Raw genomic sequence first — 57671 nt, forward strand, 5'->3', positions numbered from 1 at the left:
GGGTTTGAGTTGAGGAAGAGTTTGACATAGTCGCTCCTAACGCTCTCGATTGTTCTGTTCCTTTAGACCAATCTAGTTGACCATGTTTGCGAAGCCAAACTAAAACGGTAGAGCGACCTTGGATCCCATAACGTTCTTGAGCTTGCTTATAAGTCATTTCGCCTTTTTCAACTTGGCTTACGACTGACAATTTAAAGGCAAGAGAATAATCTCGTTGAGTACGTCTACTTGTTGTTTTCATGACACTCTCCAATTTCATGTTGGAAATGTGTCAACCATATTTAGGACGGTACAGACTTATAAAAAAAGCCCCAATATAGTCACCTATATTGGGGCTTTTTCGTTTGTGGAGTTCGTTTCTATTTTGCCTAAGACCGACGTTTTTAGCTTGTCGCTTTTAACGTCGATCTCTTAAGCTTTAATCAGTTGTTTAACGCAGTTAGCCAATCGTCTTCTGCCACTTCTTCAATGTAGCTTTCTACTGATTGTCCGACTTCTTCATCGTCTTGCTTGAAGTAAGCGATGTGGAACACAGCATCACCTTCGTTTACCAAAGGTAGAGTTTGCTGACCAATCACGATACCGCCTTTGGTTGTGATCACTTGGCCTTCTTGGTGACCCAATGGAGAGCTGATGTAAGCAAGGGTTTGTCCTGCTTCAACTTGTTCGCCAAGTCTTACCATGTTACGCAAAATACCGTCTGATTCAGCGCGGATCCAGCTGGTGGATTTACTCAATACTGGCTCTGGTAACTTTTTACGGTTAGGGCGCAGCATGCCGATTTCTTTCATCACTTGATGCACGCCAAGGTAACCCGCACGAATCGCTAAGTGATCGAAACGCAGCGCTTCACCACCTTCGTAAGTTAATACAGGAATACCAAGTTTTTCTGCTTCGCTACGCAGTGAACCGTCACGCAGTGGAGAATCAATGATCACGGGTGTTGCAAACGCTTTTGCGATGCGCAGTGTTTCAGGGTTTGATAGGTTCGCACGAATCTGTGGCAGATTAGTACGGTGAATCGCGCCCGTGTGTAGATCCAGAATGTAATCACAGTGCTTTGCCACGTTCTCAAAGAAGGTGTAAGCGATGCGTGATGTTAACGAGCCTTTCTCACTGCCAGGGAAGCAGCGGTTTAGGTCACGACGGTCTGGTAGGTAACGAGATTTATGGATAAAGCCAAACACGTTAACGATAGGAACAACAATTAATGTCCCTTTCAGTTTCTTTGGATCAATCGCATTTGTCAGTTGTCTTGCAATCTCAACACCGTTTAGCTCATCGCCGTGGATAGCCGCATTTACCATCAGTGTTGGGCCTGCTTGGCGACCGTGAATAATTTCAATCGGGATCGAAAGTGGAGAGTGCGTGTAAAGCTGAGCTGCTTGCAGTTCAATCTCCATTCGCTGTCCTGGCTGAACAGTATAACCAAGTAATTCGAATGGTTGATTAGGTTTTAGTCTTGCCATTTAGGTTGTTCTCAACATGGTGATAATTCGTTAACACGGAATGTAGCAATCGTTGATTTTTAGTACGAATCAATCGCTTTACGGTGACGACAAAAGTTTTTTATTAAGGGGGTTCTGAATTGGTTTCAGTTTTTTATTTTGCTTATTGAAGGGTGTTTCAAATTGTGAATTCTCTGACAAAACATTGATTTAACGCTGATATTTATCATTCGATTGGTTGGTATTATCCATCGCCATTTTTTGGCGGCCAAATTAAAATATCGAGATCAAAATGAAAAAAACAATTTCAAAAGTTATAGCACTTGCAGTGGTATCTGTTGCTTTATCTGGCTGTGTTGGTAGCAACGCAGTAACGGGTTACCTAATGAAGTTCAACATCAAAGCTGTTGATAACCGTTACGCTCGTGGTGGTTTGAACATGCTACTTGCACCTGCATACGGTCTAACGGTTGCGGCTGATTACCTAGTATTCAACTCACTAGAGTTCTGGACAGGTAGCAACCCACTAACAGGCGCTCCACACATCTTTGATACTAAGACTGATACGTACCTTGATATCAACCACCAACTTGATCCGTCTCTAACGGAAGCACCTGTTGGTCCTATCACAAGTGCTGATGTGATCGAGAAAGGTCAAATGCAGCAGATTGATGAAAACACGATCCAAATGGACATTACTTACCAGTCTGGTGAGCGTGCGACGTTAATCGGTGTTCGCGATGGTGAGATGGTGACGTACTTCATCGATGGCGAAGTCGTGGCACAAACTTCAATTGATGAGCTAGAAAGCTACGCGGCTTCACGCGTTTAATTGCTTCCTTAGTTACAAATAGTCGATGACAAAAATTAGATACAAAAACAGGTACTCATTGAGTACCTGTTTTATTTTGTGTCGATGGATAGTGTTTACCGCGAAATCCTATCTATCGAAAACATAATGGCTCGAACTATGCTTTTTCTGGGATTGCTTCTAATAGCGCAACCATTTGGTTCCAGAATAGTTCAACCGTATCAATCTTCACTTTCTCGTCTGGAGAGTGAGGGAACTTGATAGTAGGGCCGAAAGAAACCATGTCCATGTTCGGGTAAGGTTCTTTGAATAGACCACACTCAAGACCAGCATGGATAACCATTATGTTTGGCTTGTGACCGTAGATACCTTCGTACATGTCGCGGAAGATGTGCATGATTTCTGAATCTGCGTCTGGCTTCCAACCTGGGTAAGCGCCAGAGAATTCGATGTTCGCGCCTGCTAGCTCAGCAACAGAGTTCAGCATGCTTTCCACTTGGCTACGGCCAGAATCGATAAGAGAGCGGATCAGGCAAAGCACTGTGATTGAGTTTTCTTCAGTTGTGATAACCCCAACGTTTAGAGATGTTTCAACAACGCCTTCGATCTCATCACTCATGCGGATCACACCGTTTGGTGCCGCGTTAAGTGCTGCGATGAAGCGAGCTTGGTCAGCTGCTGCTAGAGCGCCCATTTCAACCGAAGCTTCTTCGTTGAAAGTCACGATGCTGTCTTCTACTTTACCTAGCTCTGTTGAAAGAAGCTCAGTGTAGTAGTTGTATAGTGAAGCCAGTTTTTCTTGGTTTGCCGCAGGAACAGCAACCGTTACGAAACCTTCACGAGGGATAGCGTTACGAAGGCTACCACCTTTGAATTCGACGATGCGAAGGTCTAGCTCTTTTGCGTGACCCGCTAGGAAGCGAGCAAGCAGTTTGTTTGCGTTTGCACGACCTGTGTGGATGTCACAACCAGAGTGACCGCCTTTTAGGCCTTTTAGCGTTAGCTTACGTGTTACGAAGTCAGCTGGAATCGCGTTACGTGCAATTTCAAATGTCATTGCGCCGTCGATACCTCCAGCACAACCCATGTACACTTCACCTTCTTGCTCTGAATCGGTGTTAAGAAGGATATCGCCTTCTAACCAACCTGCTTCAAGACCGAAAGCACCAGTCATGCCTGCTTCTTCATCTACTGTTAGTAGAACTTCGATAGGGCCATGCTGGATTTCGTTTGAAGCAAGAACCGCTAGGCAAGAAGCCATGCCCATGCCGTTATCAGCGCCAAGCGTTGTACCTTTAGCTGTAACCCACTCACCATCAATGTATGGTTGGATTGGATCTTTAGCGAAGTCATGAACTGTGTCTTCGTTCTTTTGTGGAACCATATCGATGTGAGCTTGTAGCACCACACCTTTTTTGTTTTCCATACCCGCCGTTGCAGGCTTTTTGATGAATACGTTGCCCGTTGGGTCACGACGTACATCTAGGCCTTGTTCTGTTGCCCAAGCAATAATGTATTGAGCAAGCTCTTCTTCATGCTTAGAAGGGTGTGGGATTGAGCAAATCTTATCGAAGAACTGCCAAATAGGGGCAGGGGATAATTTACTGATCTCAGAATGGAATTCAGACACGGATGACTCCTTTTTTATTTGATAACCATATATTTAGGATTTCTATAGGTAAAAACTTAGAACAAAAATCTAAAATATGGGTCTGTTTTGATGACAACAGCATACCACTAGAGCGTTTTGACGAGTAGCGCTTCTAAACCTGAAATGCCTCAAATTTTGAACGCCATCTTGTTCATTTGATCTTGAATAAGTGTATTGATGCTTATAAATGGTGCAAGCAAACGTTTGTTTAAGTCTTTTCTGTAATTTAATTACGAAATTGAGTTTGCAAAATAACCATAATTGGTAAAAAGTGTGACCTATAGCAAAAAATACTTGTAATCTTTTTTCTTTGAGGTATATTAATAACCAACTTCTGAAGTGAAGAGTAAATGCTCAAAGGATGAGTCCGTTTTATCGCCTCCAAGGAACCGAGAAATCAAATTCGTTTTTTATTGATTTATTAAGGTGATAGTTATGAAAGGTTTACCATCTGCAATGTTCTGGCTTAACAGCTCTGTTTACACTAGCAACTTTGCATACCCTACAAGCTTCGGTTACTAATACCGTAAGCATGTAACTCGAACAGTTTTGTTCACCCCTATATATTGGAATTCTTTTACAGCCCTTTTGGTTGACAGATTCTACCGCCACTCAGTTTTGAGTGGCGTTTTTTTTGCCTGCTACTTTTCCAAACCGCTTTATCTTGTCACTTTCCCTACATTTCTGTGTGGTTGTTTTTTTAAACGCCAAAATATCAATTTGCGCCTTATTACTGATCCTGTTGAAAAATACACAACTCTTGTGGGTTTGAATTCAGAATTTAATGGCTAGATTCTCTATCAAAATAACCGATGGTCGAAAAAGTAACCAAGATTTTTCATTGTGACTATTGCTCTTAATTGTCTGTTTATTATGGTTATTTCTTGGGAAATACATCGCTTTTAATCGCTTTGTTTCATACGGAATTCTGATAAATATCGATTAGAGCCTTAATTCTATCTGGAATTTGTTATTTGATAACTTTATAATCCACAGCCAATCGATTACGCAACCGTTTACTTCTTACCCTTATAGGATTCGATAATGTTCGAAAAGCTATTCAAACTCAGTGAAAACGGCACCAATGTGCGCACTGAAATCATCGCAGGTCTAACAACCTTCCTAACAATGGCTTACATCATTTTTGTAAACCCAATGATTCTAGCTGATGCTGGTATGGACCATGGCGCTGTATTTGTAGCAACCTGTTTAGCGGCTGCTATCGGCTGTTTCATCATGGGCTTTGTTGCTAACTACCCAATCGCTCAAGCACCAGGTATGGGTTTGAACGCATTCTTTACCTACGCAGTGGTTATGGGTATGGGTTATACGTGGCAAGTTGCTCTGGCAGCGGTTTTCGTATCAGGCGTAATCTTCATTTTCTTAAGTATCTTTAAGATCCGTGAATGGATTATCAACTCGATTCCTATGTCTCTGCGTGTTGGTATCTCTGCGGGTATCGGTCTTTTCCTAGCGTTTATTGCACTGAGCAATGCTGGCATCGTGGTTTCTAACCCAGCAACTAAAGTCTCTCTGGGCGACATTACCGCGATTGCTCCTATTCTAGGTGCACTTGGTTTCTTCTTAACGATTGCTCTTGTTCACCGTGGCGTGAAAGGCGCAGTAATGATTGCGATTCTAGCTATCACAGCTCTTGGTATTGTTATTGGTGACGTTCAATACGGCGGCATCATGTCTACACCACCAAGCCTTGCACCTACATTCATGCAGCTTGATTTCTCTGCGGTATTTGAAATCGGTATGATTTCAGTGGTATTCGCATTCTTGTTCGTCGATTTATTCGATACAGCAGGTACTTTGGTGGGTGTTGCAACAAAAGCAAACCTAATCAAAGAAGACGGCAAACTTCCTCGTCTAAACAAAGCACTGCTTGCTGACTCTACAGCAACGTCTATTGGTGCATTGCTAGGTACATCAAACACAACTTCTTACGTTGAGAGTGTTGCGGGTGTCGCTGAAGGTGGCCGTACAGGTCTAACAGCGGTTGTTGTTGGTATCTTATTCCTACTGGCTCTTTTCTTCTCGCCACTTGCAGGTATGATTCCGGCTTACGCAACATCAGGTGCACTTTTCTATGTAGCAATTCTGATGATGTCTGGCCTAGTTGGCATTGATTGGCGTGATCTTACAGAAGCAGCACCAGTCGTGGTAACATGTCTGCTTATGCCGCTGACGTACTCTATCGCTGAGGGTATCTCACTAGGTTTCATCGCTTACGCTGCAATTAAGCTGCTAAGTGGTAAAGGTCGCGACGTTTCACCTGCTGTGTGGGTAATGTCGGTTATCTTTATTCTTAAATACATTTTCGCTTAATCGTCTAGATTTCTGCTTAATCGCTGAAGAGGCTATGTTTGAGATAGCCTCTAATAACATGACAAAATTATTAGGTTTTATACTATGAGCAACAAATTCGTTATCACTTGGGACAACATGCAGACTTACTGCCGTCAACTAGCCGAAAAGCAAATGCCAGCAGAGCAGTGGAAAGGCATCTGGGCAGTAAGCCGTGGTGGTTTGGTTCCTGGTGCAATCTTGGCTCGTGAGCTAGGTATTCGTCACGTAGATACGATTTGTATTTCTAGCTACGACCACGATCACCAACGTGATATGACAGTAGTTAAAGCACCTGAAGGTGACGGCGAAGGCTTCCTAATCGTTGAAGACCTTGTTGATAGTGGTGACACTGCACGCAAACTTCGCGAGATGTACCCTAAAGCGAAACTGATCGCTGTATGTGCAAAGCCATCTGGTGCTGATTTGCTAGACGAGTACATCGTTGATATCGCTCAAGACACATGGATTGAGCAACCTTGGGATACTAGCCTAAGCTACGTTGAGCCAGTAAATCGCAAGTCAAAATAAGCGTAAACTTAGTTTTTTGAGAAATGACCCTTTATAGGGTCATTTTTTTTTATATTATTAGTGACAACCATTTCTTATTAAGTATCCCAATGTCTGAATCAGAAGAAACGAGCTCGAACCTTTCGGAAACCTTGTTTGTAAAGCACAAGCAGGCCAAAGAGACCTCAATGTTGACACAATACATGCCAAGCTCTGAAGCGTTATTGGATGAGAAGCGTGAACAGCAAAACTCATCATGGTACCGAAATCTAAGACGTCTTCAGTGGGTGTGGCAAGGCGTTAACCCAATTGAGCAAGAAGCGGTATTGGCTCGTATCGCATCATCAGATAACTCTCGTACAACCGATGAGTGGCTTGATACGGTCATGGGTTACCGAAGTGGTAACTGGGCATACGAATGGACTAAGTTGGGTATGCAGCACCAAAACCGTTCTAATGAAAAGAACGGAGAAGAAATGGCTGAAGAGCTGTTTTCAGCTTCGTTGTGTTTCAGTATCGCGGGCTACCCACATCTTAAAAACGATAACTTGGCAGCTCAGGCTCAAGTGTTAGCAAATGCAGCCTATTCCGAAGCAATTAAGCACACCAAGCTGATCGTTAAACAGATTGAAGTGCCATACAAAAACAAGAAAATTAAAGCGAACTTACATCTAACCAAAACAGACAAACCACAACCGGTTGTGATTGTCAGTGCTGGCCTAGACAGTTTGCAGACCGATATGTGGCGCTTGTTTAGGGATTACTTAGCACCAAAGAACATTGCTATGTTAACAGTCGACATGCCATCGATAGGGCACAGTGCGCACTGGCCTTTAACGGAAGACTCGTCTTGCCTGCACCAAGCCGTACTGAATGAACTGCCTAATATCCCATGGGTCGATCACCACAAAGTCGGCTTGTTTGGTTTCCGTTTCGGTGGCAATGCGATGGTGAGACTATCTTTCCTTGAGCAGCATAAGCTTAAAGCGTGTATCTCTCTAGGTGCTCCAATTCACGATATCTTTGTTCATGCCGACAAACTTAAGCAAATGCCTAAGATGCATTTAGATGTGTTGGCTTCTCGCCTGGGTAAAGGGGCGGTCGATATCAATAGCCTTTCTGGGCAGTTGATGGCGTGGTCACTCAAGGTACAAGGTTTACTGTCAAACAGTAAAACCAGTGTTCCTATTTTGGCAATGGCTTTGGAAGGCGACCCTGTTTCACCACCAATGGATAATCAACTGGTTGCTATTTACAGTGATTACGGAAAAGCGAAGAAAATCAAAGCTAAGTCAATTACACAAGGTTATGAGCAATCCCTCGAATTGGCGATAAAGTGGCTTGAGGATGAATTATTTAGATGACATTTCTCCAAAATTAGTTAAGCATGAAAAGTGTACAAACTAAGTACCTGATACTCAGAGATAATTTATAAAACCTAATTGCGTAGTTTTTACGTATAACAATCTGAGTAACGTCATTCTTAACATTGAAAATGGAGATTCAATATGTCAGAAGTGACACAACAACCGACGCATTACCGCTTGTTGAATGTTTTAAAGGCTATCGGGCCTTACTTGAGGGAACCGCAATCAGAAGAAGGCCACTACATTTTTGATTGCTTGTCTGTGTGTGTGAACGATAAAAAGTCACCAGAAGAGCGTGAATTCTGGGGATGGTGGTTGGAGTTGGATAAGTCGGAAGACGGATTTTCGGCGAAATACAACACGGGTAAATACAATATCGATGGCAACTGGGATCCTTTGCCATTACCGAAAAAAGCGGTGGCTGAGGTCTCTCGAACTCAGGAAGCCTTTCACCAAAAACTGGTTGATGAACTTCAAAAGAAATTTGAAATCAGCGTTCAGTTAGACGAAGAGTCTGTCGAATTCGTCTGATTTTAAAGGTTACTCTTCTATATAAAGCAAAAAGGTGCGATTTCGCACCTTTTCTGCTTGTGAATTCCCTTTTTGATTGCTAAAACATCACCTCTTATTTGTTTTATTCATAAAAGACTTCATGACAACAAATCATCAAAGCGGGACAACAGCGCAGCGTAAAACTGTCGTTGTTAAACTGGGTACCAGTGTCTTAACTGGTGGAACATTGGCATTAGACCGTGCTCATATGGTTGAGCTGGTTCGTCAATGTGCTGAATTAAAAAAACAAGGCCACTCTGTGGTTATGGTTTCGTCTGGTGCAATTGCAGCAGGACGTGAACACCTTGGTTACCCCGCACTTCCCAACTCAATGGCGAGCAAACAGTTGCTTGCGGCAGTTGGGCAAAGTCAGTTGATTCAAGTTTGGGAGTCTTTGTTTGCTATCTATGGCCTTAAAATTGGCCAGATGCTGCTGACTCGTGCTGATCTTGATGATCGCGAGCGTTTTCTGAATGCCCGTGACACGATCAATGCACTCGTTGAACACGACATTATTCCTGTCGTTAATGAAAATGACGCAGTTGCGACCAACGAAATTAAAGTGGGCGACAACGATAACTTGTCGGCACTGGTTGGTATTTTATGCGGTGCTGATAAGCTTTTGCTGCTAACCGACCAAAAAGGCCTGTTTACGGCTGACCCTCGTAAAGATCCAAATGCTGAGCTCATCAAAGAAGTGAAAACGATTGATGACACACTGCGTAAGATCGCAGGCGGCAGTGGTACTACGTTGGGTACTGGCGGCATGGCGACAAAACTGCAGGCGGCTGATATTGCTCGTCGCGCAGGCATCGAAGTTATTATTGCAGCGGGCAGTGCTGAAAATGTGGTGTTCGACTCTCTGAGCGACAATCCACAAGGCACACGTTTCTTACCGTTAGCTGAAGCGCTTGAAAACCGTAAGCGTTGGATTTTAGCGGGCCCTGCTTCTGCAGGTGACATCGTGGTAGACGATGGCGCAGTAAACGCTGTTAACACCAAAGGCAGTAGCTTGTTGGCAAAAGGGGTCATTCGAGTTCAAGGCGAGTTTTCTCGTGGTGAAGTCACCCAAGTCACAGACAGTAAAGGCAAGGTAGTGGCGCGTGGTATCGCTAGCTACTCAAGCCAAGACCTAGCAAAAATAGCAGGCAAGCACAGTAAAGATATTGGCGACATTCTTGGTTACGATTACGGGTCAGAAGTCATTCACCGTGACGACCTTGTTGTAATCCAAGAATAGCTCGTGATGAGAAGGCGAATCGCCTTTTTGCATCCAAAGACAGACAGAATTTAGGGAGAGTTAAACGTGGATTTAACTAACATGGGTATCGCAGCAAAAGAGGCTGCTTTCCACCTAGCGACCGCATCTACGGCGCAAAAGAATAAAGCATTGGCGATCATCGCTGATGAGCTAGAAGCAAACGCAGCAACGATTTTAGAAGCGAATGCGAAAGACATCGAACTGGGTCGCGAAGCGGGTCTAACGGACGCACTGCTTGACCGTCTACTTCTGAATGAAGAACGCTTAACGGGCATCGCTAACGACGTTCGTAATGTCATTAGCCTAAACGACCCTGTGGGCAGCGAAATCGACAGCAAGGTACTGGAAAACGGTATGTCATTGTCTCGTCGTCGTGTACCGCTTGGTGTTGTTGGTGTTATCTACGAAGCACGCCCGAACGTAACAATTGATATTGCGGCACTGTGTCTGAAAACAGGTAACGCAAGCATCCTGCGTGGTGGTAAAGAGACCTTCTTCTCGAACATGGAGCTGGTTAAAGTAATCCAGTCTGCATTAGAGAAAGCGGAACTTCCTGCGGCTTCTGTTCAGTACATCGAGAAAACTGATCGTGAACTAGTTTCTCAACTGCTTAAACTGGACGACTACGTGGATATGATCATTCCTCGTGGTGGCGCTGGCCTGCACAAGATGTGTAAAGAGAACAGTACTATTCCAGTTATCATCGGTGGTTTCGGTATCAGCCACATCTTTGTTGATGAAAGTGCAGACCTTGAAAAATCAGTCGATGTTGTCGAAAACTCTAAAGTTCAACGCCCATCAGCATGCAACTCTTTAGATACATTGTTGGTGCATGAAGCCGTTGCTGAAGCTTTCTTAGCTAAGCTGAAACAGCGTTTAGCGGGCAAGGTAACCTTGGTTGCCGATGCTAGTGCAAAATCGCTGCTAGCGGGTTTTGAAGACCAACGTGATGCGGTTGAAGGTGACTTTGACACTGAATGGCTAAGCTACACGCTAGGCGTGAAAATCGTTGCGGATGTGGCAGAAGCGATTGATCACATGCGTGTACACAACGCGAGTCACTCTGATGCAATCATGACTAATAGCCTAGAGAGCTCAGAGCGCTTTATTAACTCGGTCGGTTCTGCGGCGGTTTATGTGAATGCATCAACACGTTTCACTGATGGCGCACAGTTTGGTTTGGGCGCTGAAGTCGCAGTGTCTACTCAGAAATTGCATGCTCGCGGCCCAATGGGCTTAGAAGAGCTGACAAGCTACAAATGGGTAGGTAAAGCGAACTATTTAGTTCGCGGTTAACGCTGGTCGTTAATTTTACTCCTCAGCTCATTTTTGAAATGGCGATCGAGTAGCAATAATCAATGAATCACCACACAAAAGGGCCTTAATTGGCCCTTTTTCTTTCCTAACGTTTGGCAATTCCGTTACACTGATATTCAATTATTTGGAGGTGATATGCATTGTCCTTTTTGTTCAGAGAACGACACTAAAGTAATCGATTCAAGACTGGTAGCCGATGGCCATCAGGTTCGTCGCCGCCGTCAATGCCTTGCATGTAGTGAACGTTTTACTACGTTCGAGTCGGCAGAACTTGTGATGCCTAAAGTCATAAAGTCGAATGGAAACCGCGAACCATTTAATGAAGATAAAATGGTGGGTGGTGTACAGCGCGCCCTAGAAAAACGCCCAGTGAGTGCTGATGCGATTGAACTTGCGATCAGTACGATTAAGTCACAACTCCGTGCAACTGGTGAGCGTGAAGTACCAAGCGAGATGATTGGTAATCTTGTGATGGGCCAATTGAAAGAATTGGATAAAGTGGCGTACATTCGTTTTGCGTCTGTTTACCGCAGCTTTGAAGATATCCGAGAGTTTGGCGAAGAAATCGCTAAATTAGAGGATTAACTCCTCAATCATGTCAAACTTTACTCCCCTGGATTTTCAAATGATGTCGCGTGCTATCCATTTAGCGAAGCGCGGTATTTATACCACTGCGCCAAACCCAAATGTCGGTTGTGTGATTGTACAAACTGATGGCCAGATCGTTGGTGAAGGTTTTCACGCTCAAGCGGGTGAACCTCATGCCGAAGTGCATGCCATGCGAATGGCGGGCGACAAAGCAAAAGGTGCGACGGCTTATGTCACCCTAGAACCTTGTTCTCATTACGGTCGAACGCCGCCTTGTGCTGAAGGGTTGATTAAGGCTCAAGTAGCTAAAGTGATTTGCGCGATGCAGGACCCAAACCCAAAAGTAGCCGGTCGTGGTATCAACATGCTGCGTGATGCGGGTATTGAGGTGGAAATCGGTTTGTTAGAACAAGACGCTCTCGACTTGAACCCTGCATTTATCAAGCGTATGCAGACAGGCATGCCATTCGTTCAGTTAAAGATGGCCGCTAGCCTCGATGGGCAAACGGCATTGGAAAATGGTCAAAGCCAGTGGATCACATCGTCAGAAGCGCGTCGTGATGTTCAGAACTACCGAGCAAAATCAGGCGCTGTGTTATCAACTAGCCAGACGGTGATTGAAGATAACGCCTCGTTGAATGTTCGCTGGGCTGAATTACCAAGTAGCGCTCAAGCTCATTACGCTGAAGACGAGCTACGTCAGCCGATTCGCGTGATTCTTGATCGCCAAAATCAACTGCACCCTGAGCTCAAGTTATACCAGACCCCAACATCGGTATTGAGAGTCGCTGAAGCCTCTGCCGATATTACAGTCGGAACAACGGATGCAGGTCAGCTGGACTTACACGATTTGATGCGTCAGTTACCTGCGAATCATATTGACCATATTTGGGTTGAAGCGGGTGCCACGTTGGCAAAAAGCTTGATTGAAGCGCAGCTAGTGGATGAGCTAATTCTCTATTTAGCACCTAAACTAATGGGCAGTGACGGACGAGGTTTGATGGGCGCATTAGGGCTCACTTCAATGTCTGATGTGATTGACCTAGAAATTAAAGATGTTCGACAGGTTGGTGTGGATATTCGCATCGTGGCGAAACCAATAGCGGCTAAACCTATTGTGGCAGAACCAAGAGCGGAAAAACCACTATCGAAATAGTTACTCCAACTGCATACGTGTCGTTGACAATAAAAAGAGTTTTAAAATGTTTACAGGAATTGTAGAAGCCGTAGGTACATTGAGTGCAATCACTCCCCGCGGAGAAGACATCACCGTAACGGTTAACGTTGGCAAGCTTGATATGGCTGACGTTCAGTTAGGCGACAGTATTGCAACCAATGGTGTGTGTTTGACGGTCGTTGAATTTAACGATCACAGCTACAGTGCAGACCTTTCGCTTGAGACCCTGAAAAAAACGGGTTTTGTGGATTACCAAGCGGGCGATAAGGTAAATCTTGAGAAAGCAATGCTGCCGACCACGCGTTTCGGTGGTCATATCGTATCGGGTCACGTTGATGGCGTGGGTGAGATTGTTGAACGTAACCAAGTCGGTCGTGCGATTGAGTTCTGGGTAGAAATGCCAGCAGAAATTTCAAAATACGTGGCTCAAAAAGGCTCAGTAACGGTCGATGGTATCAGCCTGACTGTGAACGATTTACGTAAGAACGCATTCAAGCTGACTATCGTTCCTCACACTTCTTCAGAAACCACCATCGATCAATTCAATGTCGGTCGTAAAGTGAATCTAGAAGTCGATGTATTAGCTCGTTACATGGAGCGTTTACTGCAAGGTCAGCAACAAGAATCTGAGCCTGAATCTCGATTAACAATGGAATTCTTACAGCAGAATGGTTTTGCCTAACCGTTGATACAAAGTATTTAAGCGAGACTTTGTAAAGCGAAGCAATATCATCAGGTTTAAATAGTGTCGGTTCTAGGAAGCAGAACCATTTCAAAGGATATAGAACAATGCCAATTAGTACTCCTCAAGAAATTATTGAAGACATTCGCCTAGGAAAAATGGTTATCCTGATGGATGATGAAGATCGCGAAAATGAAGGCGATCTGATCATGGCAGCTGAACATGTTACGCCAGAAGCGATTAACTTCATGGCAATGTACGGCCGCGGTTTGATCTGTCTAACGCTGACTAAAGAGCGTTCAAACCGTATGGGTTTAGCACCTATGGTTCAAGACAACAATGCACAGTACACCACTAACTTTACGGTTTCGATTGAAGCGGCAGAGGGTGTAACAACCGGTATTTCAGCATCCGATCGTGCAGTGACGGTTCAAGCAGCAGTAGCGAAAGACGCAAAAGCGGCTGACTTAGTTCAACCTGGTCATATCTTCCCACTGACAGCTCAAGAAGGCGGCGTATTAACGCGTGCTGGCCACACTGAAGCGGGTTGTGATTTAGCTCGATTAGCGGGCTGTGAACCAGCTTCGGTTATCGTTGAGATCCTAAACGACGACGGCACCATGGCTCGTCGCCCTGATCTTGAAGTGTTCGCAGAAAAGCATGACATCAAGCTAGGCACTATTGCTGACCTGATCGAATACCGTAACAACACAGAAACAACGATTGAGCGTGTTGCACAATGTCATTTACCAACAGAGTTTGGTGATTTCGAGCTTGTGACTTACCGCGATACAATTGATAACCAGATCCACTACGCAATGCAAAAAGGCAGTTTAACCGAAGGTGCTCCTTTGGTGCGTGTTCACCTGCATGATACGTTTACCGATCTGCTTCATTCAGACCGCGGTACTGAGCGCAGCTGGTCGCTAGATAAAGCGATGAAGCGCATTGGCGACGAAGGCGGTGTGCTGGTTATTCTTGGCAACGAAGAGTCGTCTGATTCTTTGATCCACAAAGTGAAGACATTCGAAGCGCAAGATAAAAACGAGCAGCCAACCATGGCTAAGAAGCAGGGTACCTCGCGTCGTGTTGGTGTCGGCTCTCAGATTCTTCAAGACCTAGGCGTGCACGATATGCGTCTGCTTTCTTCGAGCACTAAGCGTTACCACGCATTGGGCGGTTTTGGTCTTAACGTTGTTGAGTACGTTTGTGAATAAATCATGTGTCAACGAGCAGACGTTTCTCCGTTTGTAGCGACATAATTTACCGATGATTTCAGTGGCTCTTTTGGTGATAAGTTTTGCCAAAAGGGCAAAGTAGCCAAGTTCGACTCAAAACGTGTTCAATACACAAACTTGGCTCCTCGCTGTTCCTATATGCTTGGGATCAGCGCTGCATTATCATCTTTACATTGCCGGTGTCTGTTCTTCTAAATTACCATTAGATATTGCTCACAGTTTTGTGCTAGAATCCGGCGATTCTCACTTGATGAAAATAGTTAAAGGAAGGCTTATGAAAGTGATCGAGGGTGGCTTCCCAGCGCCAAATGCAAAAATTGCTATCGTTATTGCTCGTTTCAACAGTTTTATTAACGAAAGTTTACTTTCTGGTGCAATCGATACTTTAAAGCGTCATGGACAAGTAAGCGAAGACAACATCACTGTTGTTCGTTGCCCTGGTGCAGTTGAACTTCCACTTGTAGCGCAGCGCGTTGCAAAAACAGGCAAGTTCGATGCGATTGTATCTCTTGGTACAGTAATTCGTGGCGGTACACCTCACTTTGACTATGTTTGTAGTGAATGTAATAAAGGTTTGGCACAAGTGTCTCTGGAATACTCTCTTCCAGTAGCGTTTGGTGTTCTTACTGTTGATACGATCGATCAAGCTATTGAACGCGCAGGAACCAAGGCTGGTAATAAGGGTGCAGAAGCAGCACTTAGCGCACTTGAGATGATCAACGTTCTTTCTGAAATCGATTCCTAATGGGGGCCAGTGTGAAACCAGCCGCACGTCGTAACGCACGTCAATTTGCTCTACAAGCAATTTATTCTTGGCAAATTACTAAAGAAAATATTGCTACCGTTGAAGAACAGTTCTTATCTGGTGGTAAGTATGATGAAGAAGAGCATCATGCCGCAGAACCTGCTCTAGCTATGCCAGAAACAGACGTTGCATACTTCCGCGACCTACTAACTGGTGTTGCTCTTAGTCACATGGAACTTGATAGCAAGCTTCGTCCATTCGTATCTCGCCCTATGCAAGATCTGGATTTGATGGAACTAGCGCTTCTACGTTTAGCTATGTACGAGATGACTCGTCGCGAAGATGTACCATACAAAGTGGTTATCAACGAAGCTATCGAGCTTGCAAAAGTATTTGCAGCAGAAGACAGCCATAAGTTTGTTAACGGTGTGCTTGATAAAGCTGCACCGCACGTTCGTAAGAAATAAGACGTTCGTATATTGAATCTAAAGGTCAGCTTTTATGCTGGCCTTTTTTGTAACTAAATTTTTGTAATACTAAAGATAGGGCATGTGATGTCTGGCGAATTTAACCTGATTGAAAAATATTTTGTAAATCGACAACCACAACGTAAAGACGTACATCTGGCAGCGGGCGATGACTGTGCTTTGGTCAAAGCACCAAGTAATGTTCAGATTGCTATCAGTACGGACACCTTAGTGGCAGGCACTCACTTCTTAGCGGAAGCAAACCCAGCTTGGGTGGCACACAAAGCCTTGGCTTCCAACATCAGTGATCTTGCTGCTATGGGCGCGACACCTGCTTGGGTTTCATTTGCCTTAACCATGCCTGAAGTCGATGAAGCGTGGCTTGCCCCATTTTGTGATTCTTTTTTCAAACTTGCAGACTATTTTGGTATTCAACTAATCGGTGGTGATACGACCAAAGGGCCGCTGAGTTTAACACTTACTGTGCAGGGCTTTGTACCTGAGGGTCGAGCACTACGCAGAGATGGCGCGAAAGTGGGTGACTGGATTTACGTGACGGGTAACCTAGGTGACAGTAAAGCTGGCCTAGAGGTGTTACTTAACCCAGAGCAGAACAAAGCTAAGCCTTATGCGCGAGAGCTTGAAGAGAGACACTACCTGAGCACTCCACGAGTTTTGGCTGGTCAGGCACTGGTGAACCTTGCTTCGTCTGCCATTGATATCTCTGATGGTGTTATTGCTGATTTAAAACACATCCTTAAGCGTTCTCAGGTCGGTGCAAGCATTGATGTGAGCACGCTGCCTATCTCCGCTGAATTACGTCAATTCTCTTCTGATATCGCTTCTGCGCAGCAGTATGCGCTCACCAGTGGTGAAGAGTACGAACTCTGCTTTACCGTGCCGGAAGAAAATAAAGGTTCATTGGAAAGTGCTTTGTCACACACTGGCACAAAAGTCACCTGCATTGGCCAGATAAGACCTGTAGAATATTTTGAATTACACAATAATGGTGAACCACTAAGCTGGAACTTAACTGGTTACGATCACTTTAAGGTTAATTGATGACAAATCCACTTTCTCTTATTTCTCTTAAAAATCCTTGGCACTTATTGGCAACGGGTTTTGGCAGTGGCTTATCGCCGATAATTCCCGGAACAATGGGCACGCTTGCGTCTATTCCATTGTACTTATTGTTGGTTCAATTACCTTTCCCAGCTTATGTTGCCATCGTAGTGGTAAGCTGCATTATTGGTATCAAGATCTGCCAGGTGACCTCTGATGATATGGGTGTACACGACCATGGCTCTATTGTATGGGATGAGTTTGCGGGCTTTTGGATCACCATGGGCCTAGTGCCTTTATTGAATATCCCTGCTGATGACTGGAAATGGCTTCTGACTGGTTTTGTGCTTTTCCGCTTTTTTGACATGGTAAAACCATGGCCGATTGGTTGGTTAGATGCACGAATTCACGGCGGCTTAGGTATCATGATTGACGATATTGTAGCGGGCATTATGGCGGCTATTTCGTTGTATGCCGTGGCACATTTCGCTGGTTGGTTAGTGTGAGTTCACTGAAGGATTAAGGTTTAGTTGGCGATACACCAAACTAATTAACGGATACTAAAAAGGTTGACCCTAGGCCAACCTTTTTTTGTTTGCGGAGCTTACGAGCTTACGAGCTTACGTATTAAGGCTACTTAGCAAGATAGTCAGAGATAGACTTCTCAATACCTTTCGCGTCTAAGCCAAGCTCTTCATGTAGCTCGCCTTGCGTACCTTGAGCTATAAACTTGTCTGGTAAGCCAAGGTTCAGTACTGGCATTAGCAGTTTTTCTTGCATCAAAAACTCAATTACACCTGCACCTGCACCACCGGCAATCGCATTCTCTTCGATAGTCACCAGTACATCGTGGTCAGCGGCAAGTTGTTTGATTAGAGCTTCATCTAGCGGTTTCACAAAGCGCATGTCTGCAACGGTGGCATCCATTGCATCAGCTGCTTGAAGTGCATTTTCTAAGAAGGTACCAAAGCTTAGGATAGCAACCTTAGCGCCATCTTTTGCTTTTGAGCTTTCACGAACGATACGGCCTTTACCAATCTCAAGAGCAGTAAACTCACTTTGAATCTCAGTGCCCATACCATTACCGCGAGGGTAACGTACTGCACTAGGGCCTGTGTGTTGGTGGCCTGTGTATAGCATTTGGCGACATTCGTTTTCGTCGCTTGGTGCCATGATCACCATGTTTGGAATGCAGCGCATAAAGCTTAAGTCGAACGCGCCTTGGTGTGTTTGACCATCGGCACCAACAAGACCAGCACGGTCAATAGCGAACATAACTGGTAGATCCATGATAGCCACATCGTGGATCAGTTGATCGTAGCCACGTTGTAGGAAAGTTGAGTAGATAGCCACAATCGGCTTATCACCTGCAATCGCCATACCTGTTGCTAGCGTTACTGCGTGCTGCTCAGCAATAGCAACATCGAAGTATTGCTCTGGGTACTCTTTCGAGAAACGCACCATGCCAGAACCTTCACGCATTGCTGGCGTGATTGCCATTAGCTTAGGATCTTGCGCAGCCATATCACAAAGGAAGTCGCCAAAAATCTTAGAGAAAGTTGGCTTAGAGCTGGTGCTCTTAGGTAGGCTTGAGTGTGCGGGATCGAACTTTGGTACACCGTGGTAACCGATAGGATCTTTCTCAGCTGGCTCGTAGCCTTTGCCTTTCTTAGTCATGATATGCAGGAACTGAGGGCCTTTAAGGTCTCTCATGTTCTTAAGCGTTTTAATCAGCTCATTTACATCGTGGCCATCAATTGGGCCAATGTAGTTAAAGCCTAACTCTTCGAACATGGTGCCAGGTACAACCATGCCTTTTAGGTGTTCTTCTGTACGACGAACCAACTCTTTAATCGGCGGAACGCCTGATAGCACTTTCTTGCCGCCCTCACGAATTGACGTGTAAAGACTGCCAGAAAGAACTTGAGCTAGGTGGTTATTTAGCGCACCTACGTTTTCAGAGATCGACATCTCGTTATCGTTCAGGATAACCAGCATATCATTGTGAATATCGCCTGCGTGGTTCATGGCTTCAAATGCCATACCAGCAGTAATCGCGCCATCACCAATCACACTCACGACTTTACGGTTCTTACCTTCTTTCTTTGCACTGATAGCCATACCAAGTGCAGCACTGATCGAAGTTGAAGAGTGACCAACAGAAAGTGTGTCGTATTCGCTCTCTTGACGCCATGGGAATGGGTGCAGTCCATCTTTTTGACGGATAGTCGATAAACGGTCGCGACGACCAGTAAGAATTTTATGCGGGTATGCTTGGTGGCCAACATCCCAAACCAACTGGTCAAAAGGCGTGTTGTACACGTAGTGCAGAGCTACGGTTAGCTCTACTGTACCCAAGCCTGATGCTAAGTGACCACTAGATTGGCTCACTGAGTTAAGAAGATAGGTACGTAATTCATCACAAAGCTGTGTCAGCGTCTCTTTTGGAAGTAGACGCAAATCCTCTGGCTTATCAGCCAAAGCAAGAGTTGGGTACTTTGATATATCAAGAGTCATAGGTAATGCGCGCTTATTGTCTTAGTTCTTGCGCTCGATGACGTATCGGGCGAACTCTTCGAGTAACTGGGTATTGTATGGGATTGCAGCCAAAGCTTGAAGCGCTTCCTGTAGCAGAGTTCGCGCTTTTTCTTGAGCGCCCTCTAAACCTAGCAAAGAAGGGTAGGTGCTTTTGTTTAATTCTTGGTCAGAACCCTGTGGCTTACCCAAAGTTTCAGTATCGCTAGTGATATCTAAAATATCATCTTGAACCTGGAATGCTAATCCAATGGCATCGGCGTACTTGTCTAATAGAGGCATCACTTCAAACGCTTTCTCGCCCGCAGCAAGCGCACCTAAACGAATCGCACATTTCATTAGAGCGCCCGTTTTATTGCGGTGAACTTCTTCTAACTCTTCTAGAGTGACAGAGCGGTTTTCAGCTTCAATATCAAGTGCTTGTCCAATACACATACCTTGTGCACCAGAGGCTTCTGCTAGGCGTTGAATCATTCGAACGCGATTGCTTTCACCGTCAGTACTTAATGTGCCTTCCGCAAGTATAGTAAAAGCGAGAGTTTGTAGTGAATCGCCCGTTAAAATTGCCGTTGCTTCATCGTATTTGATGTGACAAGTCTGATGCCCACGACGCAGTTCATCGTCATCCATTGCTGGAAGGTCGTCGTGAATCAGAGAGTAGGCATGAATACATTCGATTGCAGATGCTGGAGTGTCGAGTTCTTCAGCGGTGCAGCCGAGCATTTCCCCTGTAATGTAGACAAGAAATGGACGTGCGCGTTTGCCGCCTAAAAGTAACCCATAACGCATCGCGTTGATCAGGTTCTGATTTTGGTGTGGCAGGCGATCAAGCCAAAGGTTCAGTTGCTCGTTATTACGTGCTTGATAAGACAATAAAGTCTCGATCATAGGGGATCTCATACAATTCGTTATTCAGGTTGTGGGTTAAAGTCACTCAGCTCTGCATTTTCATCATTCTGCAGTAGGATGCTAACGCGTTGTTCAGCATCATTTAGTTTACTTTGACCGGCACGAGCGAGGGAGATGCCTCGTTCGAACTTTTTAAGCGCATCATCTAAAGCTAGATCACCATTTTCTAGTTGATCAACCAAGCCATCAAGCTCTTCGATTGCTGCTTCAAAGCTCATATTTTCAGGTTTCTTAGTAGCCATAATAAATCTGCGTTTGGAAAGATGAACGAACGTTACCCTAGGCCGCTGAGATGGTCAAATGTAACCAAGAAATTTTGCTAGAAAGTTCGTTTTTAAGGGGCTTGAACTCACTTTGCTTGAATAACCTTAGCTTTATCGAGTTTATGCGCTACGTCTAAGAGCAAAGTAAGCCAATAGTTGGGATTCAAAAACGAAAAGTGTGATACTTAGGCCAAGAATTTACTAAAAGATCTTATAGTCTTGCCGATACAAAGATTATCGTCGACATAGAGCTACAAAAAAGCATGAGGAGTGCTCAGTGGATTTAGCAACCCTAATAGGTTTGATTGGTGGATTTGCCTTTGTAATCATGGCAATGATCCTAGGTGGAAGCCTCGGGATGTTCTATGACACGACATCCATTTTGATCGTAGTTGGTGGCTCAACCTTTGTTGTTCTAATGAAGTTCACCATGGGACAGTTCTTTGGTGCTACTAAAATTGCTGGCAAAGCATTCATGTTTAAAGCCGATGAACCTGAAGATCTTATCGCTAAAGTGGTAGAGATGGCGGATGCAGCGCGTAAAGGTGGCTTCTTAGCATTGGAAGAGATGGAAATCAGCAACAGCTTCATGCAAAAAGGTATCGACCTGTTGGTAGATGGCCATGATGGTGATGTGGTGCGTGCTGCATTGCAAAAAGATATCGCATTAACCACAGAGCGTCACGAACAGGGCGCGAAAGTGTTCTCTGCATTTGGTGATGTTGCTCCTGCGATGGGTATGATTGGTACTTTGGTTGGTCTGGTTGCCATGCTTTCGAACATGGATGATCCTAAAGCGATCGGTCCTGCGATGGCGGTAGCACTTTTGACCACCCTGTACGGTGCGATTCTTTCGAACATGGTGTTCTTTCCTATTGCTGATAAGCTTGCGCTACGTCGTGACCAAGAGACACTTAACCGCCGTCTGGTTATGGATGGTGTGCTGGCGATTCAAGATGGTCAGAACCCACGAGTTATTGATGGTTACCTCAAGAGCTACCTAAACGAAGGTAAGCGGACTATTGATGGTGAACCCGCGTAAGAGGAGTTTAAGATGGATGAAGATAATCCATGTAAATGTCCTCCTCCGGGGTTACCTCAATGGATGGGGACATTTGCTGACTTGATGTCACTGCTGATGTGTTTCTTCGTACTGCTGCTCTCATTTTCTGAGATGGACGTACTGAAGTTCAAACAGATCGCTGGCTCGATGAAATTTGCGTTTGGTGTACAAAACCGCTTGGAAGTGAAAGACATTCCTAAAGGCACTAGCATCATTGCACAAGAGTTTCGCCCTGGTCGCCCAGAGCCGACACCGATTGATGTGATCATGCAGCAGACGATTGATATTACGCAGCAAACGCTTGAGTTTCATGAAGGTGAATCTGAACGTGCTGGTGGTACCATGCGTGACCAAGGCAAGATGACCGGAGGCAAGTCGCCAGAGGTCTCGACTCACGACAATCAAAACTCTGAGTCAGACCAACAGCAACAGCAAGCCGAAGCTCAATCGCAAGAGATGGAAACCTTGATGGAAAGCATCAAGAAGGCGTTGGAGCGAGAGATCGACCAAGGCGCGATTGAGGTGGAAAACCTTGGCCAGCAGATTGTGATTCGAATTCGTGAAAAAGGCGCGTTCCCATCAGGTTCCGCTTTCTTACAACCTAAGTTCCGACCATTGGTGAGACAGGTTGCTGAGTTGGTGAAAGATGTTCCGGGTATCGTTCGAATCTCAGGGCACACCGATAACCAACGTCTTGATTCAGAGCTTTATCGCTCTAATTGGGACTTGTCATCACAGCGAGCGGTGTCTGTTGCTCAAGAGATGGAAAAGGTACGCGGTTTCTCTCATCAACGCTTGAGAGTACGTGGCATGGCCGATACCGAGCCAGTAGAGCCGAATGACACTGAATGGCAACGTAGCCTCAACCGCCGCGTTGAAATCAGCATCATGCAGGGCGAACCGCTTTACAGTGACGAAGTGCCTGTTATTAATGAATAGCCGATACGTGTGCACAAGGTAGCATCCAGATAACATCGAAAGCCCAACCTTATAATGAGGTTGGGCTTTTTGTTTGTAGGTCTTTCACCATGCTCTTTGCTGAATTTATGTTGTTTCGAAACCTGCTACTTTTAATAACAAGCGGTTTAATGATGGTGTTACAGCAAGCACTCTTTTCCTTGCTTCACTTTCTCATGTATAATTCGCGCCCTTAGATTTAGATATGATCTATTCTTGCTTCAAGTGCTGTGTAAATTCTCTAATTTACTTGGCGATGAGCGTTCTCAAAATTTTGAACATTAATGTTGTGAAAGTACTATGAAATTTATTGTTAAGCCCCATCCGGAAATTTTTGTAAAAAGTGAATCGGTGCGTAAGCGCTTCACAAGGATTCTAGAGTGCAACATTCGTAACGTTATTCAACGTCGCTGTGAAAGTGTTGCGGTATTCAACCGTCGCGATCATATCGAAGTGACGTCTGAGAGTGACCAGTACTACGCAGAAGTGTTAGAGGCTCTGACTCACACTCCAGGTATTCACCACTCTCTTGAAGTTCAACAGTCTGAGTTTAAAGACTTGCACGATATTTACGAGCAAGTACTAGAACGCAGCCGTGCTGACATTGAAGGCAAGACTTTCTCTGTTCGAGCTAAGCGTCGTGGTAAGCATGACTTTACCTCTATTGAACTTGAACGCTACGTAGGCGGCGGCCTAAACCAAGCAGTTGAGTCAGCTAAAGTTCGACTTAAGAACCCTGAGGTAACCGTTAAAGTTGAAGTGGCTAACGATAAGTTAAACCAAGTTCTAGCTCGCCACAAAGGCCTAGGTGGTTTCCCTCTTGGTACCCAAGAAGATCTACTAAGCTTGATCTCTGGCGGCTTTGATTCTGGTGTTTCAAGCTACCTGCACATCAAACGTGGCTCTAAGGTTCACTACTGTTTCTTTAACCTTGGTGGCCCAGCGCACGAGATTGGCGTTAAGCAAGTGGCTCACTACCTATGGAATAAATACGGCTCATCTGCAAAGGTGAAGTTCATTTCTGTAGACTTTGAACCAGTGGTTGCTGAAATTCTTGAGAACGTAGAAGACGGCCAAATGGGCGTTGTTCTTAAGCGTATGTTCATGCGTGCTGGTGGTATGGTTGCAGAGCGCTTCGGTATTGAAGCTCTAGTAACGGGTGAAGCACTTGGTCAGGTTTCTAGCCAAACGCTAACTAACCTTCGCCACATCGACAACGTGACAGATACTTTGATCCTTCGTCCGCTTATCAACTGGGATAAAGAAGACATCATTGACCTTTCTCGTATCATCGGTACTGAAGACTTCGCTAAAGTAATGCCTGAGTACTGTGGTGTTATCTCTAAGAAGCCAACAGTGAAAGCGAAGAAAGGCAAACTAGAAGCAGAAGAAGCTAAGTTTAACTTTGAAGTGCTGGATCAAGTGATCGAGAACGCTCGTGTTATGGATATCCGTGACATCGAGAAAGAGAGCCAAGAGCAAGCGCCTGAAGTTGAACAAGTTCAAGCTGTTGCTGAGCACGCTATCGTTCTTGATATCCGTAGCCCAGAAGAAGAAGACGAAAGCCCACTAGAGATCGAGGGTGTTGAAATTAAACACATCCCATTCTTCAAGCTTTCGACTCAGTTTGGCGACCTAGACCAAGCGAAAGAGTACTTGCTGTACTGTGACCGTGGTGTAATGAGCCGTCTACAGGCGCTTTACCTACAAGAGCAAGGCTTCCATAACGTTAAGGTTTATCGCCCATAGCGGTGCATTGGCCAACCGTTAATCATTTTGCCAAGCCGCTTACTGAAAAGTAAGCGGCTTTTTTATTTTCTATTGTGAATGATTTACAGTAGTCAGACAGAGGCGTGAGTTTGGGCGTGCTATCGTCATGCTCAGCTTTAAAATTTTTACTGATAGAAAGAGTAAGCTCTAAACGGGTTTATAAGTACCGAAGAAGTGTGAGTATCTTGAAGTATTCTGTTACTTTTTAGTGCAACTCAATGGTGCTATCTGTATGTGTTCAGTTGATTATTTGAGTGGGTGTCTGATTCTGTGATTAGCGATGAAAAATAATAAAGATTAATTAGTACAGCTATTGATAAACTTGTTGTTACATTTCTTTGCACATAAAAAAACACCGCCCATAAGGCGGTGTAAACAAATTTGACAGACAGGTCAAAATAAATACAGGAAGTACATGCCTCGTTTCAGTATAGAACTGCAACAAAACATTTGGTAGAACTCTACCCAACTCGAAAAGAACGAGTTTGCAAACACAACATCGCAGGAGCTAAGCCAATTGATTCTAGAGAGAATCAAGCCGTTCAGGCTAGCTGCTGCGGGATGAAATATAGAATTTCTCTGGCCGCTAGGCAATGGACAAATTATAATGTTTCAGATAAAAAAAACTAATGCTTATTTAGAGAGTAACTATGTCTCGTCGATTACCCCCATTAAACTCGCTAAGAGTGTTTGAAGCAGCTGCTCGACACTTGAGTTTTACGCGTGCCGCAGAAGAGTTGTTTGTTACTCAAGCGGCGGTTAGCCATCAGATCAAAGCGCTTGAAGAGTTCTTATCTTTGAAGCTGTTTCGCCGAAGAAACCGCTCTTTGCTGCTGACTGAAGAAGGCCAAAGCTACTTCTTGGATATCAAAGATATTTTCACATCACTGGCAGAAGCGACAGACAAAGTGCTGGAGCGAAGTGAGAAGGGCGCATTGACCATCAGTTTACCGCCTAGTTTTGCTATTCAATGGTTGGTGCCAAGGCTCGCTGACTTTAATCAGCAAGAACCTGATATTGATGTAAGAATCAAAGCCGTTGATATGGATGAAGGCTCGCTGACCGATGATGTAGACGTGGCTATTTACTATGGTCGAGGTAACTGGCCGGGGCTTAGAGCCGATAAGCTTTACCAAGAATACTTGATCCCTCTTTGCTCACCTTCTGTGCTGCTAGGAGCTAAACCATTAGAATCTCTCAGTGATCTAGCATGCCATACGCTATTGCATGATACCTCTCGAAAGGATTGGAAACAGTTTGCTAAGCAAAATGGCATCGACGGGGTTAACGTTAATCACGGTCCTATCTTCAGTCATTCAACCATGGTGTTGCAGGCAGCAGCTCACGGCCAGGGTATTGCACTGGGTAATAACGTGTTGGCGCAACCTGAAATCGAAGCGGGTCGTTTGATTGCGCCTTTCGACGAAGTGTTGGTGAGTAAGAACGCCTTCTATGTGGTTTGTCATGAGAAGCAAGCCGATATGGGCCGTATCGCTACTTTCCGTGATTGGATGCTGGCGAAAGCGCAAAGCGAACAAGAGGACTTACTCGATGAATAACCTCATCATTGATGGTGAAGACAATCCTATCACCTTTATCTTTGCTCATGGTGCTGGCGCAGGCATGGATCATGAGTTTATGCAGTCGGTAGCCAAAGGATTAGCCTTTAAAGGGATACGAGTTATCCGCTTTAATTTCCCTTACATGATCAAGCGTGCTGAAGATGGTAAGCGTCGTCCACCTGACAGAGCACCTAAGCTACTTGAAGCCTACCAAGAGGTTATTGAGCAGGTTGATGCCGATAAGCTTGTGATTGGTGGTAAGTCGATGGGAGGGCGTATGGCGAGCCATTTGTCTGAAGTTGATAAGGTGGCCGCCATGGCGTGTTTAGGCTTTCCTTTTCATCCTCCTGGTAAACCAGATAAGTATAAAGGTGAACACTTAGCTGAGTTGCAAAAGCCGTGTCTGATTTTACAGGGTGAGCGCGACACTTTTGGTAAGCGTGAAGAGTTTGCTGACTTTGATCTGTCTGATTCTATTCGTGTTGAATTTATTCCCGATGGCGACCACAGCTTTAAGCCTCGTAAGAGCTCCGGTTACACAGAGCAGCAGAATATTGCGTTAACCGTTGAGAAGTTGTCGGCGTTTATCAAAGAGGTGCTCAATGAGAAGTAAGTCTTTACTTACGTTTTCCGGCATTTCTGGCGCGATAGCAGTAATGCTTGGTGCCTTCGCGGCTCACGGTTTGAAAGCTATTTTACCTGAGTATCTGCTAGGTGTGTTTGAGACCGGAGTTCAATACCAGTTTATCCATACTCTGGCGATATTGGCGTGTGGCGCTCTGCTACAGATGAAACTTGGCGCTAAATCACAAAAATATTTTTTCATTGCGGCAATTTGCTTTATCATCGGCATCCTTTGTTTTAGTGGCAGCCTTTATGGCTTGGCACTGACAGGAATAAAATGGTTTGGCCCTATCACTCCGTTTGGTGGTCTACTATTTATCATTGGTTGGGGAGTCTTCTCCTTCGCTGCTTTGAATATAAAAGAGGTAACTCAGTGAAACACGTACTACTTTATTGTCGCTCTGGTTTTGAAAAAGAATGTGCTGGCGAAATTCAAGACAAGGCAACACAACTGGAAGTGTTTGGTTTTCCTCGCCTAAAGAACAATACAGGCTTTGTATTGTTTGAATGTTACCAAGCAGGTGAAGCGGACAAGTTGATCAAAGAGATCGATTTCCAATCACTGATCTTTGCTCGTCAAATGCTGGCAGTGGCTGTTGAAATTAAAGACTTGCCAACTGATGACCGTATTTCTCCAATTCTTGAGGCGCTTTCTGATAAAGAAGGTTTCCCTCGTTGTGGTGATATCCGTATCGAAACGCCAGATACTAACGAAGCAAAAGAGCTTTTGAAGTTCTGCCGTAAGTTTACTGTGCCGATGCGTCAAGCGATGCGTGGCAAAGGCCTGATGACAGCGAAAGATAATGCTAAGAAGCCTGTGCTTCATTTATGCTTCATCGCTCCGGGTCACTGTTTTGTTGGTTACTCTTACCCAACCAATAACTCACAGTTCTTTATGGGTATCCCTCGTCTGAAATTCCCATCAGATGCACCAAGCCGTTCTACATTGAAGCTAGAAGAAGCATTCCACGTATTCATCCCTCGTGATGAGTGGGACGAGCGTCTGGCTCCAGGTATGTGGGGTGTTGACTTAGGTGCGTGTCCAGGTGGTTGGACTTACCAATTGGTTAAGCGTTCGATGTTCGTTCACTGTGTTGATAACGGCATGATGGCAGACAGCCTAATGGAAACGGGTCAAATTAAGCACCACATGGTAGATGGCTTTAAGTTTGAACCAGATCGTAAGAACGTAACTTGGATTATCTGTGACATGGTTGAGAAACCAGCTCGTGTTGCACACCTTATGGGTGAGTGGATCATCAAAGGTTGGGCGAAAGAAGCATTATTCAACCTTAAACTGCCAATGAAAGGCCGTTACGATGAAGTACTGCAAGATATCGAGAACCTAAAAGTGTTCCTTATTGAGAACAAAGTGAAGTTTAAGATGCAGGCTAAGCACCTTTATCATGATCGCGAAGAGATCACGGTTCACATTCAGGCGCTTTCAAACATCTCACCGCACTAATATTTACGTTAGCGTGTCAGTGAAAAAAATGCTCCTTTAAGGAGCATTTTTTATATCAATATCGTCGAGTCACAGCGAGTTAAACTTTCGCTTCGTAACGAATGTCTTGCAGGTTGAATCCAAGATCAATATCGGTTTTGAGTGCAGAGACTTGCTTACACACACGTGCTGATTCAATGTGTTCATCAAACTTCTTACGATATTTCTTCGGTAAGTCTTCCGCCTGAAAGGCCGCTTCGATATCCGGGTAAGTGGTTAAGATTTCTTTTGCAGCTTTTGGTCCTATACCTGGAATCCCCGGTACTTGGCTAGAGCTCACACCGGTTAAGCCCCAGTAATCTGCAAGCTGCTCAGGTTTAACGCCAAACTCAGCTTCGATAAAGGGTTTGTCTAGCCAGCGGTGTTGGAAGTAATCTCGGATCTGCAGAGTGGGTGATAGCAGTTGGCAATACCCTTTGTCTGTCGAGATGATGGTGACGGTTTCTCCGTGGTCTGCCACTTTCTTGGCCAGTGTTGCGACTAGATCATCTGCTTCATCGCCATCAGACAGCAGTGAATCAATGCCTAACTCCCACCAAGCCTGTTGGATAGCATCAAGGCCTTTCATCAATGGTTCTGGCATTGGCTTACGGTTCTGTTTATAAGCTGGTAGTACTTCAGCGCGCCATCCTCGGTCTTGTAAGTGATGATCAAAAACCGCGATGATGTGGGTTGGCTTTGATTCAGTCAGAATCTTATTGAGAGTGCGAGTAGTGGTGGTGATAGTTCTTGCTATATCGGTTGGGTCCGGCTGAACAGAGTGCACGCGTCGGATGAGGTTTAAGGCATCGATAATAACAAGATGGATAGACATAAGTTTCCACTAAATAGGCAATAAAAAAGGGGCTGCTAGCCCCTTATAGTAACGTATCACTTGGTGAGTTGAAACGTTAGCGACGTAAACGTCATAACCTGATTAACTTTATGTCTGCCAATTGGTTATCACTCACTTAGTTACTCGTTAATGAGTGTGCTTAATCGTTTGGTGCGATTTTATAGCAAGGCACGTAGTCCGTACCGCCCGGTAGCTTCATTCGATGTTGCTCAACAAAATCGTTTAGCAGTTGGTCCATTTTGGTCATTAGCTCTTTGTCGCCATCAATTAGGAATGGGCCGTGCTTCTCGATCTCCAGAATCCCTTCAGCTTTGACGTTACCCGCCACAATGCCAGAGAACGCTTTACGTAAATTAGCGGCTAGGCTCTCTGTTTTTTGGTCCATATGAAGATCAAGCGCCGCCATAGATTCGTGTGTTGGATCGAATGGCAGTTGGAACTCAGGCTCAATATGCAGTGACCAGTTGTAGCTGTAGGCATCGCCAGTCTCTTTACGGTGAGAGCGCACATCTGGCATCGCTTGTTTCATGATTTTCGCAGCGCGTGCTGGGTCATCAATCACGATTTCATAATGTTTCTGTGCATCAGGCCCTAGAGTTTCACCAATGAACTTATCGATCGAGCGGAAGTAAGCTTCACTCTCTTTCGAGCCAGTTAGGACAATCGGCATTGGCTGCTCGGCGTTATTCGGGTGCATCATGATCCCTAAGATATACAGCAGCTCTTCGGCCGTGCCTGGGCCGCCTGGGAAAATGATGATGCCATGCGCCATACGAACGAATGCCTCAAGACGCTTCTCGATATCTGGCATGATCACCAGTTCGTTTACTATCGGGTTTGGTGGCTCAGCGGCAATGATTGAAGGCTCTGTCAGCCCTAAGTAACGATGATCAGTATAACGTTGCTTAGCGTGACCAATAGCCGCGCCTTTCATTGGCCCTTCCATCGCACCCGGTCCACAACCGGTACAGATGTTCAGCTCACGTAGGCCCAGTTCATTACCCACTTCGCGAGTGTACTGGTATTCAGTGGCATTAATTGAGTGGCCACCCCAGCACACGATCAGGTTAGGCTCGATGCCCGGCGTAAGTGCGCCTGCATTCCTCAGAATACCAAATACGAGGTTGGTAATGTGAGTGGCATTAGTCAGGTTGAGCCTTTGGTTATCTGCGAGGTGCATGTTGACGTAAACAATGTCACGCAGCACTGAAAATAGGTGTTCTTGGATACCCTTGATGATCTCACCATCGACAAAGGCATGCTCTGGTGGGTTGCTCAGCTCGAGTTTGATACCACGCTCACGTCGCACTACCTCAACATCAAACGATTGATACTTGTCGAGTAGCTCTTTGGAGTTGTCGGTGTGGCTACCTGAGTTGAGTACCGCTAACGTACAGTTACGATACAGTTGGTATAGATCACTAGACGCGGTTTTCTTAAGACGCTCAACCTCAAGTTGAGAGAGTAAATCCATGCTACCGGCAGGGCTGATATGAGTGATCATAGTGCCTCCTTGTTGAAAAGAGCAGAGGACGTTGAAGTGACCCTCTGGCTCGAGAGTGAGAAGCAAACGTTGAAAGTGTTTGGTTAAAGGTGGGGGAGAGTTAACCAGACGAAACGGATACGACAGCGTTGCTTGCCAAGAATGCTTGTTAAGCGAATGTTAATCATTAGCTTAGCAAACATTGAGGGAAATGGTATGTGATAAGTATTTGAAAAAATGAAATAAATTAAATCTAGGGCTGGCCTAGTGCCAAACAAGTTGGTTATTACCGCGTTGTTTTGCTTTATTTAGTGTTGTATTGAGTCGCTCTAACACTTCTTCAGGTGTATCTGACTCTTTAAACTGAGTACTTGCCGCGCATAAAGTAATCGTGATTTGTTGGTCACGGAACTTAAAGGGTAAGCGGCTTACTTGAGTTTGAATGTTTTGAATCACTTGGTGACAATATTCATCGGTTTGCTCTGGCAATAGTAAGACAAATTCTTCACCTGAAAAACGCGCCACAGTATCGGTCGTGCCTGCTTCTTTGGTGATGGTTCTTGCGATGATCTTAAGCGCTTTATCGCCGGCGGTATAACCAAAGCTATCGTTAATGGCTTTGAAGTTGTCGATGTCCAGAAGTACTACGCGCAGTGAGTGTTGTGCGCGGATCCAGCGGCGATACTCAAGCTCTAAGCGATCAGTGAAAGCGGTACGATTGTAAACCTTCGTAAGAGGGTCAAGCAGCATACGCTGAGCCTGATCTTCCAAACGCTTACGGTAATCTTGGGTGACTTCATAGAGTGAATCTAACTGAGTTTTTCCGTAACTCATTCTCTCTATTAGAGCTTGTTCTTTTTGCTCTGCGTGGTTCAGTCTTTCCGAAAGAGAAGCGATTTCACTGAGTAGCGGGTTAATTGACCGTTTTAAACTATCAATATCCTTGGCTTTCTCTACTGAATTCTGGCTCTTAGCGACAAGTTCATTTAACTCAGAGTTAAGCCCTTGGCGGTGCTCAAAGTAGCTTTGGCTCTGGTCGGCATTTTGGTCTGCCGTTTTGATGCTGGAAGCTAGAGAGGAATTAAGCTGATCGATAAACTGTTCAGACTTCTTGCGCTCTAGGTTGGTGCCTTCAATAACCAGTTTGAGGATCTGAAGTGTCAGCTCAAGTAGGTTTTGTGTGGAAACCCCAAGTAGTAGCTTAGCTCTAATATCAGTAAGCAAATCCCCCGATTCACCCTCAAAATCGAGTTCAGTAATCAGGTGTTGTAATTCGTTTGACAGGTCGGAAAGAAGTTCCTGTTCCGGAGAATGCGTAGCATCGGCAAAATGAGTGCGTGAGTTGTTCGCCATAATCTTAATGGCACGCTCATAAATACCGAGTAGTTTCATGGCATGGTCAACTTTCTGACTGCCATTGCATTCGGAGAAGCTAAGTAAGTTTCGTAGGTCGCGTTTTAGCTGTGCTGGAAGGCCAGTTATGCGTTGCAGCGTTTCCCCACTGTGCTTAATGCTATCGTCCAGATATCCGTTCTGTTTATCCATAGCCAACGTTTTCTGCTTAAGCATCCTTTCTAATACTGCCAGCTTTGGGATCATCGAGCTAATGTCTTTTTGCTTTTCTAGCTCTTCCCTAAGGGCAATGAGGTTTTCATCTAAATGGCTGTTACTGCCAACACATGCATCACTCAAAGATGTGACGATACGCTTTAGAACTTTTTGTTCTCTAAGAAATTTGAACGAGGTGTCTCTTTGCGCCAAACGAACTTGCTCCAACTGAAATTTCAGCTGGTGGAGTTGCGCCTGAATGTCTTTTTCAAGAATGCCCATAGATGTATTAATTAGCGCCGCGTAGACCGATCTCGATCATTTTGATGAAATTCCGTTAAATCAATAATAACAAAACTAAAAATAAGGTCACGACTTGCCGCTCTTAACCGCTCGCAAATCAGTCATCTTTTAGCATTTTTTTGATGTTGTCCTCATTCTGGTACGATGATTGTATTTTTATTAGCCCTTGATTAATCGCATGTTTACAGGCTTCTCTTATATTACCCGTTGCAAGGCTCGCTGCGGGTGCATTATCGATAGCTTTTAGATATACCCATTGGCTACTGCGCTCTTTGAGACTGATCTCACGGGCTAGGTTAGTCGACATTAATAACACATCGAGCAGCTCTTGATCGTTGATCGCGGTGTAAGCTCGTGGCAAGAATGGGTAGTCAGCGATGCCCATACGAATTGTTCGGTTGATATTACGTTTCGGTTCAAAGTCGGTAATCCACGATTGAATCTTTTTAAACATCGCCTCGGGTGATGAATCTCGGTCTGAGTTAGGTTCGATGTAAAGCAGGTTTGCGTCTGAGAAGTGATAGACACGAGCAGGGCCTTCAAGCTTCTCTTTCAAGAACTCTCCAAAAGCATCTTCTAACTCCAGACCCGCTTTATAGCCATTCTGCGTATACATGTTACGTAGGAAAGGTAAGTCAATCATCACGAAGCGCAGACGGTCATTCAATGGTTCATGAATGAGCTCGCCAAGTTGCCACTGTTCGAAGGTTTGGCTGGTTTGTTCTAGTGAGTTGGACAGCTTGGCATTCAGCATTCTGAGATTGGGCAGCTTAGAGCGTGAGTGTGTAAACAGGTCTGTTCGCAGTGAGTCGACTTCTTTAGCCAAGGTTTGAATGAGGTAGCCACGGCGTAGCACAAAGAAGAATAAGATAATGCTGAACAAAAATAGGGCGAACGATATCTTTTGGAACTTACGATGTTCCAGCTTGTACTTTTCTAGTTCTTGGGCTTGTCCTGCATAGTGAAGAGTTTGCTCAGCGAACTCTTTCTGTTGGCGGAAAGCATCTTCACCAACGCGGTTCAGCTTTTGTTGCTCTAAAGAAACCAAACTGTTGTATTGCTTAAGGTTCTCTAAAGCCTGTTGCGATTTTCCTGCTTGCTCATAGCCTAAAGAGAGTAAGTAGTACGAACGCTGCGAAAGGCGCATGTTCTCAACCTGACGCGAGATCTCCAGTGCGCGAGTGGCATGTTTGATCACATCCTCACTCTGCTGAAGGTGATAAGCGAGCCCGGCAGAGAGCAATGCAGCACGACCTTCTAGCTTGGGAATATCCGTATATTCAAGCAGTTCAAGGGCGCGTGTTAGGTATTGTTCTGCCAATGGGTAGTTGTAAAGACGCAGATAGGTTGCCGATAAACTTAGGCGAATATCAATGACTTGATGGATATCTCGGTCAGTACTCTCGTGATCAAGAACGTTGAAGAAGTGCACAAGGGCAAGGTTGTATTTTCCTTGATAGAAATACACGTCACCCATTTTCTTGAGCACTTGCGCTAAGACAGGAGAGTTTTCAAAGTTATCATAAAAATCAGCAGCTTGAGAAAGGTGCTCTAGTGCTTTATCTAGTACTTGTCGCTCAAAGAAAAGCTGTGCCAAGAGGCGGTTTACTTTAGCCAAACGAGAGCTCAAGTTGCCTTCTACCGACTTCCAATAGCCATACAACAACTCAGATAGCGCGTGATTGTACTCTTTATGGTTCAGGTAAAACTCACCGACCGAGATGTGGTAATCGATGGTCACTTTTTCAGAGTAACGTTGGTCGAGATAGGTCTTCGCTTCTTGGTAGTACTTTTCCGCTTCATCGATCTTGTTATCGTAAGAGGCGATATCGGCTTTCAGCATGATCAAGCGGTAGGTGATGCCTTCCGTCAGACGTAAGGTTTTATTCACCGATTCTAGGTTTGTTTCAATATTGGCGAGATCTGCCTTTGCTTTGGCGGATTTTCTGTCACTTAGCCAAAGTAAGCGTACTTTTAGGATCTCGAGATCCAGTTTGAGGTACTCAAGCTTATAGGTTTTCGCGAGCTCAGAGGCTTTGTCGATGTGCTGAATCGCAATACGAATGTTACCAAGGTTGTACTCGGCTTTCGCTAAGATCTTGTAGGCATCGATGCTGCTGTTTGGCGTTCGAATCGAAGAGTCTGTCTCTTCGCGAGAAATCGCCGAAGGGCTTTTCTCGCGTTGATCAGAAAGGACACGAAGCGTTAGGTAGCTGTTGGCCATTTGTTTTGCTTGGCTCGGCTCGATCTCAACCAGGTTATTGGCTTCATTGAGCAGCGCCGATGAATAGACCGATGCATTAACCGATGTGCTTAAGCTTAAAATAAATAGGCTAACGACGTATAACCAACGCATTTCAATGTCCCTTTAAAGATGAGGTAGTTCCAATAAGTGTGTGTCTTGAGCCTATTATTGGCGAGCCATACGCTTGTTGTGGCTTGGTCTATCTTGCTCTGTTGAACGGTATGGGTTGATATCCAGACCACCACGACGCGTGTAACGTGCGAATACGGTGAGCTTCGATGGGCCACAGTATTTCATGATGTCAGTGAAGATACGTTCAACACATTGTTCGTGGAATTCGTTGTGCTCACGGAAAGAAACTAAATAGCGTAGCAGAGCTTCACGGTCAATTTGCTTACCTGAATATGCGATCTCAACGCTGCCCCAGTCCGGTTGGTTGGTGATTAAGCAGTTCGACTTCAATAGGTGGCTGTGCAGTGTTTCTTCCACTTCTTGTTCGCCAGCAGCGCCTTCAAGCAGTGATGCTTCAAAGTCATAGCTGGTGATTTGGATGTCTTGATTGTCGATACAGTCACCTTCCATCGTTACGATAGGTTGGTTGGTGTAGTCGGTTACTGAGTTTACATTCACAATGACGGTTTCGCCTGCACATGCTGACAAATCTTGGGTCAATCGCTCAGTTACTTGTTCCCAGTTTTCGAATTGAGTCTGGTTGTAGCTGTTTAGGTACAGCTTGAAAGATTTTGATTCAATTAAGCTTGGACTCGTTGCTGGGATGAAAACTTCACCCACGGCCACTTGTGGTAGGCCATTAGTGTTTAGCCACGAAAGTTCGTACATCGTCCAAATATCATGACCAACAAAAGGTAGTTCACCGTTTAGCGCAAGATCATCACGATTCAGGCTACGAGGTACTGGTTGCAATAAACTTGCATCGTATTGGTTAGAGTACTCAGTTTTTTGGCCTAGGGTTAAACCCGCTAGCTCTTTTGCGTCAGAATATTTGCTCATACTTTCGTTTCAAATTCGATTAGAATGGGGTCGATTTTACTGAATCCCCATTACCCTGTCATTAAGTCATCGCTTAATCGGCTCGGAAAGGGCTTGGATTCTATTTATTATTTTGTGTTTAGGAGATTTTCATGACTCAACGTGCTCAAGACGCACTACTTTCTTTTAGTCAGCGATACGTTGACGCTTGGCAACAGCAACACCAAAGCTTACCTCGCAATGAGGAGTTGGTGGACGTGGTATCGCCATGTGTAGAAGAAAAGAGCGGCGATGCCGTGTTATGGAAGCACTATCCACGTGAGCAATTCGCGGATTTCACCAACGTTGAAACTGGTATTGAGTTGACGCTGCACGAAGACATCAAAACCTTCTACGGTACGCAATACAGCGCAGACATGAACGCGACCTTCGACGGTAATGAACTGACTCTATTACAGATTTGGAGTGATGAAGACTTCGAATGTCTACAAGAAAACATTTTGGGTCATCTAGTGACTCAGCGTCGTCTAAAGCTAAAACCAACGGTTTTCATTGCCGCGACCGATGCAGAGCTAGACGTTATCTCTATCTGTAACCTAACGGGTAACGTGATTTTGGAGCGCTTAGGCACCAAAAACCGTGATGTATTAGCCGAGACATTGGCCGAATTTTTAGAAAAGCTACAACCAGCGGTATAAATAGATGTACGTACTAGAACTTCAATTTGAGTGTTTTGATAACACAACGGTAAGCGCTGTCGACAAGGCTGTTAATGGCTTAATGGATGCACTTCGTTATAACGGGCAAGTGTTGGGTCGTGAGTTTCCTATCGTGATGGGCGACGGCGAATTTTATGTTCGCGTTGTCTGCCCAGAGCAAGACAGCTTACACCCGCGTAACCATTCAGATTTCGTAAAAGTGTGTTTTGATCGCTTGTCTAACGCGAGCCTGCTTGCGCCAAAAATGCGATTGCTTGGTCGAGATCTTAACTCTGAAGAAGTAGCAGAAGACGAAGCGCCTAGCTGGCAGGTATTGTACACGACGTTCGTTCATACCTGTTCACCGCTACGTAGTGGCGACAGTTTGTTGCCGATCCCTCTGTACCGCAACCCGCCAACCTTCAATGGTGACCATAAAGCCGTGTTGAAATGGCAGACCGAATGGCAAGCTTGTGATGAAGTCCAAATGGGTGGTGGCTGTCGTGCTGAACACGCAACTCTGACTGAGATCAGTGATACCAAAAGTGTGTTGTTCAAACGCGGTTGGGGCTTAAGAGGACGCATTGAATATCTCACGAAGATCCCGACTTATTACTACTTGTACCGCGTGGGTGGCATCAGCTTAAAAGCTGAAAAAGAGCGTAAATGTCCGCAATGTGGTGGCGAATGGCTGCTAGATGCGCCGATCCACGATATTTTCTATTTCAAGTGTGATGACTGCCGTCTGGTATCAAACATCTCTTGGGATCATCTTAAATAACTCCTAATCCCTAACTTCTAAAGCTTAATTAGCGATTCAAGGTATCGAAGTGTTGATCAATACTTCGATACTTATTCCTCGGTTTTCTTCCTGCTAGCTTCTCGTCTGTTTCTCTTTCCCGTTCTCTTTTTTAACCTCCATATTGAGCATTAATCAGTATTGGGCTTTGCCAATATTGTCGAACCTATTCAGCTCTTAAATGCACACATTCTGTGCTGTATGTCTCTCTCTGTAGTGCTCATGTATTCACCAAAATAATTCTACACCCATCAACTTTTGATCATTTCAATAGTTAACTGGATCACAGTAATCAATCAGTTCTCTTTCAATTTATATTCCTCTCAATATAAATGGGATCGATCCCATGGGAATGTTCCCATTTATAAAAATAACGTAATTCTAGATCTTAAAGGAATGGACGATGAAACTGTTACCTATTGCTGCTGCACTCTCTACTGTTTTACTTGCACCTAATTTATACGCTGATGAAACCACGCCATTGGAGTTTAATGGCTACATGCGCGGCGGCGTTGGCCTGAGTAATGAAGGCGGTTCAAATAGTAAATGGGAGGTAAGTAAAGTTGGCCGACTCGGCAACGAAAATGACCTGTATGGCGAGTTTGGTTTTAGAAAAGAAGTGTATGCTGAGGACGACGTTTCATTTTTAGTTGATTCCATGTTGTCGTACTGGCAAGGCCAAGATGAGAACGCGGCGGATAAAAGCGTTGATGTAGTTCAACTCAATGTTCAAGCGGTAGGGCTTTTTGAAGATAAAGATATTGGCATTTGGGCGGGTGAGCGCTACTACCAACGCCATGATGTACACATCGTTGATAACTACTACTGGGATGTCAGTGGTATTGGTGCGGGGGTTGAACACATCAATATGGGCCCTGGTAAATTATCGGTGGCTTTGATTCAAGATACGGTTACAGGTGATGTGTTTGATGGCAAAGAAACCACAGCTATGATTGCTGATATACGTTATGCGGGTATTCCATTGTGGAACAATGCAGACCTTGAGGTCGGTATTGATATGAACTTCGCCAATGAAAAGCAGGGTCAAACGGTCGATGCGGATGACAGCGTAATGCTAACGGCAAGCTTGAATCAAAATCTTTCAGGTGGCTTCAACAAAACTATTCTACAGGTTGCTAACTCTGGTTATGCCGAGCAGATGACGACTTTTGGGACAGGTAAAGGCATCGTTCGTGATGCCAACAACAATGACGCCGATGGCTTCCGATTGATTAACTGGGGCGTGCTTGCGATCGGTGAGAACATCGAGTTTGGCCACACTGTCCGTTATGCTGCTTCAACCGGTGTTGGCGCCAATAATAGTGATGATGACTCTTTCAGTGCGGTAATTCGTCCGCTTTATAAGTGGGACAAGCGCATGCGTACCATTCTTGAAATTGGTGGTTTTGTTGAAACTATCGATAACAAAGATGGTGCGGGTGGTAAATTCACAATCGCTCAGGCTTGGGTTCCACAAGTGGGTTTCTGGTCTCGTCCCGAGTTCCGTATCTTTGCCACTTACCTAAATGATGCTGAAAATGACAATGCTTTCGGTGAAGGTAAGAACAGTGAAATGAGTGTCGGTATGCAAGTGGAAGCTTGGTGGTAAGCCGAGCCTTTCTAACGAAATTCGGTACATAAAAACTGCCGTAAATAAAAAAGGGGCTGACGTTATGTCAGCCCCTTCGGGTATCTATACGATGCTGAAAAGTTTAGGTGATTACCAACCTTTAACTACGCCACCTTGGAAGATATCAGAAGCTGCGTTGTACACTTCTTCAGTTTGGTAAGCTTTAACGAAGTTCTGTACGTTTTCAGCGTTTAGGTTGTCTTCACGAGAAACGATTAGGTTTACGTAAGGAGAATCTTTGTCTTCAACGAAGATACCGTCTTTTTGTGGAGTCAGGTTGATAGAGCTTGCGTAAGTTGTGTTGATGATAGAAAGCGCTACATCATCAAGAGAACGTGGCAGTTGTGCTGCGTCTAGTTCAACAATCGTTAGGTTTTTAGGGTTCTTAACGATGTCACGAACTGTTGCTAGAAGACCAGCACCTTCACGAAGCTCAAGAAGACCTTGTTGCTCAAGAAGCAGTAGAGAACGACCTAGGTTTGTTGGATCGTTTGGTACCGCAATACGAGCACCGTCTTGGATTTCGTCGACAGATTTCACTTCTTTAGAGTAACCAGCGATAGGGTAAACAAACGTGTTACCAGCGATAGTCAGTTTGTAACCACGGTCAGCCACTTGCTGATCTAGGTACGGTGCGTGTTGGAATGCATTGATGTCGATAGAGCCATCATCCAGTGCCGCGTTTGGCGTTACGTAATCCGTAAAAGTAACCAGTTCAACGTCTAGGCCGTACTGCTCTTTTGCTACTTTCGCTGCAACTTCAGCAACCTGCGCTTCAGCACCTGCCATTACGCCAACTTTTACTTTAGAAGTATCAACTTCTTTATCACCACAACCTGCTAGTACTAGCGCTGATGCCGCTGCTGCGATAGTAAGTAAACCTTTAAGGCTAAATTTCATAATAATCTCCTTTTAATAAATCTATTTAATTTGGTTCAGACGACTCTTGTCTTAGAGAGTTTGCGTTTTAGCGCTGAGTCTTTATCTGTGGTCAACGCGGCGAACTAAGGAATCACCGATTGATTGAATAATTTGTACAAGCACAATCAACATCACTACCGTTACAGCCATGATGGTCACATCGTAACGGTGGAATCCGTAACGAATCGCGACATCACCTAGACCACCGCCACCAACCGTGCCCGCCATTGCTGAGTAGCTCACAAGTGTCACTAGCGTAATCGTTACTGAGTTGATAATAGTCGGTAGTGCTTCAGGAAGCAGAACCTTATTGATGATTTGTGTTGGTGTTGCGCCCATTGATTGAGCCGCTTCTACTAGACCTGTTGGTACTTCAAGTAGTGCACTTTCGATAAGTCGAGCCACAAATGGGATAGCACCAATCGTCAATGGAACAATCGCTGCTGTTGTGCCTATGAAGGTACCAATCAGCATCTTAGTTAGTGGGATAATCGCAACCATCAACACTAAGAAAGGCACTGAACGACCCACGTTCACAATCGCACCTAGAATCTTGTTTACTTTGGTGTTCTCTAACAGGCCACCTTTTTTAGTCGTGTGTAGAATCACGCCTAATGGAATACCGACAGCAAAGCCAACAATGCCCGCAACTGCAACCATGTAAAGCGTCTCGCCGGTTGCACCTAATAGAAGGTTACCGTTAAGGCTGATCCAGTCAGCAATCTCGTTGAAACTAAAGGACATAACCAAGCACCTCTACTTTTACATTGTTGTCGCGTAGGAATTGGATAGCAGCATTATCATCTGCTTCATTACCGAACAGTTCAGCAACCATCATGCCGAACTTCACGCCGCCGGCGTAATCAAGGTCAGAGCTTAGGATGCTGACATCGATATTGAATTTGCGTGCAATCTGAGTCATCAGCGGAGCATCAACCGTTGCGCCCGTAAACTCAAGACGTACCAACGGGTAACTGCTGTTTACGCGAGTCTCTTGCAGGCGTGCTTGGTAATCTTCAGGGATCGTCAGATCCAACGTTGAACGAATGAATTGATGCGCTAGTTCAGTTTTAGGGTGAGCAAAGATGTCACCAACTGTGCCTTTCTCTACCAATTCACCACCGCCAATGATCGCCACTTCGTGACAAATGCTTTTCACTACATCCATCTCGTGCGTAATAAGCAGGATAGTGATGTTCAGCTTGCGGTTGATTTCACGCAGTAGCTCAAGAATCGATTGAGTGGTCGCAGGATCCAATGCGCTGGTCGCTTCGTCACACAGCAGTACTTTCGGATCAGAGGCCAGTGCACGAGCAATCGCAACACGCTGCTTTTGACCGCCACTTAGGTTTGCCGGGTAGGTGTCTCGCTTATCCGCTAAGCCAACGAGTTCAAGTAACTCACTCACTTTTGCTTCAATAATCGCTTTATCTTTACCAGCAAGTTCTAAAGGCAGTGCTACATTGTTAAATACAGTACGAGAAGACAGCAGGTTGAAGTGCTGGAATATCATGCCGATGTTACGGCGCGCTTCGCTAAGTTCTGATTTGCTGAGTTTTGTTAGGTCGATACCGTCAACAATCACTTCACCAGAGGTCGGTGCTTCCAACATATTTACACAGCGGATTAGGGTACTTTTGCCTGCACCTGAAGAGCCGATGACTCCAAAGATTTGACCTTGAGGAATGTGGAGGTTGATATCAATTAAGGCATTGATTTCTTTAGTACCTTGATAAAAAACCTTGTTGACTTGATTCACTTTAATCATAGAGAAACCCGTGCAGGTAGAACAGAATAATATGTCGATAGCTCGCTCGATTTACAGACGATGCTATGGTGTTCTATGATCTAAGTCAATAGATATTTTTACGTCTAGACGGCTAAACGTCGATTGTATGGCTAAGCTAGAAACAATTCGTTAACGAACGCAAAACTAAATAGATAGTGATGAAGCAAATAAAGCGTGTAATAATTAATGATTAATAGAGAGTTGATAGAGAACAAAATTTTGTCTAAACCTGCTGTTTTTTTAGATCGTGATGGTGTGATTAACGTTGACCACGGCTACGTACATGATGAGCATGACTTTGAATACATTGACGGTGTGTTTGAAGCGGCGAAAGCGTTTAAAGATATGGGCTATTTATTGGTGCTAGTGACTAACCAATCAGGCATTGCTCGCGGCATGTTTAGTGAAGACCGTTTTCTTTCTTTAACGCAGTGGATGGATTGGAACTTTGTTGATAACGGCGTTGAGCTTGATGGCATCTATTACTGCCCGCACCACGCTGAACACGGTATTGGTGACTACAAGCAAGATTGTGAATGTCGTAAACCAAAGCCAGGTATGTTCATTTCTGCTCGTGACTTTCTGAAGATTGATATGGCTAACTCGGTCATGATCGGCGATAAAGCTGAAGACATGATGGCTGCAGAAGCAGCAGGCGTTGGTACTAAAGTCTTAGTAAGAACAGGCAAACCAATCACTGAAAAAGGTGAAGCCTTGGCGAGCGTTGTGCTTGATAGCATTAAAGACGTGCCAGCTTTCTTAAAAGGTTAAGACACTAAGTCTCCTTCACTTAGATATAAGTGTTGTTCACTATATAAAGATGAGGAACGCAGTATGAAAGCATTGTTGATAGCATCTCTATGTACGGTAGCGTTATTCGGGTGTTCTAAATCCGCAGCGCCTGATGGTGCAGTATCGGACGATCAATTCGTGACTTATCAATGTGAGTCTGACGCTTCATTTAAGGTCGCTTACCTTGGTAATGAAAAAGCGGTATTACGTTTGCCAGAGAATGAATATCGCCTAACTCAAATATCGGCAGGTTCAGGAACGAAGTACATCTTAGATGATGGAACCTCTGAACTGATCAATAGCGTCACTTTACGCACTAAAGGTGACAACGCGCGTCTAGAACTTGGTCGTGTCGTCTATAAAAATTGCCGAAAGTAAGTCATAGTTAACTTCTAGGATTTACAAACAGTTAAGTGAGGGGGTATGCCCTCACTTTTTCTTCTCTTCCCTTTAACGTTAGACTTTTTATGAGCAAAAAACTCACTATTCTCGATATTGCTAAGCTGTCCGGTGTTGGTAAGTCAACCGTATCTCGCGTTCTGACCAATGATCCAAAAGTGAAACCTGAAACCAGAGAAAGGGTGGAAAGAGTAATTCAAGAATCTGGGTACACGCCTTCAAAGTCTGCGCAGTCGATGCGTGGTGGCAGTCAAAAAGTCATCGGTGTCATCATTTCTCGTCTGGATTCCCCTTCTGAAAACAAAGCAGTTAGCACTATGTTGGCTGAGTTGTATCGAGCGGATTACGATGTCGTGATCATGGAAAGCCAGCTAGATAGAGAAAAAGCCAATGAACACCTTCAGGTTCTCAAGCGCCGCAATGTAGACGGCATAATCGTGTTTGGTTTTACTGATTGCGATATTCCTGCGATTGAAGCTTGGGAACACAAAGCGGTGGTTATTGCTCTGGATACCGAGAACGTGACGTCGATTAACTATGATAACCAACAGGTGATCAATAGTGCGTTAGCGCATCTGTCGGATCAGGGGCTCTCTGAGGTTGGCTTCATCGGGGTTGATCCTAGCGACAAATCAACCGGTGAACTGCGTCTTAAGGCTTATCTCGATTGGTGTGAAAACACAGGTTCGGTGGCAAACTATCGCACTGGTCAACTTCATCACGAAAGTGCTTATCAGCTGGTGGATGAGGTACTAACACCTAACACCCAAGCTATAGTCTGTGCTAGTGACACATTGGCTCTCGGTGTGATCAAGCGTCTGCAAGAGCGACAACGTGAAGATGTGGTGGTGACTGGTGTCGGTGGCAATGATCTTCTCTCTTTCTTATTCCCACGAGTATTTAGCATTGATCCTGGTTACCAATCTGCAGGTAAACTGGCTGCTAATCTATTGATCTCTCAGCTTTTAGGCAATTCAGAGATCTCTCATCACACTCAATCTCCGATTCTATAATCCACTCAATTAAGCGAAATTGAACCGCTTAGATTAAAATTAGAGTGTGATCTCTTTCAATTAATGGGACTGTTCCCATTTTAATTTATCATTCATGTGGGCATTATAATAACCGTAATTGGGAATGTTCCCATAAATCTAAATCTAAGTCTGAGTGGTTATAGCTACATGGTTTAGATGAGTAATTGAATGAAACCAGGGTGGGGTAGTATGAGTAAGATAGCGAAGCAAGACGTTGCGCGTCTTATCGAGTTAGTCGGTGGCAAAGAGAATATTGCGAGTGTCAGCCATTGTCTAACTCGACTGCGTTTTGTATTGAACGATACGGAACAAGCGAACAAAGCAGAATTAGAGAAGCTTAAACTGGTAAAAGGCTGCTTTACTAACGCAGGTCAATTCCAAGTCGTGATTGGCACCGAGGTTGATGAGGTGTACGCACTTTTGATTGAGCAAACTGGTAAAGATGCATCATCAAAAGATGAGGCGAAGTTGGCTGCTCGTCAAAATATGAACTTCCTTGAGCGTGGTATATCCCATTTAGCCGAAATTTTCGTACCACTGCTGCCTGCCATCATTACTGGCGGTTTGATTCTTGGTTTCCGTAATGTGATTGGCGACATTCGCATGTTCGACGGCAAAACCCTAGTTGAAATCAGTCAATTCTGGGCAACGGTTCACTCTTTCTTATGGTTGATCGGCGAAGCTATTTTCTTCTTCCTTCCGGTTGGTGTGTGTTGGGCAACTGTTAAGAAGCTCGGCGGAACCCCTATTTTAGGCATCACGCTCGGTGTGACCTTGGTTTCCCCGCAATTGATGAACGCTTACATGATAGGTAAATCGGTACCTGAAGTGTGGGACTTTGGCTTGTTCGTGATAGAGAAAGTTGGTTATCAGGCTCAGGTGATCCCTGCGATGTTAGCGGGTGTGGCTCTGGCCTTCATCGAGACCAACCTTAAGCGTATTGTTCCTTCTTACCTGTACCTTGTTGTCGTGCCGTTCGTATCGATTATTTTGTCTGTGATTTTAGCGCACGCTTTCATTGGCCCATTTGGCCGTATGTTAGGCGATGGCGTGGCATTCGCGGCTAAAGCGGCAATGACGGGTGACTTTGCGATTCTTGGTTCAGTAGTCTTTGGCTTCCTATACGCACCTTTGGTTATTACAGGTATTCACCACACAACCAATGCCGTCGACCTACAACTGATGCAAGACTTAGGCGGCACACCAATCTGGCCTTTGATTGCGCTATCAAATATTGCACAAGCTTCAGCGGTTGTTGGCATCATCATCTTAAGCAAACGCGAAGGCGAACGAGATATCTCGGTTCCAGCTGCAATCTCTGCTTACTTAGGTGTAACAGAGCCAGCGATGTACGGCATCAACCTTAAATACAAATTCCCAATGCTGAGCGCAATGATCGGCAGTGCCGCAGCGGCTGCAATCTGTGGTAGTGCAGGTGTGATGGCGAATGGTATCGGTGTCGGTGGCTTGCCGGGCATCCTATCGATTCAACCTCAATATTGGTCGATTTACCTAGTTGCAATACTGGTGGCGATTGTATTACCCGTCACGTTAACACTGTTCTTCTATAAGCGAGCACAGATGAAAGGCGAGCTAGAAACCGCCAACGCGTAATGCATTAAATAAGCGATGGCTCCAAAGTGAGCCATCGCTTTTTCTCTTAGTTATAGCTTTTTCTTTTAGTTATAACGGCTATTCGACCATGATTCACATGGTGATTTTTATTTTATATTTTCTGGTAAGTGAGTGTTAGAGATGGCGATGACTGAGCATGATGAAAGTTGGTGGAAAACCGCAACCATCTATCAAATCTACCCAAAGAGCTTTTGTGACAGTGGCAGTAAAGGTACTGGCGATATCAAAGGGATCATTTCAAAACTGGATTATCTTAAACACTTGAGTGTGGATGCCATTTGGTTAACCCCAGTTTACGCATCCCCAATGATCGATAACGGCTACGATATTTCAGATTACTACGCGATTAACCCGCAATTCGGCACCATGGAAGATTTCGACCTATTGCTGGCTGAAGCGCACCAATGTGGTATTCGTATCGTGATGGATATCGTGGTAAACCACACCTCAACAGAACATGCGTGGTTTCAGTCAGCATTGGGTGATAAAAACAGCCCATACCGCGACTACTACATATGGAAAGATCCTGTAAACGGCCAAGCACCAACCAACTGGCAGTCTAAGTTCGGTGGTAATGCATGGGAAATGGATGAAGCGACGGGTCAGTATTTCCTACACCTATTCGCGAAAGAGCAAGCCGACCTTAACTGGGAGAACCCGGTTGTACGCGAAGAAGTGAAAGACGTCATTAGCTTCTGGGCTGAGAAGGGCGTTGATGGTTTCCGCTTGGACGTGATCAACCTGATTTCGAAACAGCAAGACTTCCCCAATGATGATATCGGTGATGGTCGTCGTTTTTACACTGATGGCCCACGAGTGCACGAATACCTGAAAGAGATCAGCGAAGCGGTATTCCAGAAATACGGCAGCGTGACAGTAGGCGAGATGTCTTCAACGACACTCGAGCATTGCCAACAGTACTCAAACATTGATAACAGCGAGTTATCGATGGTGTTTAACTTCCACCACCTTAAGGTGGATTACACCAATGGTGAGAAGTGGACTAATGCGCCGTTTGATTTCTTGCAGCTCAAGTCGATCTTTAATCATTGGCAAACGGGTTTGAACGGCAAGGGCTGGGGCGCATTGTTTTGGTGTAACCACGACCAACCGCGAGTCGTGAGCCGCTTAGGTGATGATCAGCAATATCGTGTTGAGTCGGCCAAGATGTTGGCTGCGTCTGTCCACATGATGCAAGGCACGCCTTATATCTATCAAGGTGAAGAGATTGGCATGACCAACCCAGGTTACACCGAGATCAGCCAATATCGTGATGTTGAGAGCACCAATATGTATGACATCATGGTTAACCGTGATGGTGTGGCTCATCAAGATATGATGGCGATTCTGGCGCAGAAATCTCGTGATAACTCTCGCACGCCGATGCAGTGGAACAGCGAAGCGCATGCAGGCTTCTCACAAGCTCAGCCGTGGCTAGATGTTGCAAATAACTATACTGAGATCAATGCTGAGCAAGCGCTGGAAGACAAAGACTCTGTTTTTTACTTCTACAAGAGCTTGATTGAGTTACGTAAAGAAGTGCCAGTGATTACTCATGGTAGCTACAAAGACTTGTTGCCAGAGCACCCATCGGTATTTGCGTATTCTCGCGAGACTGATGGTCAGACTTTGTTGTGTGTTAATAACTACTACGGTGAAGCGTGTCAGGTTGAGTTATCTAATGAATTTGAACTGGATAAAGCGCAATTGCTATTGGGGAATTACTCTAATGAGCAGTTGCCAGTTTCTGCAAACACGGTAGCCTTACGACCGTATGAAACAAGAATTCTCTTGATAGAGCAATAATACTCGTTCCCCTATGCGAGTATAAGCTTTGAGCCTGAACTCTATGTGTCAGGCTCAAAGCTTTCCTTCCTATTCTCTAATGGAAGGCTTCGGCTACTAGCCTTTGTTGACCGTAAATGAATCGAGAGTCCACGTCGTTTCGTTCAATTGGGTGCCATTCTTTTCATCCCAGTCCATCATTTTCACAACGCCAAAGCTTGGGTTGAACCATGTTTCAGTATTGCTTTGAAATTCAGCTGAATCATACCCATCACAAACCACGTTGTAAGTGTTTTCAACTTTCAGGTACGCCGTTTCAATTTTCTTATCTTGAACCGTTACCGCTGAGCGCTGACCATTTTCGGAAACTTGTTGCTGCCAATGGAAGTCACATCGTGTGTCTAACGATCCTAAATCATCAATATCGCCTTCGTAGAAATCATCAAGCAAGGCTTCTAGTTGTCCAGTAGTAACCTCAAACGAAAGCCCGACAGAGCTACTGCTCTGACTAATATTGGGGCTTTTTTCTTGTACTGTACTGCCTGAATCTTTGAATACTGGGTTGGTCACCAAAAAGTCGACAGCCTCACCATTAGTCAATTCTATATTGGAATCAACTGAGTTAACAAAGCCATCGCTGCCTTTGTAAAACAGGCCACTGTCCGTCTCACCTTGTATCGTCATATCCGCGGCGTAGAAGTCGTTGATGCCGCTGTTAACCATGCTCTCTAACGTTGTTTTTAGCTTCTCCAATTCAGCTACACCTTCAGTCTCATTAGAGATCGCTAACTTATCTAATTCCAACTGAATATTGGCTAACATTTGCTGTGAACTGATATCTCGGTATGCAATATCCAGTGCTATGTTTTCACCGCCATCTTCTGATATTAGGTAAGACAACAATGTGATGTTCTTTGGTGCAAACTGAGAGTTGTTGATCGGGTAATCGAACTGAGTTGTACCAGTAGAGCCAGATGAAGAAGAGCCACCTCCGCCGCCACAGCCATAAAGAGCAAAGAGAGAAGTCGCAAGCAGCGTCATGGATTTTTTCATGTTGAGCATTCCTAATATAGTTGGCCTAGAGCGGCCTGATGTTTTTAGGAATGCTATTGTTGAGAGGGTTAATAGGGCAAAAAATGAAGATACATAAGATCTTAATTTATATTTAAACCATTGTTTTTAAGTACTTTATATTTCTTTATTCGGAAAGTTGATGGCCGACATTCGTGCAGTAGTTAAGCATCAGGTTTTCCCACTGCTTAATGATTAATGGCTCTTTGATGCTCAATTTTAGATTTTTCCAAGGCTGGAGACAGGTTGATTTCGACTCCGGTTTGGACAAGCGAGCAAACAACTCTTCTGAAGGAACCACTCGCAATAATGCGACCAAGGATTCCATGTAGTTGAGGCGAAACTTATCCATGTCTCCTTGCTTGTAACCAATATGGGAAATCATCATATAGACCAGTGCGTTCTCGATGGTCGAATTGCCCGCTGTGTTGGTCAGGAATTCCTTCGCGGTTTGCAGGTCTCTTAACTTGAAGTGAATAATCCCAAGCCAAAGTTTGAGCTCGTCGGGAATCAACTTAAAGCGTGTTTGCACAAGGCTAGTGAAACTGATCAGTCGCTGGTGGTCAGTTTCAAAGAGCGCCATTTGTCGTGCAATCAATGTTGAAGTCATCACGTTGAGTGGCACGCTATCCAGCTTTAACGTTTGTTCGTTAAGTAAATGGCTTAGTTCTTTATCGCTGACAGACCACTCTGGTGATAGCGGCGCAGGCAAAGCAAAGTAGTTTGCTAGCTCTCTATTTATTTCCATCAAGTCTTCACTGAGGTTATCTATCTCTATTGAGTAGACACCGCGGAAAGCAAGTTTGCCTGAACTTGGGTAAATAAGGCTGACTTTAGCCGCAAGGCGTGTATCGACTTCCTGATCCTTTAATTGAATATTGAGCAGGTAATCACTGGTGCGCATGTTTTTGGCACCCGGAAAGAAGGGCGTACTGTCTATTGGGTCTACGAAGTAACTAGGTGCATCTTGATTCGCTAAGTCGGTATAAGCGTATTCAATTTGTTGTTGAAGTAGTAGCGCTTTAACGGCTTTGCGATACGTTCTCGCATTGTCTCCAATGGCATCGATACGGTTTAGCAGTAGCTCGACCTTAGGAATTAGCCTCTGTGTGCGTTCAAGTTCTGAGGCTTGGTTTGAAGAGTGCCAAAACATATAGCCTAAAGTCGCAGTGCTTATCAGCAGCACAACAGAGAGTGACAGTAACAAAAGATTAAACGGTGATGTCTTTTTACTTGGTTGAGGCTGTTCGGTTACCTCAAGAGGTTGGGGCTGTGCATTGGCCAAGCTCACAGAGCTAGGGTTAAGGAAGTAGCCCTTGCGCGGATAAGTCACCAGTATTTTGGTTGCGTCGCTATCTGGCAGGTGTTTTTGAAGTACTGAACGTAAGGTACTGATTCGGTTTGTCAGAACATTTTTGGAAATGAAGTTACTTTGCCATACAGATTCAATGATGTGCTCGGCAGCGAGCGGCTGACCAACGCTGGTAAGAAGTAACTCTAATAGCTCGATAGAACGAGGTTCTAAATCGATGACCTGCTTGTCGCAGCTTAAGACTCGTGTGTTGGTGTTGAATTCCAAGCCTTCAATATAAATAGAGGTTTGTTGGTCTTTGGCGCTAGAGAGGTAATCTTGCATAGAAAAGGCGACGGTTTATAAAACCTAAATACTAGCTGTTTTTGTTATTAAAAACAGCTAGTAATTCATAAGGTGATTGGTATTAAGACGCGTAATTCACCGAGTAGCGAGTTGGTTTGTGATTCATTGCCAATACGATGTTCAATACTGCGGTGCCTAATACAGATACGGCAATCACCCAAGGCGATACAAAGAAGAACGATGCAAACAGAATACAGGCATCAATACCCATTTGGGTTTTGCCTACGGAGATACCGTAGCGGTCTTGGATAAACAAACACAATACGTTGAAACCACCCAGGCTTGAGCGGTGACGAAATAGGATTAGCATACCTAAGCCCATTAACAAGCCGCCAGCAACTGCACAGTAGATTTCGTTATGAACTTCTAGCGAGATAACTAAGTATAAATGGTCGGCAAACACAGATACTAAAGCACCAGAAATCGCACTGCTAATAGCAAAGCTACGGCCGAATCGTTTCCATGCCAATAAGTAGAATGGACAGTTGGCAACAAAGTACAAAATACCAAAGGTTACAGGCAAGAATTGACTCAAAAGCAGAGCCAAGCCAGTAGTGCCACCAGTAAGCAGGTTCGCTGACTGTAAAAAGAAGACGCCTAACGCTACTAAAAATGTGCCAGTGAGGATTGCTACCCAATCTTCTTTACGTGAGTGTTTTTCCATCGTTTTTATAATTACCTAACCAATAAAGGCGTGCATAGTAGATAAAAACCTTAGCTTTCGGTAGCTTGAGGTGCAAAATTAAGGTAAACCTATGTAATCTGCGTTTTACAGGGTGTAAAGCGTAAAATTGACAGTAAGCGTCATCTTTGGTTGGATCAGCTTAATAACCATGATGAATCTTATTTGTGATTATGAAAAAACTGCATGATAAAATTGCAATTAGCTCTTTATGACCTAGATCAAATTATGTAGAATGCGTCACATCAAAACGGTGACGGAAACGTTTGCTTTCGGTCGTTGTGTGGTTTTTTTGAAACTTTCAGTACAATCTGAGTCAGGAGATACAGATGCTTAAGCGTGACATGAACATTGCTGATTACGATGCGGACCTATTCGCAGCTATCCAAGAAGAAACTCTTCGTCAGGAAGAGCACATCGAACTTATCGCTTCAGAAAACTACACAAGCCCACGTGTAATGGAAGCTCAAGGTTCTCAGCTTACAAACAAATACGCTGAAGGTTACCCAGGCAAGCGTTACTACGGTGGTTGTGAGTACGTAGATAAAGTTGAAACTCTAGCAATCGAACGTGCATGTGAACTGTTTGGCGCTCAATACGCAAACGTACAACCTCACTCAGGTTCTCAAGCAAACAACGCTGTATACATGGCGCTACTGAATGCTGGCGATACGGTTCTTGGTATGAGCCTAGCGCACGGTGGTCACCTAACTCACGGTTCTCCAGTGAACTTCTCTGGTAAGCTTTACAACATCATCCCTTACGGTATCGATGAAGCAGGTCAAATCGATTACGAAGAGATGGAAGCGCTAGCTATCGAGCACAAGCCTAAGATGATCATCGGCGGTTTCTCAGCTTACTCTCAAGTTTGTGATTGGAAGCGCATGCGTGAAATCGCTGATAAAGTAGGCGCTTACTTCTTCGTAGATATGGCTCACGTTGCTGGTCTAATCGCTGCAGGCGTTTACCCGAACCCAGTTCCACACGCTCACGTTGTAACAACGACAACACACAAGACGCTTGCTGGTCCTCGTGGTGGTCTTATCCTTTCTAACGAAGGCGAAGATCTTTACAAGAAGCTAAACTCAGCAGTATTCCCAGGCGGCCAAGGTGGTCCTCTAATGCACGTTATCGCTGGTAAAGCAGTAGCGTTCAAAGAAGCTCTAGAGCCAGAATTCAAAGAATACCAAGCTCGCGTAGTTGCTAACGCAAAAGCAATGGTTGCTGAATTCCTTGCACGCGGTTACAACATCGTTTCAGGTTCTACAGAGAACCACCTGTTCCTAGTTGACCTAATCGACAAAGACATCACAGGTAAAGAAGCAGATGCAGCACTAGGTGCAGCGAACATCACAGTGAACAAGAACTCTGTACCAAACGATCCACGTAGCCCGTTCGTTACTTCAGGTATCCGTATCGGTTCTCCTTCTATCACTCGTCGCGGTTTCTCAGAAGCAGACGCGAAAGAGCTAGCAGGTTGGATCTGTGACATCCTAGATAACATGGGTGACGAGTCTGTTATCGAAGCAACAAAAGCAAAAGTACTAAATATCTGTAAGCGTCTACCTGTTTACGCTTAATTTTTTCTTCGTAGTAATTTGAACTTCGTTGTCGAGCATGCTCACTTACATCCGTAAGCTCCGCGTACTCTCCTAGAATTTCAAACAACTACTTTGAAAAATACTTTTAAAGGGGCTCATTGAGTCCCTTTTTTATTGGTATAGAAAAGCTTAGAGAGTGAACGAATTTCTGTGTCGCACATACTCATTTGCTAGCGCAAACTCTGTGTGAGCTCCTTGAACTTCGTTCATCTACTTTGAAAAAGAGTTTAAAGGTCCCTTTTGGGGCCTTTTTTGTATCTGTGGGTATGGAGTTGGGTTATCTGAGAATACAGAAAGGCTGATACTAAAAAGGGCTGATGCTTGCACATCAACCCTTTGTTGTTTGCAGGTCTTAATTTTACTTTTTGATGCTCAGTAAAGTGCCTGACTTACACTTGAACGAGTAGTAGCTGCGGCTTTCATTGAATTTGCCTAAGCCTTCGCCATCGCAGTAGTCGATGTTGATATCACGCATTACTTCTAGCGTATCTTCGCTGTTCAAAGCGAATTTAGAACCATCAGAACAGACGATACGAATTCGCTCATCATGGCTTACTGAGTAGATATCGACTTCGGTATTACACAGTTCAAAAGAGGCTTCACGAAAGTTATCTTGCTGAGTATTTGAAGAGCACCCTGCGGTGAGTGCGGCTGTGATAACGGCTAATAGTCCGAGTCTTTTCATTGTTAGTCCTTCGATATCATCCAACTTAGTGATGAGTTTTATATGCTGTTCTGGGTAGCCTATACAACAACACGCTTTGGTTCAAGGATCGCAGGTTGACTCTAGGATATAAAAGTATAGGCGCAAACAGATAATTTATAATAGGTTTATTGATCTTTGGCCTATTATGCACCCTTCTTCCGGCCAAAAAATAAAAAGACCAACACTAAGGTTGGCCTCTCAAAATCAAGCTTGTTCTAAATGGCTATCTAAACTGTTTGGCTTCTGGAAGGAACTCAAAGCCAGCAGACGCAAGTTTCGCGATTAATGCTGCTTTGTCGATCTCGTAGAAGTTGACCACTCGATCCAAATCACCGCCGAAGTCATCACGCAGTTTCATGTTGACGATGCTCATCAACATCACAGGATCCATTTTTTCAAAGTTAGCGAGGTTCATATTAGTCCTCGAAATCTGAAATCAGTAAGTTAGCTGCGGCAAATGCTGCACGCTCACGCGCTTCTTTAGGAAGAGATTCATCTGCAGCAAGGTCATTCAATGTTTTTACCGCGCAGGTGATAGCTTTAGGGATATAGCCTTGGTCGCCACTGCCAATTTGAGAATACAGTTCACGCACCAAATCACAACAATCGTATACTTTCATTTTTATACCTAACCAAATGATAACTGATCTCAATATACACATAGAGATAAGCAAAAACAAAGTGGATCTGATTAAGTTCAGAGTTAGTTTGTTCTTGCTCAATATCTCATTCTGTTGATGCTCAACGTATCACTTTGCTAGCTTGCCTATTAGCCGGATATTGACTGCTTAACCAGAGATTTGCTGTTCAAGTTGATAAGTAACTTCATCATCAAGGTTGAGTTGCTTGGCTAACTCTTTGAGGTAAGCCTTCTCCATGAAGTTCTGCTCATCCGCTACAATCAAAGACGCTAAGTAGATCTCACTCGCTTGTTGAGGTGAGGTCGCGAGCTGAGCAATTTCACTTGGATCGAGTGGCTTGTGCAATTCTTCAGACACCAATTTAGTCAGTTGATAATCGGCACCCATGTTTTCGACGGCTTGCTCAATCTTGGCCATCTCTTCTTCATCAACATGACCATCCGCTTTGGATGCTGCAATCATCGACCTGAGAATCAGCACGCTATGGTTTGAGTCGTTCTCATCAAATTGAGCTTGTTCGACATTTGGTGTTTGCCCTTGTTTAGACTGATAGTCGTTGTAGACCTTATAAGCCAAAGCGCCCAGTGCTGCTGCGCCACCAATGCCAGCGGCTTTCTTACCCATTTTCTTGGTCTTCTTAGAGCCCATTAACGCCCCTAACAGTCCACCACCAACTGCGCCTGCACCGAAGGCGCCAAGTGTGCTCTTGTTGACACCTTTGCCATTGCTGCTACTGCCTTGAGATAGGTTGCTTAAACTCGAAGATCCTTGGGAAAACTTCTGAGTACCTTGTTTAACGAGATCTGACTTAAGTGCTTGGTTAAGTAAGCTTTTGATATCCATCGATACCTCCAATGGTGAGCATGTCTAAAAAGTTGATGGCACCAATATACGGACTGTTAGATGAACAGAGGATTAACTGACATTTCTTTACGTTAGGTGATTAATAGCAGGAACAAAAAAGGCTACCTAATGGCAGCCTTTCAATGTTTATCTAGTCAGTAATCGGATTACTAAGCTAGTTGAGCTTTAAGGTGCTCGATAACCGTGTCCATTGCGATAGCTTCTTTATCACCAGTACGACGGTTTTTGTATTCGAAGTTACCTTCGTCCATGCTGCGATCACCGATAACGATAGTGTGAGGAATACCCACAAGCTCGATATCTTTAAACATAACACCAGGGCGCTCTTTACGGTCATCAAATAGTACTTCGATACCCATAGCCGTTAATTCAGCGTATAGCTTCTCAGCTGCTTCTTTAACGCGCTCAGATTTGTGCATGTTCATTGGTACGATAGCAACTTGGAATGGCGCTAGTGCGTCTGGCCAAGTGATACCGAATTTATCGTGGTTTTGCTCGATAGCAGATGCAACAACACGTGAAACACCGATACCGTAACAACCCATTTCTAGAATTACGCTCTTACCATCAGGACCAAGCACGTTACAGTTCATTGCTTTAGAGTAAGTATTACCTAGTTGGAAGATGTGACCAACTTCGATACCACGCTTAAGTTGGATAGTACCTTGACCACATGGGCTAAGGTCGCCTTCAACTACGTTACGTAGGTCTTCAACCTGAGCAAGCTCTACGTCACGACCCCAGTTAATACCGAAGTAGTGCTTACCGTCTACGTTTGCACCAGCGCCAAAGTCGCTCATTACAGCAACAGAGCGGTCAACGATGAATGGTAGCTCTAGGCCAACAGGGCCAAGTGAACCAGGACCTGCACCAACAAGAGCACGGATTTCTTCTTCAGAAGCCATCTCTAGTGGAGAAGCAACCTGTGGAAGGTTTTCTGCTTTCACTTCGTTAAGCTCGTGGTCACCACGGATGACTAGAGCAATGATATCTGCTTCTACTTCATCAGATGCTTTAACGAATAGAGTCTTAACTGTCTTCTCGATTGCTAGACCGTGTTGCTCTACCAATTCTGCGATCGTTTTCGCGTTTGGTGTATCAACCAGTTTCATCTCTTGAGTTGGTGCTGCAGCATCTTCAGTAGGAGCGAGTGCTTCTGCTTTTTCGATGTTTGCTGCGTAATCTGACTCAGTTGAGAATGCGATTAGGTCTTCGCCGCTTTCAGCAAGAACGTGGAACTCTTGAGAGCCGCTGCCGCCGATTGCGCCAGAGTCAGCTAATACTGGACGGTATTCAAGGCCCATGCGGTCGAATGCTTTACAGTAAGCATCGTGCATCGCTTGGTAAGACTTTTCTAAGCCTTCTTTGTCGATATCAAAGCTGTACGCATCCATCATAGAGAATTCACGTGCACGCATTACGCCAAAGCGAGGGCGGCGCTCATCACGGAATTTAGTCTGGATTTGGTACAGGTTTAGAGGTAGCTGTTTGTAAGAGCTGATCTCGTTACGTACTAGGCTCGTTACTACTTCTTCAGCTGTTGGGCTGAGAACGAACGGACGAGAGTGACGGTCTGTGAAACGAAGTAGCTCAGGGCCCATCTTTTCAGAACGGCCAGTCTCTTCCCAAAGCTCAAACGGTTGAACTACGGGCATCAAGATTTCAACGGCACCTGCATTATCGATCTCTTGGCGAACGATATTTTCGACTTTACGCAGTACACGTAGACCAGTAGGTAGCCAAGTATATAAACCTGAAGCTAGCTTACGGATCATACCTGCACGTAGCATCAGCTGGTGGCTGATAACTTCTGCGTCGTTTGGAGTCTCTTTCAAAGTAGAAAGAAGGTAGTTACTGGTACGCATTCTATGGTATCCGTTTCATCATTGATAAAAGAAAACTTGCTGTGGTTAGTGACTACAGCAAATCTGATATAGCCGCATATAATATCAGCCTATTTGAGATCTCAAAAGCGCTCAATGTCAGTTACATTGATGAAAAGCGTTTCAACAACGAATTTTACGTTAAGATCGAACAAATTTACCGCATATTCCTTGTTGTCTGGTTTGCCTTTCTTATAGGCCGGACGTGGATCTTGGCCAAGCACTTCTTTGATCACCTGAATGATATGACGGGCTTGTGGATGGTTTGCTAGTTTACTTTGTGCTTGCTGAGAAAAGCTAACTTCTAGCACCTCTGGCTCTTCGGCGGCAAACCCTCCGAATGCATCTGGAATCGAATCCGAGTAGGGAATATAAGGTTTGATGTCGATGATCGGTGTGCCGTCTACTAAGTCGACGCTGCCGAGATCCAACCAAGTTTGCCCTTTCTCTTGAGACACACCTTTGAGTTCAACCGCAGACATGCCAATTCCATTGGGTCTGAATGTGGCACGAGACGCGAATACACCAATACGTTCATTACCGCCAAGGCGAGGTGGCCTCACGGTTGGTTTCCATCCTGCTTCAAGGTTCTTATCGAACAAAAATAACAACCACACATGGCTAAATTGTTCAATATCACGAACAGACTCAAGGCAGTTCGCTGCTTCAACTAGCCTAACTCTTGAGGTCGAAGTGGGTACTAACCTAGGCTGTCTTGGCACAGCGAACTTCTCTTTATAAGGAGACTCAATAAAGCCAACAGGTTTAATGGTGTACATAGCAAGGTGTTCTCTGATTTCAGTTAAGACGGAAAAATATCACAAAATCGCTTGTTTTTCTTTTGATAATAATTAACATTTGGTATGTTATAACGTATCAATTTAGGTATTTAGGGAAATACAATGAAACCGAATATCCACCCTGACTACCGCACAGTGGTGTTCCACGACACCAGTGTCGATGAGTACTTCTTGATTGGCTCAACGTTGAAAACAGAACGTACTATCGAATGGGAAGATGGCAATACTTACCCTTATTTCACGATTGAAGTATCGTCAAAGTCGCACCCTTTCTATACCGGTAAACAGAGAGTGCTACATAAAGAGGGACGTGTTGCGAACTTCACTCGTCGTTTTGGTCAATTAGGTAAGGGAGCGAAATAAATGAAAGTCGTGAAATCACTGAAAAGTGCAAAGAACCGTCACCCGGATTGTCAGATAGTAAAACGCCGAGGCCGTCACTATGTTATCTGTAAAACTAATCCG

At 44.7% G+C, this 57671-nt stretch carries 56 protein-coding genes and 1 pseudogene (1 of these 57 running past the window's edge); 34 read left to right on the plus strand and 23 right to left on the minus strand.

The features are described 5' to 3' along the window. Both L4C44_RS09235 and L4C44_RS09240 read right to left on the minus strand, forming a co-directional pair. Window positions 1–241, minus strand: a pseudogene (locus L4C44_RS09235) (IS3 family transposase); the annotation flags it as partial. Window positions 242–422: 181 nt separating this feature from the next. Further along, a complete protein-coding gene (locus tag L4C44_RS09240) occupies window positions 423–1469 on the minus strand; it encodes a succinylglutamate desuccinylase/aspartoacylase family protein (RefSeq protein ID WP_017060792.1) in 1047 nt (348 codons plus the stop codon). Between the two features lie 271 nt (window positions 1470–1740). Between L4C44_RS09240 and L4C44_RS09245 the strand changes: the two genes are divergently transcribed. Next, complete coding sequence (locus L4C44_RS09245) at window positions 1741–2280, plus strand: DUF3332 domain-containing protein (RefSeq protein WP_371713112.1); 540 nt, start codon at window positions 1741–1743, stop codon at window positions 2278–2280. 136 nt (window positions 2281–2416) lie between these two features. Here L4C44_RS09245 and L4C44_RS09250 read toward each other — a convergent pair whose 3' ends face one another. Continuing rightward, window positions 2417–3889 (minus strand): aminoacyl-histidine dipeptidase, encoded by a 1473-nt coding sequence (locus L4C44_RS09250; RefSeq protein ID WP_371713111.1) that lies wholly within the window; start codon window positions 3887–3889, stop codon window positions 2417–2419. Window positions 3890–4345: 456 nt separating this feature from the next. On the opposite strand from L4C44_RS09250, the gene vcdP reads away from it, so the two are divergent. The 15 genes from vcdP to pgpA all read left to right on the plus strand — a co-directional run bounded on the left by vcdP (window position 4346) and on the right by pgpA (window position 17734). Next, a complete protein-coding gene (vcdP, locus tag L4C44_RS22800) occupies window positions 4346–4432 on the plus strand; it encodes a small protein VcdP (protein WP_016767614.1) in 87 nt (28 codons plus the stop codon). Between the two features lie 522 nt (window positions 4433–4954). Continuing rightward, a complete protein-coding gene (locus tag L4C44_RS09255) occupies window positions 4955–6244 on the plus strand; it encodes an NCS2 family permease (protein WP_146492062.1) in 1290 nt (429 codons plus the stop codon). Window positions 6245–6328: 84 nt separating this feature from the next. Then, window positions 6329–6793: a xanthine phosphoribosyltransferase gene (gene gpt, locus L4C44_RS09260; protein ID WP_009847475.1), complete on the plus strand. Its 465-nt coding sequence runs from the start codon at window positions 6329–6331 to the stop codon at window positions 6791–6793. Between the two features lie 89 nt (window positions 6794–6882). After that, on the plus strand, window positions 6883–8136 hold the full coding sequence (frsA, locus tag L4C44_RS09265; protein WP_146492063.1) for an esterase FrsA: 1254 nt from the start codon (window positions 6883–6885) through the stop codon (window positions 8134–8136). 144 nt (window positions 8137–8280) lie between these two features. Next, window positions 8281–8670 (plus strand): sigma factor-binding protein Crl, encoded by a 390-nt coding sequence (crl, locus tag L4C44_RS09270; RefSeq protein WP_086715272.1) that lies wholly within the window; start codon window positions 8281–8283, stop codon window positions 8668–8670. Window positions 8671–8746: 76 nt separating this feature from the next. Further along, on the plus strand, window positions 8747–9931 hold the full coding sequence (proB, locus tag L4C44_RS09275; protein WP_428804935.1) for a glutamate 5-kinase: 1185 nt from the start codon (window positions 8747–8749) through the stop codon (window positions 9929–9931). A 66-nt stretch (window positions 9932–9997) separates the two neighbouring features. Next, a complete protein-coding gene (locus L4C44_RS09280) occupies window positions 9998–11248 on the plus strand; it encodes a glutamate-5-semialdehyde dehydrogenase (RefSeq protein WP_428804936.1) in 1251 nt (416 codons plus the stop codon). A 156-nt stretch (window positions 11249–11404) separates the two neighbouring features. After that, the gene (gene nrdR, locus L4C44_RS09285; RefSeq protein WP_004734394.1) at window positions 11405–11854 is read left to right on the plus strand and encodes a transcriptional regulator NrdR; all 450 of its coding nucleotides are present in this window, start codon (window positions 11405–11407) and stop codon (window positions 11852–11854) included. Window positions 11855–11864: 10 nt separating this feature from the next. Then, window positions 11865–13013 (plus strand): bifunctional diaminohydroxyphosphoribosylaminopyrimidine deaminase/5-amino-6-(5-phosphoribosylamino)uracil reductase RibD, encoded by a 1149-nt coding sequence (ribD, locus tag L4C44_RS09290; RefSeq protein ID WP_428804937.1) that lies wholly within the window; start codon window positions 11865–11867, stop codon window positions 13011–13013. 46 nt (window positions 13014–13059) lie between these two features. After that, the gene (locus L4C44_RS09295) at window positions 13060–13716 is read left to right on the plus strand and encodes a riboflavin synthase (RefSeq protein WP_048612249.1); all 657 of its coding nucleotides are present in this window, start codon (window positions 13060–13062) and stop codon (window positions 13714–13716) included. Window positions 13717–13823: 107 nt separating this feature from the next. After that, complete coding sequence (gene ribBA / locus L4C44_RS09300) at window positions 13824–14933, plus strand: bifunctional 3,4-dihydroxy-2-butanone-4-phosphate synthase/GTP cyclohydrolase II (RefSeq protein ID WP_017096788.1); 1110 nt, start codon at window positions 13824–13826, stop codon at window positions 14931–14933. A gap of 295 nt (window positions 14934–15228) precedes the next feature. Next, window positions 15229–15699 (plus strand): 6,7-dimethyl-8-ribityllumazine synthase, encoded by a 471-nt coding sequence (ribH, locus tag L4C44_RS09305; RefSeq protein ID WP_004741508.1) that lies wholly within the window; start codon window positions 15229–15231, stop codon window positions 15697–15699. Further along, entirely contained in the window at window positions 15699–16166 is a 468-nt protein-coding gene (nusB, locus tag L4C44_RS09310) for a transcription antitermination factor NusB (RefSeq protein WP_004734399.1), read from the plus strand. Before ribH ends, nusB begins: the two co-directional genes overlap by 1 nt. Window positions 16167–16253: 87 nt before the next feature. Beyond that, the gene (thiL, locus tag L4C44_RS09315; protein WP_371713107.1) at window positions 16254–17228 is read left to right on the plus strand and encodes a thiamine-phosphate kinase; all 975 of its coding nucleotides are present in this window, start codon (window positions 16254–16256) and stop codon (window positions 17226–17228) included. Continuing rightward, window positions 17228–17734, plus strand: coding sequence for a phosphatidylglycerophosphatase A (pgpA, locus tag L4C44_RS09320; protein WP_146492068.1), 507 nt, complete (start codon window positions 17228–17230; stop codon window positions 17732–17734). Before thiL ends, pgpA begins: the two co-directional genes overlap by 1 nt. 127 nt (window positions 17735–17861) lie before the next feature. Here the strand turns inward: pgpA and dxs are convergent, their stop codons facing one another. The 3 genes from dxs to xseB are packed head-to-tail and all read right to left on the minus strand — an operon-like array spanning window position 17862 to window position 20914. Further along, window positions 17862–19745 carry a 1-deoxy-D-xylulose-5-phosphate synthase gene (gene dxs / locus L4C44_RS09325; RefSeq protein WP_327783568.1) on the minus strand — a complete coding sequence of 628 codons (1884 nt, stop codon included), beginning with the start codon at window positions 19743–19745 and terminating at the stop codon, window positions 17862–17864. A 21-nt stretch (window positions 19746–19766) separates the two neighbouring features. Then, window positions 19767–20651: a (2E,6E)-farnesyl diphosphate synthase gene (gene ispA / locus L4C44_RS09330; RefSeq protein ID WP_146492070.1), complete on the minus strand. Its 885-nt coding sequence runs from the start codon at window positions 20649–20651 to the stop codon at window positions 19767–19769. Window positions 20652–20671: 20 nt separating this feature from the next. Next, on the minus strand, window positions 20672–20914 hold the full coding sequence (gene xseB / locus L4C44_RS09335; protein ID WP_004734405.1) for an exodeoxyribonuclease VII small subunit: 243 nt from the start codon (window positions 20912–20914) through the stop codon (window positions 20672–20674). Window positions 20915–21212: 298 nt separating this feature from the next. Here xseB and pomA point away from each other — a divergent pair, with 298 nt between their 5' ends. From pomA to rlmM, 7 genes are all read left to right on the plus strand, one after another. Next, complete coding sequence (gene pomA / locus L4C44_RS09340; RefSeq protein WP_004734406.1) at window positions 21213–21977, plus strand: flagellar motor protein PomA; 765 nt, start codon at window positions 21213–21215, stop codon at window positions 21975–21977. A 12-nt stretch (window positions 21978–21989) separates the two neighbouring features. Next, complete coding sequence (locus L4C44_RS09345) at window positions 21990–22937, plus strand: flagellar motor protein MotB (protein ID WP_285954297.1); 948 nt, start codon at window positions 21990–21992, stop codon at window positions 22935–22937. A gap of 318 nt (window positions 22938–23255) precedes the next feature. Further along, window positions 23256–24704: a tRNA uracil 4-sulfurtransferase ThiI gene (gene thiI, locus L4C44_RS09350; RefSeq protein ID WP_102393212.1), complete on the plus strand. Its 1449-nt coding sequence runs from the start codon at window positions 23256–23258 to the stop codon at window positions 24702–24704. Between the two features lie 671 nt (window positions 24705–25375). Beyond that, window positions 25376–26284, plus strand: a complete 909-nt coding sequence (locus L4C44_RS09355) for a transcriptional regulator GcvA (protein WP_060982558.1) — start codon at window positions 25376–25378, stop codon at window positions 26282–26284. Next, window positions 26277–26900 carry an alpha/beta fold hydrolase gene (locus L4C44_RS09360; RefSeq protein ID WP_146492071.1) on the plus strand — a complete coding sequence of 208 codons (624 nt, stop codon included), beginning with the start codon at window positions 26277–26279 and terminating at the stop codon, window positions 26898–26900. The genes L4C44_RS09355 and L4C44_RS09360 overlap by 8 nt, the downstream gene beginning before the upstream one ends. Then, on the plus strand, window positions 26890–27288 hold the full coding sequence (locus L4C44_RS09365) for a DUF423 domain-containing protein (RefSeq protein WP_146492072.1): 399 nt from the start codon (window positions 26890–26892) through the stop codon (window positions 27286–27288). The genes L4C44_RS09360 and L4C44_RS09365 overlap by 11 nt, the downstream gene beginning before the upstream one ends. After that, complete coding sequence (gene rlmM / locus L4C44_RS09370; RefSeq protein ID WP_146492073.1) at window positions 27285–28376, plus strand: 23S rRNA (cytidine(2498)-2'-O)-methyltransferase RlmM; 1092 nt, start codon at window positions 27285–27287, stop codon at window positions 28374–28376. Before L4C44_RS09365 ends, rlmM begins: the two co-directional genes overlap by 4 nt. Before the next feature lie 79 nt (window positions 28377–28455). Here rlmM and xni read toward each other — a convergent pair whose 3' ends face one another. The 5 genes from xni to queF all read right to left on the minus strand — a co-directional run bounded on the left by xni (window position 28456) and on the right by queF (window position 35840). Then, window positions 28456–29229, minus strand: coding sequence for a flap endonuclease Xni (gene xni / locus L4C44_RS09375; protein WP_146492074.1), 774 nt, complete (start codon window positions 29227–29229; stop codon window positions 28456–28458). 160 nt (window positions 29230–29389) lie between these two features. After that, window positions 29390–30754 carry a nucleotide 5'-monophosphate nucleosidase PpnN gene (gene ppnN / locus L4C44_RS09380; protein ID WP_146492075.1) on the minus strand — a complete coding sequence of 455 codons (1365 nt, stop codon included), beginning with the start codon at window positions 30752–30754 and terminating at the stop codon, window positions 29390–29392. A 243-nt stretch (window positions 30755–30997) separates the two neighbouring features. Next, complete coding sequence (locus L4C44_RS09385) at window positions 30998–32563, minus strand: sensor domain-containing diguanylate cyclase (protein WP_146492076.1); 1566 nt, start codon at window positions 32561–32563, stop codon at window positions 30998–31000. Between the two features lie 118 nt (window positions 32564–32681). Then, window positions 32682–34940, minus strand: a complete 2259-nt coding sequence (locus tag L4C44_RS09390) for a tetratricopeptide repeat protein (protein ID WP_146492077.1) — start codon at window positions 34938–34940, stop codon at window positions 32682–32684. A gap of 54 nt (window positions 34941–34994) precedes the next feature. After that, window positions 34995–35840 (minus strand): NADPH-dependent 7-cyano-7-deazaguanine reductase QueF, encoded by an 846-nt coding sequence (gene queF, locus L4C44_RS09395; protein WP_428804938.1) that lies wholly within the window; start codon window positions 35838–35840, stop codon window positions 34995–34997. 131 nt (window positions 35841–35971) lie between these two features. Between queF and syd the strand changes: the two genes are divergently transcribed. The 3 genes from syd to L4C44_RS09410 all read left to right on the plus strand — a co-directional run bounded on the left by syd (window position 35972) and on the right by L4C44_RS09410 (window position 38925). Further along, on the plus strand, window positions 35972–36517 hold the full coding sequence (gene syd / locus L4C44_RS09400) for a SecY-interacting protein (RefSeq protein ID WP_428804939.1): 546 nt from the start codon (window positions 35972–35974) through the stop codon (window positions 36515–36517). Window positions 36518–36521: 4 nt separating this feature from the next. Further along, complete coding sequence (locus L4C44_RS09405) at window positions 36522–37298, plus strand: Zn-ribbon-containing protein (protein ID WP_017630798.1); 777 nt, start codon at window positions 36522–36524, stop codon at window positions 37296–37298. Between the two features lie 421 nt (window positions 37299–37719). After that, window positions 37720–38925 carry a carbohydrate porin gene (locus L4C44_RS09410; protein WP_428804940.1) on the plus strand — a complete coding sequence of 402 codons (1206 nt, stop codon included), beginning with the start codon at window positions 37720–37722 and terminating at the stop codon, window positions 38923–38925. A gap of 111 nt (window positions 38926–39036) precedes the next feature. Here L4C44_RS09410 and L4C44_RS09415 read toward each other — a convergent pair whose 3' ends face one another. The 3 genes from L4C44_RS09415 to metN form a co-directional block, all read right to left on the minus strand. Next, window positions 39037–39846: a MetQ/NlpA family lipoprotein gene (locus L4C44_RS09415; RefSeq protein WP_428804941.1), complete on the minus strand. Its 810-nt coding sequence runs from the start codon at window positions 39844–39846 to the stop codon at window positions 39037–39039. Between the two features lie 81 nt (window positions 39847–39927). Then, window positions 39928–40611: a methionine ABC transporter permease gene (locus L4C44_RS09420; RefSeq protein ID WP_017060764.1), complete on the minus strand. Its 684-nt coding sequence runs from the start codon at window positions 40609–40611 to the stop codon at window positions 39928–39930. Next, window positions 40601–41635, minus strand: a complete 1035-nt coding sequence (gene metN / locus L4C44_RS09425) for a methionine ABC transporter ATP-binding protein MetN (protein ID WP_017060763.1) — start codon at window positions 41633–41635, stop codon at window positions 40601–40603. Before metN ends, L4C44_RS09420 begins: the two co-directional genes overlap by 11 nt. A 207-nt stretch (window positions 41636–41842) precedes the next feature. Here metN and gmhB point away from each other — a divergent pair, with 207 nt between their 5' ends. The 5 genes from gmhB (at window position 41843) to treC (ending at window position 47322) form a co-directional block, all read left to right on the plus strand. Beyond that, a complete protein-coding gene (gene gmhB / locus L4C44_RS09430) occupies window positions 41843–42427 on the plus strand; it encodes a D-glycero-beta-D-manno-heptose 1,7-bisphosphate 7-phosphatase (RefSeq protein ID WP_017060762.1) in 585 nt (194 codons plus the stop codon). 63 nt (window positions 42428–42490) lie between these two features. After that, window positions 42491–42826: an MliC family protein gene (locus L4C44_RS09435; RefSeq protein ID WP_146492079.1), complete on the plus strand. Its 336-nt coding sequence runs from the start codon at window positions 42491–42493 to the stop codon at window positions 42824–42826. 89 nt (window positions 42827–42915) lie between these two features. Next, entirely contained in the window at window positions 42916–43860 is a 945-nt protein-coding gene (gene treR / locus L4C44_RS09440) for a trehalose operon repressor TreR (RefSeq protein ID WP_428804942.1), read from the plus strand. A gap of 210 nt (window positions 43861–44070) precedes the next feature. After that, window positions 44071–45495 (plus strand): PTS trehalose transporter subunit IIBC, encoded by a 1425-nt coding sequence (gene treB / locus L4C44_RS09445; protein WP_428804943.1) that lies wholly within the window; start codon window positions 44071–44073, stop codon window positions 45493–45495. 141 nt (window positions 45496–45636) lie between these two features. Beyond that, complete coding sequence (gene treC, locus L4C44_RS09450; RefSeq protein ID WP_428804944.1) at window positions 45637–47322, plus strand: alpha,alpha-phosphotrehalase; 1686 nt, start codon at window positions 45637–45639, stop codon at window positions 47320–47322. Window positions 47323–47418: 96 nt separating this feature from the next. Here treC and L4C44_RS09455 read toward each other — a convergent pair whose 3' ends face one another. The 3 genes from L4C44_RS09455 to L4C44_RS09465 all read right to left on the minus strand — a co-directional run bounded on the left by L4C44_RS09455 (window position 47419) and on the right by L4C44_RS09465 (window position 50693). Further along, window positions 47419–48354 carry a hypothetical protein gene (locus L4C44_RS09455; RefSeq protein WP_261383485.1) on the minus strand — a complete coding sequence of 312 codons (936 nt, stop codon included), beginning with the start codon at window positions 48352–48354 and terminating at the stop codon, window positions 47419–47421. 145 nt (window positions 48355–48499) lie between these two features. Beyond that, complete coding sequence (locus L4C44_RS09460; RefSeq protein ID WP_132968998.1) at window positions 48500–50008, minus strand: winged helix-turn-helix domain-containing protein; 1509 nt, start codon at window positions 50006–50008, stop codon at window positions 48500–48502. 82 nt (window positions 50009–50090) lie between these two features. Beyond that, window positions 50091–50693 carry a YitT family protein gene (locus L4C44_RS09465; protein ID WP_017060757.1) on the minus strand — a complete coding sequence of 201 codons (603 nt, stop codon included), beginning with the start codon at window positions 50691–50693 and terminating at the stop codon, window positions 50091–50093. A 347-nt stretch (window positions 50694–51040) separates the two neighbouring features. Here L4C44_RS09465 and glyA point away from each other — a divergent pair, with 347 nt between their 5' ends. Continuing rightward, window positions 51041–52291, plus strand: coding sequence for a serine hydroxymethyltransferase (gene glyA, locus L4C44_RS09470; RefSeq protein ID WP_048606700.1), 1251 nt, complete (start codon window positions 51041–51043; stop codon window positions 52289–52291). Between the two features lie 379 nt (window positions 52292–52670). Here the strand turns inward: glyA and L4C44_RS09475 are convergent, their stop codons facing one another. The 6 genes from L4C44_RS09475 to tsaA all read right to left on the minus strand — a co-directional run bounded on the left by L4C44_RS09475 (window position 52671) and on the right by tsaA (window position 57185). Then, window positions 52671–52997 carry a hypothetical protein gene (locus L4C44_RS09475; protein ID WP_060982543.1) on the minus strand — a complete coding sequence of 109 codons (327 nt, stop codon included), beginning with the start codon at window positions 52995–52997 and terminating at the stop codon, window positions 52671–52673. A gap of 244 nt (window positions 52998–53241) precedes the next feature. Then, window positions 53242–53433 (minus strand): DUF4250 domain-containing protein, encoded by a 192-nt coding sequence (locus L4C44_RS09480; RefSeq protein WP_010436438.1) that lies wholly within the window; start codon window positions 53431–53433, stop codon window positions 53242–53244. 1 nt (window position 53434) lies between these two features. Beyond that, a complete protein-coding gene (locus tag L4C44_RS09485; RefSeq protein ID WP_008222923.1) occupies window positions 53435–53638 on the minus strand; it encodes a YaeP family protein in 204 nt (67 codons plus the stop codon). 168 nt (window positions 53639–53806) lie between these two features. Next, the gene (locus tag L4C44_RS09490; protein WP_428804945.1) at window positions 53807–54502 is read right to left on the minus strand and encodes a tellurite resistance TerB family protein; all 696 of its coding nucleotides are present in this window, start codon (window positions 54500–54502) and stop codon (window positions 53807–53809) included. Between the two features lie 170 nt (window positions 54503–54672). After that, a complete protein-coding gene (locus L4C44_RS09495; protein ID WP_146492084.1) occupies window positions 54673–56388 on the minus strand; it encodes a proline--tRNA ligase in 1716 nt (571 codons plus the stop codon). Between the two features lie 101 nt (window positions 56389–56489). Then, entirely contained in the window at window positions 56490–57185 is a 696-nt protein-coding gene (gene tsaA / locus L4C44_RS09500; protein ID WP_428804946.1) for a tRNA (N6-threonylcarbamoyladenosine(37)-N6)-methyltransferase TrmO, read from the minus strand. 123 nt (window positions 57186–57308) lie between these two features. Here tsaA and L4C44_RS09505 point away from each other — a divergent pair, with 123 nt between their 5' ends. Then, window positions 57309–57569: a type B 50S ribosomal protein L31 gene (locus tag L4C44_RS09505; protein ID WP_146492086.1), complete on the plus strand. Its 261-nt coding sequence runs from the start codon at window positions 57309–57311 to the stop codon at window positions 57567–57569. Further along, window positions 57570–57671 carry the 5' portion of a type B 50S ribosomal protein L36 gene (gene ykgO, locus L4C44_RS09510; protein ID WP_123301017.1) on the plus strand. It continues 24 nt past the right edge of the window, so the window shows 102 of its 126 coding nt (coding positions 1–102); the start codon lies at window positions 57570–57572; its stop codon lies off the right edge, out of view. It abuts the gene before it with no gap.

This window comes from Vibrio satsumensis (assembly GCF_050337435.1).
In the GTDB taxonomy this organism is placed as follows: Bacteria; Pseudomonadota; Gammaproteobacteria; order Enterobacterales; family Vibrionaceae; genus Vibrio; species Vibrio satsumensis.

Bases quoted from the DNA above. Each gene is read 5' to 3' on its own strand.
- L4C44_RS09240 (WP_017060792.1), bottom strand. From the start codon at position 1,469: ATGGCAAGACTAAAACCTAATCAACCATTCGAATTACTTGGTTATACT.
- L4C44_RS09245 (WP_371713112.1), top strand. From the start codon at position 1,741: ATGAAAAAAACAATTTCAAAAGTTATAGCACTTGCAGTGGTATCTGTT.
- vcdP (WP_016767614.1), top strand. From the start codon at position 4,346: ATGAAAGGTTTACCATCTGCAATGTTCTGGCTTAACAGCTCTGTTTAC.
- L4C44_RS09255 (WP_146492062.1), top strand. From the start codon at position 4,955: ATGTTCGAAAAGCTATTCAAACTCAGTGAAAACGGCACCAATGTGCGC.
- gpt (WP_009847475.1), top strand. From the start codon at position 6,329: ATGAGCAACAAATTCGTTATCACTTGGGACAACATGCAGACTTACTGC.
- frsA (WP_146492063.1), top strand. From the start codon at position 6,883: ATGTCTGAATCAGAAGAAACGAGCTCGAACCTTTCGGAAACCTTGTTT.
- crl (WP_086715272.1), top strand. From the start codon at position 8,281: ATGTCAGAAGTGACACAACAACCGACGCATTACCGCTTGTTGAATGTT.
- nrdR (WP_004734394.1), top strand. From the start codon at position 11,405: ATGCATTGTCCTTTTTGTTCAGAGAACGACACTAAAGTAATCGATTCA.
- ribD (WP_428804937.1), top strand. From the start codon at position 11,865: ATGTCAAACTTTACTCCCCTGGATTTTCAAATGATGTCGCGTGCTATC.
- L4C44_RS09295 (WP_048612249.1), top strand. From the start codon at position 13,060: ATGTTTACAGGAATTGTAGAAGCCGTAGGTACATTGAGTGCAATCACT.
- ribBA (WP_017096788.1), top strand. From the start codon at position 13,824: ATGCCAATTAGTACTCCTCAAGAAATTATTGAAGACATTCGCCTAGGA.
- ribH (WP_004741508.1), top strand. From the start codon at position 15,229: ATGAAAGTGATCGAGGGTGGCTTCCCAGCGCCAAATGCAAAAATTGCT.
- nusB (WP_004734399.1), top strand. From the start codon at position 15,699: ATGGGGGCCAGTGTGAAACCAGCCGCACGTCGTAACGCACGTCAATTT.
- thiL (WP_371713107.1), top strand. From the start codon at position 16,254: ATGTCTGGCGAATTTAACCTGATTGAAAAATATTTTGTAAATCGACAA.
- pgpA (WP_146492068.1), top strand. From the start codon at position 17,228: ATGACAAATCCACTTTCTCTTATTTCTCTTAAAAATCCTTGGCACTTA.
- dxs (WP_327783568.1), bottom strand. From the start codon at position 19,745: ATGACTCTTGATATATCAAAGTACCCAACTCTTGCTTTGGCTGATAAG.
- ispA (WP_146492070.1), bottom strand. From the start codon at position 20,651: ATGATCGAGACTTTATTGTCTTATCAAGCACGTAATAACGAGCAACTG.
- xseB (WP_004734405.1), bottom strand. From the start codon at position 20,914: ATGGCTACTAAGAAACCTGAAAATATGAGCTTTGAAGCAGCAATCGAA.
- L4C44_RS09345 (WP_285954297.1), top strand. From the start codon at position 21,990: ATGGATGAAGATAATCCATGTAAATGTCCTCCTCCGGGGTTACCTCAA.
- thiI (WP_102393212.1), top strand. From the start codon at position 23,256: ATGAAATTTATTGTTAAGCCCCATCCGGAAATTTTTGTAAAAAGTGAA.
- L4C44_RS09355 (WP_060982558.1), top strand. From the start codon at position 25,376: ATGTCTCGTCGATTACCCCCATTAAACTCGCTAAGAGTGTTTGAAGCA.
- L4C44_RS09360 (WP_146492071.1), top strand. From the start codon at position 26,277: ATGAATAACCTCATCATTGATGGTGAAGACAATCCTATCACCTTTATC.
- L4C44_RS09365 (WP_146492072.1), top strand. From the start codon at position 26,890: ATGAGAAGTAAGTCTTTACTTACGTTTTCCGGCATTTCTGGCGCGATA.
- xni (WP_146492074.1), bottom strand. From the start codon at position 29,229: ATGTCTATCCATCTTGTTATTATCGATGCCTTAAACCTCATCCGACGC.
- ppnN (WP_146492075.1), bottom strand. From the start codon at position 30,754: ATGATCACTCATATCAGCCCTGCCGGTAGCATGGATTTACTCTCTCAA.
- L4C44_RS09385 (WP_146492076.1), bottom strand. From the start codon at position 32,563: ATGGGCATTCTTGAAAAAGACATTCAGGCGCAACTCCACCAGCTGAAA.
- L4C44_RS09390 (WP_146492077.1), bottom strand. From the start codon at position 34,940: ATGCGTTGGTTATACGTCGTTAGCCTATTTATTTTAAGCTTAAGCACA.
- queF (WP_428804938.1), bottom strand. From the start codon at position 35,840: ATGAGCAAATATTCTGACGCAAAAGAGCTAGCGGGTTTAACCCTAGGC.
- syd (WP_428804939.1), top strand. From the start codon at position 35,972: ATGACTCAACGTGCTCAAGACGCACTACTTTCTTTTAGTCAGCGATAC.
- L4C44_RS09405 (WP_017630798.1), top strand. From the start codon at position 36,522: ATGTACGTACTAGAACTTCAATTTGAGTGTTTTGATAACACAACGGTA.
- L4C44_RS09410 (WP_428804940.1), top strand. From the start codon at position 37,720: ATGAAACTGTTACCTATTGCTGCTGCACTCTCTACTGTTTTACTTGCA.
- L4C44_RS09415 (WP_428804941.1), bottom strand. From the start codon at position 39,846: ATGAAATTTAGCCTTAAAGGTTTACTTACTATCGCAGCAGCGGCATCA.
- L4C44_RS09420 (WP_017060764.1), bottom strand. From the start codon at position 40,611: ATGTCCTTTAGTTTCAACGAGATTGCTGACTGGATCAGCCTTAACGGT.
- metN (WP_017060763.1), bottom strand. From the start codon at position 41,635: ATGATTAAAGTGAATCAAGTCAACAAGGTTTTTTATCAAGGTACTAAA.
- gmhB (WP_017060762.1), top strand. From the start codon at position 41,843: ATGATTAATAGAGAGTTGATAGAGAACAAAATTTTGTCTAAACCTGCT.
- L4C44_RS09435 (WP_146492079.1), top strand. From the start codon at position 42,491: ATGAAAGCATTGTTGATAGCATCTCTATGTACGGTAGCGTTATTCGGG.
- treR (WP_428804942.1), top strand. From the start codon at position 42,916: ATGAGCAAAAAACTCACTATTCTCGATATTGCTAAGCTGTCCGGTGTT.
- treB (WP_428804943.1), top strand. From the start codon at position 44,071: ATGAGTAAGATAGCGAAGCAAGACGTTGCGCGTCTTATCGAGTTAGTC.
- treC (WP_428804944.1), top strand. From the start codon at position 45,637: ATGGCGATGACTGAGCATGATGAAAGTTGGTGGAAAACCGCAACCATC.
- L4C44_RS09455 (WP_261383485.1), bottom strand. From the start codon at position 48,354: ATGAAAAAATCCATGACGCTGCTTGCGACTTCTCTCTTTGCTCTTTAT.
- L4C44_RS09460 (WP_132968998.1), bottom strand. From the start codon at position 50,008: ATGCAAGATTACCTCTCTAGCGCCAAAGACCAACAAACCTCTATTTAT.
- L4C44_RS09465 (WP_017060757.1), bottom strand. From the start codon at position 50,693: ATGGAAAAACACTCACGTAAAGAAGATTGGGTAGCAATCCTCACTGGC.
- glyA (WP_048606700.1), top strand. From the start codon at position 51,041: ATGCTTAAGCGTGACATGAACATTGCTGATTACGATGCGGACCTATTC.
- L4C44_RS09475 (WP_060982543.1), bottom strand. From the start codon at position 52,997: ATGAAAAGACTCGGACTATTAGCCGTTATCACAGCCGCACTCACCGCA.
- L4C44_RS09480 (WP_010436438.1), bottom strand. From the start codon at position 53,433: ATGAACCTCGCTAACTTTGAAAAAATGGATCCTGTGATGTTGATGAGC.
- L4C44_RS09485 (WP_008222923.1), bottom strand. From the start codon at position 53,638: ATGAAAGTATACGATTGTTGTGATTTGGTGCGTGAACTGTATTCTCAA.
- L4C44_RS09490 (WP_428804945.1), bottom strand. From the start codon at position 54,502: ATGGATATCAAAAGCTTACTTAACCAAGCACTTAAGTCAGATCTCGTT.
- L4C44_RS09495 (WP_146492084.1), bottom strand. From the start codon at position 56,388: ATGCGTACCAGTAACTACCTTCTTTCTACTTTGAAAGAGACTCCAAAC.
- tsaA (WP_428804946.1), bottom strand. From the start codon at position 57,185: ATGTACACCATTAAACCTGTTGGCTTTATTGAGTCTCCTTATAAAGAG.
- L4C44_RS09505 (WP_146492086.1), top strand. From the start codon at position 57,309: ATGAAACCGAATATCCACCCTGACTACCGCACAGTGGTGTTCCACGAC.